A 57671-nucleotide genomic window follows, 5' to 3' on the forward strand; every position below is an offset into this window, starting at 1 on the left:
GCTTCCAGTTCGGCGCGCAGGCGCTGGTGCCGCTGCGCTACACCATCCAGCACCGCCGGCGTGTTGACAATATCCAGCACCCGCTCGGCAACCGCGCAGGCCAGCGGGTTACCGCCGTAGGTGCTGCCATGGGTACCAACGGCAAAATGCTCGGCAATCGCCGTCGTGGTCAGCATCGCCGAAATAGGGAAACCGCCGCCCAGGCTCTTGGCACTGGTCAGAATGTCGGGCACCACACCGCTGTGCATGTAGGCAAACAGCTTGCCAGTACGACCCATGCCGCTTTGTACCTCATCAAACACCAAGAGCGCCTGATGCTTGTCACAGATTGCGCGCACCGCCTGCAGGTAGTCGCTGCTGGCCGGTATAACGCCACCTTCACCCTGCACCGGCTCCAGCACCACCGCACAGGTGGCATCGGACATGGCCGCTTCCAGCGCGGCCAGGTCCTGATAGGGCACATGGCTGATGCCGCCCATGGCAGGGCCGAAGCCTTCGGAGTATTTGGGCTGACCACCGACACTCACGGTAAACAACGAGCGACCGTGGAAGCTGTTGGTGCAGGCGATGATCTGGTGCTTGGCCGCACCGCCGGTGTTATGCCCCCAGCGACGCGCCAGCTTGAAGGCGGCCTCGTTGGCCTCGGCCCCGGAGTTGGCAAAAAACACCCGCTCGGCGAAGGTGGCCTGCACCAGTTTGTCAGCCAGACGCAACGCAGGCTCATTGGTCATGATATTGGAGACGTGCCACAGCTTGCCGGCCTGCTCGGTTAGCGCCTCAACCAGCGCCGGGTGCGCATGGCCCAGCGCGTTCACCGCAATGCCGCCCGCCAGGTCAACGTATTCTCGGCCTTCCTGGTCCCACAGACGCGAGCCCGCGCCGCGAACCGGAACCATATTCACCGGTGCGTAATTGGGAACCATAACCCGATCAAAATCGGACCGACCGACCATTGCTGACACTGTCTTCTCCTTGCTATCAAAGGGCACATCGAAGGGATGTGCAGTCATACCCGCTCGCCCCTGCGAGACGGTTCAATCAGGTACTGCTCTCGGCAGTCTGCTGCGCTCGCCGCTGATTGCGATCCTCGCGCGGCGTCACGCCAAAACAGTTGCGATAGGCACTGGAAAAATGCGGCCCTGAGGAGAACCCGCATGACAGCCCTATCTGAATAATCGACTTACTGGTCTGCAGCAGCATCTGGCGAGCCCGGTTCAGCCGCAGCTCCAGGTAGTACTGCGACGGTACGCTGTTGAGGTACTGCTTGAAAATACGCTCCAGCTGACGCCGCGACACGCAGACATGACGGGCAATTTCATCGGTGGTCAGCGGCTCTTCAATGTTGGATTCCATCAGGATGACCGCCTGGGTCAACTTGGGATGGCTGCTGCCCAACCGGTTGCGCAGCGGCATGCGCTGACGCTCGCTGCCGTCACGGGTACGCTCGATCACCAAATCCTCAGCCACCAGTGCCGCCAGATCCTGGCCCTGCTCTTGCGCCAGCACGCCGAGCAACAGGTCGGTACTGGCCAGCCCGCCACTGCTAGTGGCCAGATTGGCGTCCTGCACGTACAGCTGGGTAACCGCTTCTACCTGCGGAAAACGCTCACGAAACTCGTCCAGCATGCGCCAATGCACTGCGCAGCGAGCACCATCAAGCACACCGCAGGCCGCCAGCACCGCTGCGCCCGCCTCCAGGCCACCAACCAGGACGCCCGCGGCCAGCCATTCGGCAAGCTGCGGCGCCAGCCAGTCCGGCAGCGAGTCCCCTGCGGCAAGGCTTTCCGCTACCAGCCACAACTGAGCAAAACCGGGAGCGCAGCTCTGCAACGGCGCCGGCTGCAGCAACAGGCCATCGGACGCGCGCACTGATTGTTCTTCCAATGTGCAGCATTCGATCTGATAGAGGGGCTCTTCGGCCATGCGGTTGGCCGACAGCAGGACCGACAGCGCCGGCATCAGGCTGCCAGGATGGGCACCGGGCAGCAGCACAAAGACGACTCGCCGCAGCTCAGTCGCCATCTCTGTCCGCCCCGCCATGGTGATTGCCCACGCGCCTGTTCCTGTCCGAGTCAGCAAAAAGCGCATTGTGCCACAAGGCAAACAGCCAAGCACCGGAGAAAAGGTGGCTTGATGCAACAAAAAAGGGCGCCTCCCACCGGGGGAGACGCCCTTCTTGACGCAGCCGCAGATGCGGCCACGCGGATCAGCCGCGGTAGGCTTCGAACAGGCCGGTTGCGCCCATGCCACCGCCAACACACATGGTGACGATGCCATAACGCTTGCCGCGACGCTGCAGCTCACGAACCAGGTGACCCACCTGACGAGAACCGGTCATGCCGAACGGGTGACCGATGGAGATGGAGCCGCCGTTGACGTTGTATTTCTCGTTGTCGATCTTGAGGAAGTCACGAGCGTACAGGCACTGGGAAGCAAAGGCTTCGTTCAGCTCCCACAGGTCGATGTCGTCGACGGTCAGGCCACGGGATTTGAGCAGTTTCGGCACGGAGTAAACCGGACCAATGCCCATTTCGTCAGGCTCGCAACCGGCGACAGTGAAGCCACGGAAGTAAGCCAGCGGCTTCAGACCCAGCTCCAGCGCCTTGTCCAGGCTCATGACCAGGGTCATGGAGGCGCCGTCGGACAGCTGAGAGGCGTTACCGGCAGTCACGGAACCGTCTTCGGCAAACACCGGCTTCAGGCTGTTCAGGCCTTCGATGGTGGTGTCGGGGCGGTTGCAGTCGTCGCCTTCAACAACGCCGTCAACGATGGTGATTTCGCCGGTGGCCTTGTCCTGAACCTGATATTTGACGTTCATCGGCACGATTTCGTCATCGAACAGGCCTTCGGCCTGGGCGCGGGCAGTACGCTGCTGACTCTGCAGTGCGTAGTTGTCCTGCTGCTCACGGGTGACGTTGTAGCGGCGCGCAACGATCTCGGCAGTCTGACCCATCGGGTAGTAGATGCCCGGGAAGTCTTTTTCCAGGATCGGGTTGACGAAGTTGTCGGTGTTGCGGCTCTTGGCCGTCATGGTGATGGACTCGACACCACCGGCAACGATGGCGTCGGAGCAACCGGAAGCAACCTGGTTGGCTGCGATGGCAATCGCCTGCAGACCGGAGGAGCAGTAGCGGTTCAGGGTCATACCGGCAACATCGATACCCATTTTCGACAGCACCGCAACGTTACGACCGATGTTGTGGCCTTGAGCGCCTTCGTTGGAGCCGGCACCGACGATGCAGTCGTCGATCATCTTCGGGTCAATGCCAGTGCGCTCGATCAGCGCGTTGACACAGTGGGCCGCCATGTCATCCGGACGGGTCATATTGAACTTGCCGCGGAAGGACTTGGCCAGACCGGTGCGGACGCTGTCGACGATTACGACTTCACGCATTGCGATAACCTCATTGCTTGCCTAGGGGTTCAGACGGGCAACCCGCCATTCGAAGGGCGCCAAGCATACTGCCCCGAGGCCGCAACAGGAAACACAATAGACACAGCTGATAAAACGCCATAGTCCGTCGACAGACGGCTGCCGACGGACCGGCCTTCAGTTGACGGGCACGCGTTTGGCAGCCAGGCGGAACATTTCGTCGTAGATGACCTGCGGATCGGCGCGTTTTTGCTGCAGTGCCAGACGGCCCCGCTCGTGCGGCAGAATCATAAACTGATCCGCCTCGCTTTCACGGAAAGTGATATCGGCGACATCGGCAGCACTGATCGGCGAGCTTTCCAGCAGCTTGGCCATATCATCACGGGCCTGGGTGTCCGGGCCATGATAGGACGCCAGCAGATTGGTCTGGAAAAACGACGGACAAACCACGTTAACCTTGATGCCCAGAGGGTGCAGCTCAGCCAGCAAACTCTCCGACAGCGCCACCACCCCGGCCTTGGCTACGTTGTAGTTGCTCATACCCGGCGTTTGAATATGGGCAGCCATAGAAGCAATATTGATGATGCGGCCTGCACCCTGACGCATAAACAGCGGCATAAAGGCCTTGCAACCCTTCACCACGCCCATCAGGTTGATGCAAATCTGCGAATCCCAGTCCTCCAGTGAGAGGTCCCAGAACAAGCCGCCGGAGGCAATGCCGGCGTTGTTGATCAACACATCGACGCCGTTCAACCGCTCATCACAACTTTGCGCAAGCGCCGCCAGCTGGCTGAAGTCACGCACATCACACCGCTGGGTAAACGCCCAGCCTCCGGCCGCCGTTGCCAGCCGTCGGGTTTCTTCCAGCCCGTCATCGTTAATATCTGCCAGCGCCAGCCGCGCACCCTCACGCGCATAACGCAGTGCCAGCTCCCGCCCCAGGCCACTGCCTGCGCCTGTAATAACGACCCGCTGTCCTGTTGCTTGCATGCGATCCCCTTAATTGTTCTTGTTGTGCCACAGGCGACGACCTGTTCTGCGCAGTCTAGCGAGACCACGGGCCCGGGCCAGCGCTGACAAGGGATAATAAAAGCCGTGAATGCGCTTCTCTATTCAACAGCCGGGTCGGACGCAGCGCCATAGTTCTGCTGGTAACGCGCCAGCCCCATGGCGCGGATCTGCCCCTCGATCAGCGCCTCGAACGGCGCCAGCAGGGCATGCTTGTCAAAACCGGGATGCAACACAGAGAGCGCCTCGGCGCCCGCTTCGATAGTGGACAGCGCGCCGGCCTGCGGCACCTTGCGCAGGCGATAACGGCTGACCAGCCCGGCGGGCAGGCATACCTGCGCCATCGACTGCAGCACAGGATTGAGATAAACCAGCTTGCGCGCCTTACGCCAGGTGCCATCGAGCAGCACCAGCCGCCTGGGACGCAGGTCGACGGCGGCGGGCAACAGCACTTGCGCCTGCTCGCCAGGAAACAGCAGCTCATTGCGCCATCGGGGGTCCTGCAAACGCCGCATCCAGGCAGGGTGCTCCTGCAGGGATTCGGTTATCAGCAAGTGAGCGTTAACCAACCCCGGCACCAGCAAGCGAGCCGTGTTGAGCGCATGAGAGGCTTCATCGGGGTGCTGGATCACCAGCAACTGGGTTGGCGGCCACAAACGGGGAATCAATGAACACAGACACTGGGCCTGAGGCCGGGCACACACCGGGCAGCGGACGCGGCCGGCCGAAGAACGGACAGACATAACGGATAACCAGACAACGGTGATTACTCATTATGCCCGCTGCAGCAGGCACAGGGCAGAGCAAAAACCTCCCCGGCGCACCGCGCCTGCCTACCAGGGCCGGTTGACGTCTCGCTCGCCCGCCTGCCAGAGGCCCTGCGGGCGGGGCCGCCTGGGTTGCGCCGGTACAGGCAGCAACAGCCGGGTGGACGAAACGTCAACAACCCCAAGTGTTACTTGGACTTCTTCTTGTGCGCGTCGCGCCAGATAAACAGGCCGACCCCACCCAGAAAAGCCACCATCAAACCCACAGTGATCACACCAGCAATGACTGCTTCATCAACATACATAACCCACCTCCTGCGTTGGCAATGACTGCAGGTTATGCCGCACGGGATGTAAGGTTATTGACGCGGGTCAATAAGAGAGGGGCTACTTCTTCTTTTTATTGCGGCGGCCTTTCTTGCCGGCCTTGCCGGAGCCAGGCAACGGCAGTGCGCGAGAAAACGCATCGCGCATGGCCTCCAGGCGGGCATCGTGAATATCGTGAATACGTTGACGACGGGCTTCCCCCAGGTCGATCACGTCACCACTGCGATTGTCGTCGGTCATGGTTCCACTCACCCTATACGGAAGCGCTGCCCACCAGCGCATTCCACTCAGCGCTCAGACTATCAAACTTCGATATCGACAAGCAGCCCCTTGTCCGGCAGCTCCAGTTCATCTGCACTGGCTTGACGCTCTTCCGGCGACTGCTCCTGACGGGTATGCACCCGACGCTTGCGACGCCGGCGTTCCGGCCAGCGTCCGCGGTCGCTCTGACGTCGTTCAACCTGCTGCGCTGCGGCATCGTGCAACGGCTCGCTGGCCGCCGAGGGCTTGACCTCGCGACTGCTCTTGACTGCATCATTCTGCGCACCGGCTGGCGGTAAACCGGGTATCAGCATGCTCTGTTCCCTCGTGATCATCTTCCCTGAAGAACCAACAACTACACTGCTATATCGACCGGAAATCGGTTCCCTTGATCCACGCAACGGTGACCTGGCGCACAAATCGGACAATTTTTAACCAGCTCCAATGTCCCACCACCGTCAGCTAAAGGCAAGCCGCCGGTTCCGGGATGGCGGGTGATCGGGTACGATATGCGCCTTTTTTTCAGCACCATCAGGAGAGTTGCATGACGGCTTTTATCCCGGGACAGCGCTGGGTCAGTGACAGCGAAGCAGAACTGGGGCTCGGCACTGTCCTGTCACAGGATGACCGCGTGGTGATCGTGCTCTACCCGGCCAGCGGCGAAACCCGCCACTACGCCCTGCGCAACGCCCCGCTAACCCGCGTGCGTTTCAGCCCCGGCGATGCCATCAGTCACCATGAAGGCTGGCAGCTGGTGGTCAGCGACGTCAGCGAAGCCAATGGCCTGCTGGTGTATCAAGGCCTGCGCGAAAATGGCGAAAGCGCCAGCTTCCCGGAGACCATGCTGGACAACTTCATCCAGTTCCGCCTGGCCAGTGATCGACTGTTCGCCAGCCAGATTGATCCGTTGCCCTGGTTCAGCCTGCGTTTCGAAAGCCTGCGTCACTATTGCCGTATCCAGCGTTCCCCGCTGCTCGGCCTGGCCGGTGTGCGCACCCAGCCGATAGGTCACCAGTTACACATTGCCCGCGATGTGGCCGACCGCATGGCCCCACGCGTGCTGCTGGCCGACGAAGTCGGCCTGGGCAAGACCATCGAGGCAGGCCTGGTTCTGCATCGTCAACTGCAGACTGGCCGGGTCCGTCGCGTACTGATCGTGGTGCCGGAAAACCTGCAGCATCAGTGGCTGGTGGAAATGCGCCGCCGCTTCAACCTGCAATTCGCCCTGTTCAACGCCGACCGCTGTGACGGCGCCGACAGCAACCCCTTCGAGGAAGAGCAACTGGCCTTGGTGGCGCTGGAGTTCTTGCTGGAGAACACCACCGCCCAGGATCATCTGCTGCAGGCCGATTGGGACCTGCTGGTGGTCGACGAAGCACACCACCTGGTCTGGCATGAAGACAACCCCAGCCCCGAATACGCACTGGTCGACACCCTCGCCAGACAAACTCCAGCGGTCCTGCTGCTGACCGCCACCCCGGAACAGCTCGGTCAGGCCAGCCACTTCGCGCGCCTGCGCCTGCTTGACCCGGATCGCTTTCACAGCCTGGAAGACTTCATCCAGGAAGCGGAGCGCTATCAGCCCGTCGCCGAAGCCGTGCAGCACCTGCTCGAACAGGATCAGCTAAGCGACGAAGACCGCAGCGCCATCGCCGGCTGGCTCGGTGACAGCGCAACCCCACTGTTCGCCGCGCTGGACAGGGGCGGCGATGAAGCGCCTGCCGCGCGTGACAGTCTGGTGCGCCAGCTGCTCGACCGACACGGCACCGGCCGCGTGCTCTACCGCAACACCCGTGCTGCGATTGCCGGCTTCCCCGAGCGCGACCTGCACGCCTACCCCCTGCCCTGCCCTGAGCAATATCAGGACCTTGAAGGTCAGGTGGCGCTCTACCCGGAGCAACCACTGCAGGCCGATTTTGACGGCCAGGAACAGCCCTGGTGGCAGGCCGACCCGCGTGTTGAGTGGCTGATCGATACCCTCAAGCTGCTCAAGCGCAACAAGGTACTGGTGATCTGCGCCCACGCCGAGACTGCGCTCGACCTGGAAGACGCCCTGCGCATCCGCAGCGGCATCCCCGCCACCGTGTTCCACGAGGGCATGAGTATCGTCGAGCGTGACCGCGCCGCGGCCTTCTTCGCCGACGAGGAATTTGGCGCGCAGGTGCTGATCTGCTCGGAAATCGGCAGTGAAGGCCGCAACTTCCAGTTCGCCCATCACCTGGTGATGTTTGACCTGCCGACCCATCCCGACCTGCTTGAGCAGCGCATCGGGCGCTTGGACCGCATTGGTCAGCAGCACCGTATCCAGCTGCACATCCCTTATCTGGAGGGCACTGCGCAGGCTCACCTGTTCCAGTGGTACGATCAGGCGCTGAACGCCTTCCGCGCAACCTGCCCGACCGGCAACGCGCTGCAGCACAGCTACGGCAGCGAACTGCTGCAGCACCTGGATCATCCGGGCACCGATGGCTGGGATGCGCTGATCGAGCGCGCCCGCAACGAACGCCAGGCACTCGAGCAAGAGCTGCACAATGGCCGCGACCGCCTGCTTGAGCTGCACTCACGGGGCCAGGCCGATGCTGACCAGATGATCGACACCATCGCAAGACAGGACAGCGACTTCCAGCTGCCAATCTATATGGAACGCCTGTTTGACGTATTTGGCGTCGACAGCGAAGACCACTCCGACAACGCCCTGATTCTGCGCCCGGGCGAACGCATGCTCGATGCCGGCTTCCCGCTGGGTAACGACGAAGGGGTTACCGTCACCTATGATCGGGATACCGCCCTGTCACGCGAGGACATGCAGTTTCTGACCTGGGAGCACCCGATGCTGCAGGGCGGCATAGATCTGGTGCTGTCCGGCAGCATGGGCAACAGCGCCGTGGGCCTACTGAAGAACAAGGCCCTCAAACCCGGCACCATGCTGCTCGAATGCATTTACGTCTGTGAAGCCGTTGCCCCGCGCGCCCTGCAACTGCAGCGGGTACTGCCGCCCACGCCGATTCGCTGCCTGCTGGACATTAACGGCAACAACCTGGCAGCCAAGGTCAGATTTGACACGCTGGACGGACAGATTGACTCACTGCCACGGCAACTGGCGGTGAAGGTCGCCAAGACCCAGCGCGAGCCGGTAGAAGGCCTGCTGAACAAGGCAGAACAGGCGGCAGACGCTGAGCACCGCAAGCTGGTTGATGACGCTCGCGCTCAGCTGCGCGCCGAGCTGGAAGAAGAAATCGACCGTCTCAAAGCGCTGCAGCAGGTCAACCCGCTGGTACGCGACGATGAGATCAAGGCGCTGCAACTGCGCCTGGCCGACGGCGACCTTGCCTTGGCGCAGGCCAAGCTGCGGCTCGACGCTATCCGTGTATTGGTGGCAGGTTGAGAAAACGCTGCAACTGATCGCGCTTGGCCAGCGCATCACGCCGGCCAAGCGCGATCAGCTCGCGGGTGTAATCAGCCTCAAACAGCAAATAGCTGACCACGCTACCGCCTGATGCCCGGGTCGCCCCGCTACCCCGCAGAAAGGCCCGCAAGCTGCGCGGCAGCAGTTTGCGATGACGGGCAGCGATGATATCCAGCGGCTCGCTGGGCGAGATCACCTCGACTTCCACCTGCCGCAGCCCCTTGCCGTTCATGCGTGAGCCGACCGGCAAGTAGCCAGCCAGCTTGTTCATGCGCTCCAGCAACTCGATATCGGCTTCCAGATTATCGACAAAGGTACTGCTGAGCAGGTGACCTCCGATCTGCGCCAGGGTTGGCGGCAAGGCGACACGCAGACGCGGACCACGACGACCGCCAGCCGGCTGATTGGCCAGGTTGTCGGATACACCGATGACCAGCACCCGATTGGCCCCCAGATGCAGCGCCGGGCTGATCGGCGCCTGCTGACGCACCGCACCATCGCCAAACCATTCACGATTGAGCTGCACCGGCGGAAACACCAGCGGAATGGCCGAGGACGCCATTAGGTGCTCCAGCCCCAGCCGCGTCTGCACTCCCACCCGCCGGTGCCGGGACCAGGGCTGAATGCGGTCGCGCCCCTGATAAAAGCTGACCGACTCGGCCGACTGATAACCAAAGGCGCTGACCGACACCGCCTGCAGCACGCCGGCCTGCAGAGCCTCATCGATCTGCCCGAAATGCAGCGTGCGCTGCAACAGGTTACGCAGCGGCGCATTGTCCAGCATCGCAGTAGGTTGAGAGCTGGGCACACCCAGCAGGTTGGCCCGTATCCAGCGCCAGGCCTGGGCGGTGACGCCGGGCCAGTCGCTGCGATAGACCTGATCACAGGAGAACGCCGACCAGACCTGCTGCAGCCGCGCTACCCCCGCGCCAAAATCCTGGGCATTGGTTGCCAGCGCCAGCGCGTTGATCGCCCCCGCCGAGGTACCACAGATCACCGGAAAAGGGTTACTGGCGCCTGCCGGCAACAACTCCGCCAGCACCGACAGCACGCCAACCTGATAGGCCGCACGGGCACCGCCGCCCGAGAGAATCAGCCCGGTACAGGCGCCGCTTGTCTCACCCAGCATCAGCGACGACGCGCTCTGCGTTTGCGCCGCTGACGCTTGGCGTAGGGGCGCGACTCGCCTTCCGGCCGTGTTTTGAAGCGCCGATGCACCCACATATATTGCTCAGGCTGCTGCGAAATAGCCTGCTCGACCCACTGGTTGATGCGCAGCGCATCAGCGGTCTCGTTCTCGCCCGGAAAGCCTTCCAGCGGCGGATGTACGGTCAGCCGATAGCCGCTGCCATCGGCCAGGCGGGTTTGGGTAAAGGGCACCACCAACGCCTTGCCCAGGCGCGCGAAGGTACTGGTTGCAGTTACCGTCGCGGCCTCCACGCCAAACAACGGCACAAACACACTCGCCTTGCGCCCGTAGTCCTGGTCCGGCGCGTACCAGATCGCCCGGCCGGAGCGCAGCGAGCGCAACATGCTGCGTACGTCCTCGCGCTCTACCGCCTTGGCATCCAGGTTATGACGCTCGCGACCACGGCGCTGAACGAAATCAAAGGCCGCATTGCGATGCTCGCGGTACATGCCGTCGATGGTCACCGCCTGACCCAGCAGCGCCGCGCCTATCTCCAGGGTAGTGAAATGCAGCGACATCAAAACCACGCCCTTGCCCTGGGCCGCCGCGTCGTTCAGATGCTCCAGCCCTTCGATGTGGGCCAGGCGCGCCAGCCGCTGGCGCGGCCACCACCAGGCCATGGCCATCTCGAACAGGGCAATTCCGTTGGAGGCGAAGTTCTCCCGCAGCAGCCGCTCACGGGCCATCTCGGACATCTCGGGAAAACACAGCGCCAGGTTGGTACGCGCCACCTCGCGGCGGTCACTCATCAGCTGAAACATCCCCCAGCCCAGGGCGCGCCCCAACCCCAGCAACCAGCGATAGGGCAACTGCACCACCAGCCACAGCAGCCCCAGTCCCAACCAGAGCAGCCAGTAACGCGGATGCAGCAGCGCAACGGTAAATCCCGGACGATCCATCAGCAGGCCCATTCAGCGAAAACCGACATTCTAACCAAGGCGCACGCGGCTTGCGATCTGTAGGGGCAATCTATATAAGGAAGCGCTGATTCTTTAGGAACGGGATGGACCATGACTGCTGACACTACCCTCGACCTGCTCGACAACGACCCGGTATTCCACCTCAAGGGCGGCATGCTGACGATGACACTGGTCGAGCTCATTCGCCTGGCACCGGAGCAGTTCGCCAGGCAACTGGCCGAGAAGGTAGAACAAGCCCCCAACTTCTTCGTCGACACCCCGGTGGTGATTGCGCTGGACAAGCTGAGCGAGCCGCTGAGCGACATGACCCTGCGCCACCTGCTGAGCATCTGCCGCGATCACGGCCTGCAGCCGGTTGCGCTGCGCGGCGGCGAAGACTTTCGCGCGCTGGCGGGCAATGCCGACATGGTGCTGCTGCCGCCGGGTCGCCAGCGTGAAAAGCCGATTGAAGTTGCCGCCGAACCGGCGCCCAAACCGGCCCCCAAGGCTGAGCCTGCGCCAGCGCCGGCACCAGCAGCGCCCGCTCCGGCCCCGGCTGGCTCAGGCAAGATCATCACCGAGCCGGTGCGCGGCGGCCAGCAGATCTACGCCCGCGGCGGCGATTTGATTGTGCTGGCACCGGTCAGCGCCGGCGCCGAGCTACTGGCTGACGGCCACATCCACGTTTATGGCCCATTGCGCGGCCGTGCGCTGGCCGGCGTTACAGGCGACCGCCAGGCCCGCATCTTCTGTCAGAGCCTGGAGGCCGAGCTGGTCTCCATCGCCGGCCAGTACAAGGTAGCCGAGGATCTGCGCAAACAGCAGTGGAAGGCTCCGGTACAGATCAGTCTGGAGGGTGACAGCTTGAAGATAACCGGGCTTTAACAGATACTGTCCTCCCATTCGGGGCGCCCGATTTCTCTGGTCTGTGACCGAGTTCCGCAGCCTTGCATCCACGCCGGGAACCATCACCGCCCGGCGTAATCCACTATCAGACATTTTTTCGACAGGAAGGTCATTTTGGCAAAGATCATCGTTGTCACATCAGGCAAGGGCGGGGTGGGCAAAACAACCACCAGCGCCGCCATCGGTACCGGGCTGGCCCTGCGCGGTTTCAAAACCGTCATCGTCGACTTTGACGTCGGCCTGCGTAACCTCGACCTGATCATGGGCTGCGAACGCCGCGTGGTTTACGACTTCGTCAACCTGATCAACGGCGATTCCAACATGAATCAGACGCTGATCAAGGACAAGCGCTCGGAGAACCTGTTCATCCTGCCGGCCTCCCAGACCCGCGACAAGGACGCCCTCACCCCCGAAGGTGTCGAACGCGTGCTGGAAGAGTTGAAAGAGAACTTCGACTACATCGTCTGCGACTCCCCGGCCGGCATCGAGAAAGGTGCTCACCTGGCCATGTACTTTGCCGACGAGGCCGTCGTGGTGACCAACCCGGAAGTCTCCTCGGTGCGTGACTCAGACCGCATTCTGGGTCTGCTGTCGAGCAAATCCCGTCGCGCCGAGAACGGCGAAAAAATCAAAGAGCACCTGCTGCTCACCCGTTACAACCCGGAGCGCGTCGAAAATGGCGAAATGCTCTCGGTGGCCGATGTCGAAGACATCCTGTCCATTCCGCTGCTGGGCGTCATCCCGGAGTCGCAGGCCGTTCTCAAGGCCTCCAACCAGGGCGTACCGGTGATCATGGACGACAAGAGCGATGCCGGTCAGGCCTATAGCGATGCCGTCGAACGCCTGCTGGGCAAAGACGTCGCACATCGCTTTCTGGAAGCACAGAAGAAGGGCCTGCTGCAGCGCCTGTTCGGAGGGCGTTAAGTGAGCATTTTCGATTATTTCCGTGACCGCAAGAAATCGACGCCCGCGTCGATTGCCAAGGAACGTCTGCAGATCATCGTCGCCCACCAGCGTGGGCAGCGCACTCAGCCCGACTACCTGCCGCAACTGCAGCAGGAAATCATCGACGTCATCAGCAAGTACGTTTCCATCGACCGTGAACAGGTGCATGTCGCCCTCGATAACCAGGATGATTGCTCGGTTCTCGAACTGAACATCACCCTGCCGGAACGCCCCTGACCAGCTGGCGCCACCCGCCCGGGTGGCGCCCTGCGGAAGCCCCATGCCACTGACCCATATCGGTATCGTGCATCAGGACCCGAGTTTCCTGATCGTCGACAAGCCGACGTTGCTGCTGTCCGTCCCCGGTCGTGCCGAGGATAACAAGGACTGCCTGATTACCCGCCTGCAGGAAAACGGCTACCCCGAAGCGCGCATCGTGCACCGCCTGGACTGGGAAACCTCCGGCCTGCTGGTGATTGCGCGCAACCCGGACGCCCATCGCGAGCTATCACGCCAGTTTCATGACCGCGAGACTGACAAGGCCTATATCGCCCTGTGCTGGGGCCTGCCAACGGGCGACGCAGGACACATCGACCTGCCGCTGCGCTATGATCCCCCCAATAAGCCACGACATATCGTCGATCACGAGCTCGGCAAGCATGCGCAGACCTTCTGGCGCATACTGGAGCGTCATCCGCAGTATTGCCGCGTCGAACTGACGCCGATCACCGGTCGCTCACATCAGCTGCGCGTGCACATGCTCGCCATCGGCCACCCGTTGCTGGGAGACCGGCTTTACGCCGACGGTGACGCTTTGACCGCCTGCCCGCGGCTGGCACTACACGCCGCGCGCCTGGTCATCAGCCACCCGGAGACCGGCGAGCGCATGGCCTTTGAAAGCGCCTGCCCGTTCTGAGCAGGCGCCCGTCACCCCGTTGCAGGAGAGTTCCATGCAGGACCCACAGCTTCAGGATCTGGCCGACTTCATCGCCAGCTCGCCAACGCCCTTCCATGCTACCAACACGCTGCGCAGTCGTTTGCTGGCCGCCGGCTTCGAGGCCCTGGATGAGCGCAGCGACTGGCAGCTCAGTGCCGGCGGGCGCTACCTGGTCACCCGCAATGATTCGTCACTGATCGCCTTCCAGCTGGGCGCCGACGGTGCGCTCGCCAGCCGCGGGCTGCGCCTGATCGGCGCGCATACCGACAGCCCCTGCCTGCGGGTCAAGCCGCAGCCGGAGAAGGACCAGCAGGGGTTGTGGCAACTGGGGGTGGAAATTTATGGCGGCGCGCTACTCGCCCCCTGGTTTGATCGCGATCTGTCACTGGCCGGGCGTCTGACCTTCCGGCGCGCCGATGGCGTACTCGACAGCCGCCTGATCGACTTTCAACGCCCGATTGCAGTAGTCCCCAACCTGGCCATCCATCTCAACCGGGGTGTCAACGACGGCCTGGCCATCAATCCGCAAACCGACATGCCGCCTATCCTTGCCCACAGCCTGGACGGCGGGCGAGATCTGCGTGCACTGCTGGCCAATCAACTGGTGAGCGAGCATCCTGACTGCGAGGGCGCGCAGGTGCTGGATTACGAGCTGAGCTTCTACGACACCCAGCGCCCCGCCCAACTGGGGCTCGATGGCGACTTCTTCAGCGCGGCCCGCCTGGACAATCTGCTGTCGTGTCACGCCGGCCTGAGCGCGCTGCTCGACAGCGATGGCGAACAACCTTGCCTGCTGGTGTGTACCGACCATGAAGAGATTGGCTCCAGCTCCTGCTGTGGCGCCGACGGTCCTTTTCTGGAGGACGTGCTGCGCCGTCTGATCAGCGACGACGCCGAGCGTATCCAGGTGATCCAGCGCTCGCTGCTGGTATCGGCAGACAACGCTCATGCTGTGCATCCGAACTTCGCCATGAAGCACGATGAAAACCACGGCCCGCAACTGAACGCCGGCCCGGTCATCAAGATCAACAACAACCAGCGTTATGCCACCAACAGCGAAACCGCGGCCTTCTTCCGCGACCTGTGCGCGCGTGCCGAGGTGCCGGTGCAGACCTTCGTGGTGCGCAGCGATATGGGCTGCGGCAGCACCATAGGCCCCATCACCGCAAGCCGCCTGGGCGTGCGCACCGTGGATATCGGCGCACCAACCTTCGCCATGCACTCGATCCGCGAGCTGGCCGGCAGTCGTGATCCGGGTTACCTGATCAGCGTGCTGACGGCGTTCTGCAACAGCGCGCAGCTGATATAAGCCCCCTCGCGAACACGCTGCGCTGTAGGACGGACCAAGCGCAGCCTGTCCGCGAAGAGCCCTAAAACAACTGTCGCTCGCAGACTTCCGTGAAGAGCCACAAAAAAGCCCCATGCGTCAGCAACGCATGGGGCTTGATCTGCCGCGATGGGCAAACAATCAGTCTTCGCGCAGCAGAATCACCTTGCCCACCACCTGATCACGCGCCAATTCTTCGAAAGCCGCCTCGGCCTCGGCAAAGCCGAAGGTCTTGGCCACCATCGGCTTGAGTTCGCCGCTGGTAAACAGCGGGATCAGACGCTGCTCCATATCCGCCAGCAAGGTCGCCTTGAAGTCGGCATCGCGGGTACGCAGGGTCGAGCCCAGCAGGCTGATGCGCTTGGCCAGCACCTTGGCCAGATCCAGTGTCGCCTCGCGCCCACCCATCAGACCGATCAGCACCCAGCGCGCATCCAGCGCCAGCAGATCCAGATGATCAGCCGCGTAGGTAGCACCGACCGGGTCGAGCGCCACATTGAAAGGCCCGAAGTCCTTCAGCGCAGCAATGCCGTTCTGCCGCAGCACGCCACCCTCAGCACCCAGCTCCACACAAGCATCGAGCTTGTCCTGGCTGCCAACGCTGACCCAGCAGGGATTGCCCTGGGCCTTGCACAGCTGGATCGCAGCGGTGCCCACGCCACTGGCGCCGGCATGGATCAGTACCTTTTCACCCGGACGCGCGTTGCCCAGCACAAAGATGTTCAACCACGCGGTACTGAATACCTCAGGAATGGCTGCGGCCTCAGCCCAGCTCAAGCTGTCCGGCACGGGCAGCAGGTGACGCTGATCGACCACGACCTCCTCAGCCATGCCGCCGCCGGCCAGCAGCGCGCACACGCGGTCACCCAGCTGCCAGCGCGAACCCTCTGCCACCTCGACTACTTCACCGGCACATTCTAAGCCCAGCACACCGGTCACCCCCGGCGGCGGCGGATACATGCCCGCCTTCTGCAGCAGGTCGGCACGGTTCAGTCCAGCCGCCTGCACACGAATACGCACTTCGCCGGACTTCAGCTCTACAGCACTCTGGGGCTGCCACGTCAGCGCCCCGCCCTCGGCTTGCAATCCTCTCACGCTACCTCCATAGTTCTTATCAATGGTTACCAGCGGGAACTCGCTGTCCCGCGTACACTCCTAAAAGCATACTCTCTCCGGACGCGATACCCCAGATGAAAGGTTTCCCCCTCCTGCGCCGCACCTGCCTGCTCGCTCTGCTGACTGTCAGCAGCAGCGTCCTGGCACTCGAACAGGTCCCTGCACTGGACCTGGACCAACTGCAACCCACTCGCGATCAAGTAGTCGCCAGCCAGAACACCGTCGAGCTGTTGCGCCGTCATCATTACAACCGCACCCGTCTCGATGACGCTCTGTCGGCACAGATGTACGACACCTACCTCAAGCATCTGGACCCGCAGCGCAGCCTGTTTACCCAGCAGGATATCGATGCCTTCTCCGGCAACCGTCTGCGCCTGGACGATCTGCTGCTGCAGGGCGACCTGAGTGTCGGCTTCGCCATGCACAAGCGTCAGCTGCAACGCCTGCAGGACCGCCTGAATTTCAGCATTGATCTGGTGGAGAATCAGCTCGATGGCTTCGACTTCAACACCGACCAGGACATTCTGGTCGACCGCGAAGAGGCGCCCTGGGCGAGCGACGAACAGGCACTGCAACAGCTCTGGCGCGCCCAGATCAAGGATGAGGTCCTGCGCCTGAAGTTGGCCGGCAAGAGCCTGGACGATATTCGCGAGTTGCTCGGCAAGCGCTATCGCGGGCAGCAGATCCGTGTCAACCAGACCCGCTCCGAGGACATTTTCCAGAACTACATCAACGCCCTGGCCCAGGTCTACGATCCGCACACGCAATACCTGTCGCCGGAAAACGCTGAAAACTTCGACATCAACATGAGCCTCTCGCTCGAAGGCATCGGCGCCGTTCTGCAAAGCGACAACGAATACACCAAGATCGTCCGCCTGGTACCCGCCGGCCCGGCCAAACGCAGCCAGCAGCTGGCAACCAGCGACCGTATCATCGCCGTAGGCCAGGGCGAGGAAGAGATGGTCGACGTGGTCGGCTGGCGCCTGGATGAGGTCGTCAAGCTGATTCGCGGCCCCAAGGGCTCGCCAATTCGGCTTGAGGTAATCCCGGCCAGCAACCCGCCGGGCGACCTCACCAGCAAGATCGTCAACCTGACCCGCGAAGCCATCAAGCTCGAAGACCAGGCCGCCAAGTCCTCGGTGATCGAACTGCAGAACAACGGGCACGACTACCGCATCGGCGTCATCGACGTGCCCGGCTTCTATATCGACTTCAAGGCTTACCGCAAGGGTGACCCGGACTACCGCAGCACTACGCGCGACGTCCGCCGCCTGCTCGGCGAGCTGAGCGAGCAAAAGGTCGATGGCGTTGTACTGGACCTGCGCGACAATGGGGGCGGGTCACTGCAGGAAGCAACTGAACTGACCGGCCTGTTCATCGACCGCGGCCCGACCGTACTGGTGCGCGACAGCCAGGGTCAGGTGCAGCAGCTCGACGACCCGGAGGCCGGTATTGCCTACACCGGCCCGATGGCCGTGATGGTCAACCGCCTGTCCGCCTCGGCCTCGGAGATTTTCGCCGGCGCCATGCAGGACTACGGCCGCGCACTGGTGATCGGTGAATCCACCTTCGGCAAAGGTACCGTGCAGTCCATTCAGCCGCTCAATCACGGCGAGCTGAAACTGACCCTGGCCAAGTTCTACCGCGTCTCGGGGCAAAGCACCCAGCACCGCGGCGTGGTGCCGGACATCCGCTATCCGTCGCTGCTCGACAGCGAGGAGATAGGCGAAAGCGCTCTGCCCAACGCCATGCCGTGGGACACCATCCCGCCAGCGCGCTACCAGACCAGCAGCCACCTGCAGCCCTTTATTGCACAGCTGCAGCAGCAGCATGAGGCACGTGCTGCCAAGGATCCGGATTTTATCTACACCCTGGCCCGCATCGGCCTGGACAACCAGATCAAGGCACGCGAGACCATCCCGCTGAATGAAAGTAAACGCAAGCAACAGCAGGAAGACTATGAAAACCGTTTGCTGGAACTGGAGAATCAGCGACTGACTGCGCGTGGCGAAGAACCCCTGACAACCCTTGAGGAAAGCGACCCGCTGCTGGCCGAAGTGCATACCGAGGACGAGGACAGCGACCCCAAGGATGACGCCTTCCTGCTGGAAACCAGCCACATCCTCGTTGACCTGCTGCAACTGGAGCACCAGGTCGCCCGAGCCAACTGACCATCGCGCCCGCCCCCGCGGCGGGCGCTGTCATAACACGGTCACAAAGCACTAGCACACTGCCATGATCAGGACTCATGAAAGCGTGCCCGCCAGTAGCATTCCGGGCGGCCAGGTACGGCCAAACTCACATGCCTGGACTTACTATGACCGTATCCGAACAACGTCAGGCCCTCATCACCATCTTGAATCGGGCCGCCGTCACCACCCTCTTCCAGCCCATTGTCTCCACGCTGGAAGAGCGCATCGTTGGCTTTGAGGCCCTCAGCCGCGGCCCATCCAACAGCCCGCTGCACTCCCCGCTTACCCTGTTTGCCGCCGCCCGCCACCACGGCATTCTGACCGAGCTGGAAATGCTCTGTCGCGAACGTGCGATCAGCCGCTTCCGCAGCCTTGGCTTGCCGGGCAAGCTGTTTCTCAACGTCTCTCCAGAGAGTCTGCTGGAACAACAGCACTATCGCGGGCAAACCCTGGCGCTGCTGGAGGCCAATGGCCTGACAGCGGATCAGATTGTGATCGAGCTGACCGAGCAGGCGCCCATCGAAGACCTCTCACTGCTGCAGTCAGCCCTGCACTACTACCGGGACATGGGCTTTTCCATCGCACTGGACGACCTCGGTGCCGGCTACTCCAGCCTGCGCCTGTGGTCAGAGCTGCAACCCGAGTACGTGAAGATCGACCGGCACTTTATCGACGGCATACACCGCGATCCGGTCAAACGGGAGTTTGTCAGTTCCATTCTGCAGATGGCCAAGGCCTCGCGCGCCCAGGTGATCGCCGAAGGTATCGAGCAGCAGGAAGAACTCGCCGTGCTGTCCGACATCGGTATCGACTGGGTACAGGGCTACCTGCTCGGGCGCCCCGACAGCCACCCCGAGCTGAACGACAGCAAACTGAGTTCCCTGCTGAATCAGCGACAAACCAGCGGCAACGACGACGCACCCATTCATAGCCTGCTGCTGCCGGTCAACGGCGTGCAGGAACACACCAAGGTGCAGGTCGTGCTGGAATGCTTTCAGCAGCAACCCACCCTGAACACCCTGGCTGTCGTCGACGAGCAGCAGCGCCCAATTGGCGCAGTGCAACGGCACGCCCTGAGCCAGACCATGCTCAAGCCCTTCGGCCAGGAGATCTACAGTCGCAAGCCGATCCGCCAACTGATGGACCCGGACTGCCTGATCGTGGATATCCGCCAGAGTCTGCAGCGGGTCAGTCGCCTGCTGACCAGCCGTGCCAGACAGCGACTGGAAGACGACTTCATCATCGTCGACCAGGGCATTTACAAGGGGCTGGGACGTGGCATCGACGTGCTGCGGCAGATCACCGAGCTGAAGCTGCAGCAAGCCCGTCACGCCAACCCTCTGACCCTGCTGCCCGGCAACATCCCGATTCAGCAATGCCTGCAGCGGCTGCTGGAGCGCCAGGTGGACGCACGGCTGTGCTACATCGACCTGGATAACTTCAAACCCTTCAACGACCTCTACGGCTACGGCAAGGGCGACGAGATCCTGTTGGGGCTGGCCCAGCTACTGCGTGAGCTATGCGACCCACGCTGCGATTTCGTCGGCCATATTGGCGGCGACGACTTCATGCTGGTCATGCGCAGCGACGACTGGCATGCACGCCTGCAGCAACTGGATCAGCGCTTCCAGCAACTGTGCCGCACGCTTTACCGCGCCGAGCATATCCAGGCCAACGGATTTACTGCGCCGGACCGGGAAGGTAAATGGCGGCATCACGACCTGCTCAATCTCTCGATTGGCGTCATTTCCCTGCCCGGGCACCAGGCCAGTCTGTACGATGCAGCACGCCTGGCCGAGCTGGCTTCGCGCGCCAAGCACGACGCCAAGAAGCAACGTGGCTTCAGCGTGGTCATGCAGCATCCCGGGCAGCCCCTGCGCGAAGAGGACGCGCCGCTCAACCTCTGCAACTGAATGCCCCCCAATGTTCTATGCTTGAGGGCAGAACCGTGCCTGCGAGGCTGTCGTGAGATTGATGATTCGCTGCCTTATCCCGCTAGTGGGCTGGAGCACCGGCCTGCTGGCCGAACCGCTGGTGTGGGGCTACTCCCCTTCCGATCCGCCTCCCTACGTCAACATGACCGGCGCGGAGCTGGACAATAGCGTCACCCGCGACCTGGGAGAGCTGGTAGCCGCCAGCCTGGACCGCAAGCTGTCCTTCGTTGCCGTGCCCAACAACCGCATCGAGGAAGCGCTCAAAAGCGCTCGCATACACCTGATCTGCAACACCCAACCCCAGTGGCACAGTCAACCGGAGTTGCTGCACTGGTCGGCGGTGCTTTACGAGGATGCCGACGTGCTGGCCACCCCTGCGAACCGAGCGGCGCCACGCAACCTGGCGAACCTGCAGGGTGCGCTGGTTGGCACCACCATCGGCTATCACTACAGCAGCGAGCTGACTCAAGCATTTGAACGCGGCGACCTGGTAAGACGTGATGTTCGCAATATCGAAACGCGCTTGAAGATGCTCGAGCGCGGCCGTCTGGACGCCAGCGTTGATCTGCGCCGCGCCCTCAACTACCAGCTGCAAAGGCATCCGGCTGAGATTCGCGTCAGCGACTGGCCGCTGGAGCACTTTGCGTTGCGCTGCGCCGCTCCCAAGACGACGACGGGCAGCGCCCATCTGATCGAGACCATAGACCAGCTGCTGACTAGCGGCCAGATTCGGCACATCCTCACCCGCTACCAATAACAAAAGGTTACCCACAGGATCTGTGGATAACTCTGTGAAGAAAATCAGGAAAACTGCCTCAAACGCCCGTTTGTATGCGCCTGCAGACAATCCGCGCATATTTTAACCAGCGAAAAATGTGCATGTTTTTCAGTCAGTTACAGCGGAAAGGAGAAATCAGAAAAGCGGGGGAAAGTAAATAGCAGGTGTTACCGAAAAATGTGCATAACAGTAACACCGAAACGCCCGAAGGCCTTGCCTCGGGCGTTTCGACGTGTTACCGGATCACTCTTCGCGCGGCTTGATGGAGACCAGCTCCATATCAAACACCAGAATGGAATTCGGCGGAATCACCGGGCTCGGGCTGCGCGGGCCGTACGCCAGCTCGGCGGGCACAGTGACGGTCCACTTGTCACCGACGTGCATCAGCTGCAGCACTTCTACCCAGCCCGGGATAACGCCGGCAACCGGCAACTCGGCCGGCTCGCCACGCTCAAGCGAGCTATCGAACACGGTGCCATCAACCAGACGGCCTTCGTAGTGCACCACAACAACATCGTCTGCCTGCGGCTGAGCTGCGTCCTCATCACCCGAGGTAACAACTTCGTACTGCAGGCCGGACTCAGTAGTGGTCACGCCGTCTTTGGCGGCATGCTCTTCCAGGTATTGCTTGTTGGCGTCCAGCGCTTCATTGGCCAGCGCCTCGGCGCGCTCCTGAGCGCGCTGCTGCAGCGCATTGAAGGCATTGGTCAGCTCTTCATCACCCACCCGCTGTTCCTGCTTGCCAAGGGCGTCCTGCAGGCCCAGCGCCAGCGCTTGCGGATCAATATCGTCCAGACCGTCCTGCAACAGGCTCTGACCCATGTTAAGGCCGATGCCGTAAGAGGCTTGCTGGATTGGGGTGGTGAGTTCCGGTTGTTTTTCCTTGTCACACCCGGCCAGAACCAGAACACCGACTGCAACGCTGACTGCCAGCAAATTACGCTTCATGCTTACCTCAATAGACAGACCCGACACGGGCGAAAGAGTAAGCAGGCAGCTTAACAGGGCTTGCAGGTGCAGGCTACCGGGACAGCAACGAATGTGATTCTGTACCGAAGGCGGGAAAAAAGGATGAAGCAAGAGTACTGCAGGAGGGGGAAATGGCGCAGCGGACGGGACTCGAACCCGCGACCCCCGGCGTGACAGGCCGGTATTCTAACCAACTGAACTACCGCTGCGCTATTCTTCGAGTGGTGGGTGATGACGGGATCGAACCGCCGACCCTCTGCTTGTAAGGCAGATGCTCTCCCAGCTGAGCTAATCACCCGTTTGCTCTCGAAGTGGTGCGCATTCTAGGGAGCTTTTCCGTATCTGGCAACACCTTTTTCAAAAAAAAATTCAGGTTATTTCAATATCTTATTCCAACCCCCGGAAACACTGGCTGCCAACCGATGGCTGAGGCACTATTGGGCGCTTTCCCCGGGAAGCACAATCGAACCGACCCGCCCAGCGATGGCCGAGGAGGCTCCTTCGTTCGTTGCTTCCCAAGACCTTAGCAACAGAAAGGACAGCACCATGTGGTTTCGTAACCTGCTCATCTATCGCTTCAGCCAACCCGTTCCCTTCAGCGAATCCGAGCTGGTCGACGCGCTCGAACAGAAAGCCGCCCGCCCTTGCGCCAGCCAGGAGACTCATACCCTTGGCTGGACCACCCCCTGGGGCCGTCACTCGGAAAACCGCGTAGAGGTCAGCAACGGCTACTGGCTGATCGCCATGCGCAAGGAAGAGCGCATCCTGCCCGGCAGCGTGGTGAAAGAAGCACTGGCCGAGAAGGTCGAGGAGATCGAAAATCGCGACGCGCGCAAGGTATACAAGAAAGAGCGCGATACGCTAAAGGACGACATCGTCATGTCGTTGCTGCCACGCGCCTTCACTCGCACTCAGACCACCTTTGCCTGCATCTGCCCGGCCGAAGGCTGGATCGCGGTCGACAGCTCCAGCCACAAGCGTGCCGAGGACCTGCTGAGCCTGCTGCGCGAATGCACCGGCTCGCTGCCCGTCCGCCCCTTGAACGTGAAGACCGCGCCGGCTGCCTGCATGACCCAGTGGGTGAAGGAAAACCAGGCACCCGAGCAACTGCAGATCGGCGACGACTGCGAGCTGCGCGACACCAGTGAAGACGGCGGCGTGGTGCGCTGCAAACGTCAGGACCTGGCCAGCGACGAAATCCAGCTGCATCTGAGCGCCGGCAAGCAGGTCAGCCAACTGATGCTGCAATGGCAGGAGAAGCTCAGTTTCAGCCTGGACGACAAGCTGACACTCAAGCGTGTGAAGTTCGAGGATTTATTGCGCGACGAAGCGGAAGAAAATGGCGGCGACGACATGCTGAGCCAGCTGGACGCCAGTTTCACCATCATGGCCAGCACCCTCAGTGAGCTGATCCCCTCGCTCACCAACGCCCTGGGTGGCGAGGACATCCCGCAGGGCATCTGAGCCGCTCCTGGATGCCGCGTGCGTGCCGACTGAAGCAGTCGGCACGCCCTCCTACCGTCGCTCTGGACTGTTCAATTCTCGCCGCCACAAGGCAGCCAGCCCTGACAGAACAAGGGTTACAGAGAGCTATCCACAATATCTGTGGATAACTTTGTGGATAGCCTGATCAAAAGCACCTCAAAGCTATAGAGACTGGGCCACCCTCTCAGAATGGTTAAAATTTAACCTATTTTTTTCCCTTTAAAATCAATTACTTATTTTGCACGCAAGAATATCAATCACTTACAAGCCGACTTGACGAATTCATGACAGCACGCCCCAAGCTTGTGCACAAACCTGGGGACGTCAGCCCTGATCCAGGGCAAGTTTTTCTCAAAACAAGCCATAAAATGCTTGACTCTGAAGGACAAGCTCAGCTCTACAGCCCCTGATAATCCATCAGCCAGGCAATGGCGGCCGCCGCCGCCGGTGTGCGCGGGTAGTTGTCTCGCAGATAGCGCATGCGGCGCTCCGCTCGCGCCTTCTGGCCATGCTCCGCATCCACCAGTGCGAGGTCATACTCGGCCTGAGCCATGCCCTGCAGAATGGCTTCCATACGGGTAGCCAGCTCACTGCGATACTGCGACTGCGGATAGGCACGTACAAAGGCGACCATCTGGCTGTGCGCCAGGCGGCCTTGCTCCAGACGCTGCACACTGTCGCCAGCCGCAAGTTCAAACCGCGCATAGGGAATCAGCGCGGCCAGATAGGCGGCGTAGTCTTGATCGGCTCGCTGGGCAAAGTGGTTCTGATAGTCCACCAGCAGCTGCTCGCTAAGGTCCAGACGGCCATTGGTCAGACATTGATAGGCCGCCTCCAGGTGCAGCGAGGCCTGCTGAGCCGCCACCACCTCATTGCTCAGCTCCGGCGTACACTGCCCCATACTCAGCCGTGCTCTCAGATCGGCCAGCGACGAGTCGCTCGGCTGGCTCACCCGGTTACCGGCGCAGCCGCCCAACACCAGGGCCAATGCCATCACACCGGCAGACCGCAGCACCACTCCCATAGTCCACTCCTTGCTCATTGCAGATTAGCCCGCCAGCGTACCCACCCTTCGGCATCCGCACGCCCCAGCAGGCCGAGCCCTTCGGCCAGCGCGGGCTCTGCCTCCGGGCGAGCCTGCAGCCGGGTATCCAGTTTCAGAGGCGCCGCCGGCTGCCAGCGTGCACTGCCCTGCAAACCCAGCGGACCGCCGTTGTCGGCCAAGGTCATCACCAACCAACCGTTGTCCTGGCTCAGCGTAGCGCCCAGGTCCCCCAGGGCCAGCGGGTTGGGTAAGCCACCACCGGCATTTTGCCAGCCGATGCGTCCAGTAGCCCGTGTTACCTCCCGAAAATCCTGCAATTGCAGCTCACTGATATCCAACAGCCAGTCGCCCTGCAGCACAAAGGGCGCCTTGTTGACCTGCGCCATGCTGGCTGCATCGAGATAGCCATTGACCTGCTGCAGGGTAATGCTGCCAAGGCCGGCGCGGACCAATGCTCGCACCTGGCCCTTGCGCGGCCGCCAGCTGAGGTCCAGCACCACCTCCCCGCGCAGCAGCCCGCCTGGCTGCCAATCCCAGCTGAGACCGCCCTGATCAATACCAGCGACCTGCATGCGCGCCACCTCACCCTGCCACAGGGTGCCGCGCAACCCGGTCAGCTCAACGCGGGTGGGCAGATGCCCTTTTAACGACTGCCAAACCAGGGTGGCCGGAAGATTGGCCAGCAGGGTCGCCAGCAGCACCAGCGTCGCCAGCAACCACAACCTTTTGCCTCGGATCCAGCCACTCATTGGCTACGCTCCACCAAAATGCGAGCGGCGACCTGACCGGGCGCCTCAGCCACGTCAATGGACAACTGGGACACCTGTAAACCCTGCCGCAGTTCCAGGTCGGCCAGCCAGCTCATCAGCGGGTCAAACCCCACCTGGTCAAAGCTCAGCCGCGCACCGTCGCCTTCGGGTTGCACGCGGGTCAGGGCCTGCCGAAGGCCGGCGGCGTTGGCCGACACCTCGATCAGCGTCAGCACCGATCCTTGCGCGGGTACGCCACCGCCGCTCGGTGCCAGACGCGCACGACGGCGAACATCATCGGCTACCTGATCCATCCAGACCGCTTCAGCCGAGAGTCGGGCCACTTCCGCGCGCAAGGCACTGCGTCCCTGAACCAGAGGCTCCCAGACCGCCACCCAGATCACAATCAGCGCCAGCACCACGCCACCGCCCATCAGAATAAACCGCTCTCTGGCGGCCAGCCCCGCCCACCAGGCCTTCATGACTCACTCCTTGCGATACGAATCCGCGCGCTGACGCCGCCATTTTCCGAGTCGGCGCCCTCCAGGTTTTCGGTGATACCTGCGCTTGCCGACAAGGCCGCGCGCAGTTTCTCCAGCTCGGCGAAACTGGCCACCTTCAACTCGACATCCAGCGCATCGACGCTGCCGCGCAACTGACGTATTTCCACACCGGCCTGCCCTTTCACGCTGGCAAAGAATGCATGCAGCAGCATGCCTGCACCGGCCTGAACCTGACCATCGGAGCCTTGTAGCTGCTGCTGAAACTGCACCAGCGGATCCTGCATACGCGCCCCGGGCAGGGCACGGGAAAAGGTGGCATCAATCTGGCTACGCAGGGCGTCGCGCTCGTCAATGAGTGCCGCGCGCTCAGCGCCCAGCCAGCCAACAGCCAACAGCAAAACCACACCGGCAGCAGCCATTACCGGACGCAATTTACGCCAGGGCGGTGCCGCCATACTCACCGCATAGGGGCCGGTCAGCAGGTTGAAGGGTGCCGCCACGCTCAATTGCTGCTGCAGACTCACCGCCGCCTCGGCAGGCGCTACGGCTACTAGTCGGGTGTCCGCAGGCACGCCGGCCTGCAACGCGTTGAGGTCGCTGTCCGGCGCTTCCAGCACCCGCTGCTCGGGTGCCAGCATCTGCAGGCGATTGCCCAGCCAGAACGACAGTAGCGCTTGCTCCAGCAGCACCGGTTCCTCGTCGCTGGCGCAGACCAGCCAGCCTGGTGCCTGCGGCCAATCCAGCGCGATCAGGCGCAGCCCCTCGGCCGGCGCCTGATTGGCGTACAGTGCCGCCAACGGCAACAGCGCCTCAACACGCAGCCCGGCCTGGGCGAAGCGTTCGGTCCAACGGGTCATCACGCTGTGCTCGACAACGGCAGCACTGACGCGGCCATCATCGCGCCTGGGCCCCATGACGATGTGCAGGTCGTCCAGCTCCTGACTCAGGCGTTCTTCCAGCGCGTAGGGCAGCGCCGCACGCAAGGCGGCCGCGCGCTGGCCTGGCAACGTCACCCGATGCAGGCCGACGCCCTCGGGCAACAGCGCGCGCACCCGCTCTCCGGCAAAGCGCTGCCGTAAAGCGTCAAGGCTGTCGCAGCCCTGCTCAAGGGGCTGCCCCTCGCGCCCCAGGCGCCACCAATGCAATGGCTCGTCCTGCTCGGAAGCAGCGGCTACTGCGGACAAAAGCACTATCAACATGCACGCATTCCTGTTGTTGTCACGGCTCGCAGGCCGTCTGTTCGCGCAACACTACCTTGCCATTCGGCGCATCCAGCAGTGTGCACTGATAAAACTGTCGTTCGCCGAAGCTGGCTACCACCTGCAGCCGCATGAACCAGGGCGCGTCGCCACCTACCCCCTGATCGGCAAAAATCTCCTGCATCAACTCGCTGCTGCGCTCCAGATCAATCGGGCTCTGGTCCGACGGATAAGCCGTCACATAAGGCGCCAGCGCCTGCCAGGCTTCGGGCGTCATGCCGCTGACGGCGTTGAGTTCCGAGGCCACCAACATGGTCCGGTTGGCCGACAGGCGCGGCGGCGTGTCCAGTTGATACACGGCGTCATCGGTTTCCGGATCCATCCAGTCACTGACCGCCAGCGCCAGCTGACTGCCTGGTGGCAGACTGACGCCGGCGTCACGTCCGACCCGATCGACCAACTGGGCAAACAGCGCCTGCTGTCGTTCATCGCCGCCCGCCAGCGCATTGAGATTGAAGCGGCAACGCATGTCATCCAGGGTGGCCTGCAGCTGCACTTGATCGACCTCAAAGGGCAATACCGGGGACAGGCAGGTATCCCAGATCAGATCGTCCGGGCCGTCCGCCTGCTCCAGAACCTGCAGCACCATTTTTTCCGCACCCAGGGCAATTTCCCGCGACAGGTCCCGCTCGAATACCGCGCTGCTGCGGCGAATATCGGCCTGCCCGCGCATGGCCATACCCACCGCCGCCGTCACCGCCAACGCGACAATCAGCAGCGCGGTAATCAGGGCCACACCCTGCTGCCGTTGACGCTTCATTGGCCCACCGCGATCAGGCGCCGGATCTGCCCCAGACGCGGCAACTCCAGCACCACTTCAACGGCCAGGGGCAGTTGGCTGGACTGCGGATCCAGGTCGGCCGGCGGCCAGCTGTCGACCCGCTCCAGCCCGCTGGCACCACGCACGATAAAGTGAAAGCTGCTATCCACACCCAGCTGCTCGTCTTCACCCACCAGCTCGGCAAAGGGCTGCATGCGGCGGCTGTCGGCATCAGCGATATCCACACCGGGCCAGAGATCGCGCTCCAGCCCTCGCTCGGTCAGACGCCAGGCGGTGCGCCGCAGACGCTCGGTGCCGCCAGCACCGGCACGTACCAGCTCCAGCAGAGGGTAATCATCCGAGCCCGGCAGCAGTCGCAGTGGCGGCAGGCGATCGCCAAACTCGTCACGCACACGGATATCTACCAGTTGCGACAGGTCACGCTCAAGCACGCTCAGACTGACCTGCAGGTCAGCCAATACCTGGGCGTGCTCACGGCTGACCTCGTTGACCTGCAGCACCGAACGCAGCCCCTGATAAGCGACCACACTCATGATCGCGAACACCGCCATCGCCACCAGCAGCTCCAGCAGGGTAAATCCCCGTTGCCGCGTCATGGCAGGACAAACCCGCTGACCAGCGCCCGCTGTTCAGTCTCGCCGCCGGGCATCAGCCATACCCGAATATCGATACGCTTGACCGCTGGCAGCGGAAACGGCGCCTTGGCCGTGTAATCGCTGATGCTGGCCTGATAACCAAACTGGTACGGCCCCATAGTGGTGTTGCCGCGCAGATCGCCTTCGGCGGCCGGCCGCATGCCGGACTGGTACTCGGCCAGCAGGTTGCTGCCAGCCCAGTGCGCCAGGGTTCTCTCCTGCAGATAGGCACTGTTGCGCGCATGGTCGCTGCCCGCCTTTACCAGCGCAGCCAGTGCCACAGCCAGAATGGTCAGCGCCACCAGCACTTCGAGCAGGGTAAAGCCGGCGTGCTTACGGGCGTTCACTGAGTACCTCGATCTGACCGTTCAGGTCGGTCCTGATATAGCGCTTGAGATTGCCCTTGGTTTCAGTCAGCACAATCAGTCCAGGCGTCATCTCGCCGGTATTGCCCAACCGTATCTGCGGTGTCCAGGCGGTGCTGCCGGACAGCCGACCAGCCTGCTCATCGGCCTCAAAGTCCAGCTCAATCAGTCCCTCTGGCAGCCAGTGCGGGCCAAGCTGCGGGTCCTGCACGGGCTGCCACTCGCGGCTGGCGTCATCCAGCAGCACCAGATCCAGCACGCTGTAACTGCCACGCCGCAACCCCAGCGCCCGCTCGTTGCCCCCACTGATCAGCAGTTCGTCACGCGCCAGGCGCAATACGGCCGCCAGCCGATCGCTCTCCTTGCGCAGCTCCCGCTCGGCACCGTTACCCAGCGACAGGGTCGCCAGGCCCGCAATGACGCCGATCAACACCAGCACCACCAGGACCTCGATCAGGGTAAAGCCGGCAGTGGAGGCAGGCGCCGACCGGCGGGCGGGAGAGGACAACATCAGCGCTCGCTGTTCTGGTTCTGATCCAGGTTCCAGTTGCCGATATCGGCGTTGTTATCCGTGCCGCCGGCACGGCCATCGGCGCCATAGCTGTAGAGGTCAAACAGGCGGCCGTCACGTCCCGGGGTCTGGTACACGTAATCGTTACCCCAAGGGTCCTGCTGCAGGCGATCCAGGTAGCCTCCGTCCCGCCAGTTGCGCGGCGCATCCTGGCCAGTCGGGCGCTGTACCAATGCACGCAGCCCCTGCTCGGTGGTGGGGTAGCCGAAATTGTCGAGGCGATACAGGTTGAGTGCGCTTTCAATCGCGCGGATATCGCTCTGCACCTTGGTGGTACGCGCCTGATCCGGACGATCCATGACTCGGGGCACCACCACGGCGGCCAGAATGCCGAGAATCACCACGACCACCATGACCTCGATCAAAGTAAAACCGCGCTGCGCCGCGCGGCCCAGGGATTGCTTGTGGGACATCATCAGTTCACCAGTTGGTTGAGTTCAAAGATTGGCAGCAGAATGGCCAGCACAATCACCAGCACCACTGCGCCCATGGTCAGAATCAGCAGGGGCTCAAACACCCCCATCACCATCGCGATACGCGCTTCCAGCTCGCGCTCCTGAGTCTCGGCAGCGCGCTCGAGCATACTGTCCAGGGTGCCGCTGCTTTCGCCGCTCTTGATCAGGCTGAGCGTCATCGCCGGAAAATAGCCGCTGCGCTCCAGCGCCAGCCCCACCCCGGCCCCCTCGCGCACGCGCTGGGCAGCAGCGGAGACCGCCTCGCGCATGGGCAGGTTGGAGATCACACTGGCGCTCATGTTCAGCGCATCCAGCAAGGGCACACCGCTACCCGCCAAAATATTCAGGGTACGGGCAAAGCGCGCGGTGTTCAGCCCCCGGGTCAGCCGACCGATCAGCGGCAGGCGCAACAGAAAGTCGTGCCAGCGGCGCTGGTAGGCCGGCTTTTTCAGCAGCGTGCGCGCGCCATAAATCAGCCCCCCCAGCACCAGCAGCATCAGAATGCCCCAATCACGCAGGGTGTCGCTGACGGCAATCAGCGAGCGCGTCAACAGCGGCAGCTCCTGGTTCATACCGTCAAAGACCTTGACCACCTCCGGCACCACATAGGTCAGCAGCGCGACGGTCACCAGCAGCGCCACACAGGTGAGAATCGCCGGATAGAACATCGCCAGCTGAATCTTCTGGCGCATGGCGTTCTGCGCCTCGACGTTATCAGCCAGCCGCTCCAGCACCAGATCCAGGCGACCGGCCTGTTCACCGGCAGCAATGGTGGTGCGGTAGATAACCGGAAAGACCGACGGGAATTCACCGAGCGCGTGGGCCAGCGGCAAGCCTTCCATGACCCGGGTGCGCACCGCGGTCAGCGCCGAGCGTACGCGGGGGGATTCGCTTTGCCGGGCGACCGTGGCCAGCACTTCTTCGATTGGCAGACCGGCCCGCGCCAGGGTGGCCATCTGCCGGGTTGCCAGCGCCAGCTCCAGCGGTTTGATGCGCTGCTGAAAAACCGGCATGCGCAGCAACGCCTGACGCTCGGCAACCTGGCTGACCGACATCGGCGTAAGACCCTGCTCGCGCAGGCGGCTACGCACCTGACGCGGGGAGTCGCCCTCCTCTACCCCTTTGCGGGTGCGGCCGGTGCCGTCCAGTGCGGTGTATTCAAAGGCTGGCATCCTCAGTCCTCCCGCGTCACGCGCAGCACTTCTTCCAGCGTGGTATCACCGGCCAGTACGCGGCGCAGGCCATCCTGACGAATGCCCATCTGCGCCAGCCGGGCGTGGCGCACCATCGCCTGTTCGCTGGCACCATCGTGAATCAGGCCACGCAGGGTGTCGTCAATCTCGACCAGCTCATAGATGCCGGTGCGTCCGCGATAGCCCGTGCCGTTACAGGCACTGCAGCCAGTCGCGCGATACAGCGTTGGCGGCTGCTCCGGCGCAACCCCCATCAGGCGGCATTCACTGGCGCTGGCCTGATGCGGTTCGCGGCAATCCGGGCAGAGCGTACGCACCAGCCGCTGAGCCAGTACACCGTTCAAGGTCGAGGACAGCAGAAAGGGTTCAATGCCCATGTCACGCAGACGGGTAATGGCGCCGACAGCGGTATTGGTGTGCAGGGTGGAGAACACCAGGTGGCCGGTCAGACTGGCCTGAATGGCGATCTGCACGGTATCCACGTCACGGATCTCACCGACCATCACCACATCCGGGTCCTGACGCAGAATCGCGCGCAGGCCGCGGGCAAAGGTCATGTCGACCTTGTTGTTGATCTGCGTCTGGCCGATACCGTCGAGGTAGTACTCGATCGGGTCTTCAACGGTGAGAATGTTGCGGCTGCGGTCATTCAGGCGCATCAAGGCCGAGTACAAGGTGGTGGTCTTGCCCGAGCCGGTAGGGCCGGTAACCAGCACGATCCCGTGTGGCCGGCTGATCACCCGCTCCATGGCGTCATAGTGTTCGGTGCACATGCCTAGCTGGCGCAGTTCCAGACGGCCAGCCTGCTTGTCGAGCAGACGCAGCACCACTCGCTCGCCGTGCCCGGACGGCAAGGTCGACACCCGCACATCGACTGCCCGACCCACCAGACGCAGGCCGATCCGACCGTCCTGCGGCAGGCGCTTTTCGGCGATATCCAGCTTGGCCATGACCTTGATGCGCGAGACGATCACCGGCGCCAGCGCACGCGGCGGCTCCAGTACCTCGCGCAGCACGCCGTCGACCCGCAGGCGAATCGACAGGCGGTTCTCAAAGGGTTCGATATGGATATCGGAGGCGTTTTCCTTGACCGCCTCGGACAACAGCGCATTGATCAGACGAATGATCGGCGCTTCGTCCTGGGATTCCAGCAGGTCTTCGGGCTCGGCCAGTGACTGCGCGACCGAGAGCAGATCAGCGTCATCACTGAGCCCCTCGACAAACTGCATCGCGTCATTGGCCGACCGCTCGTAGCGGTCACGCAGGCGCGCCGCAAAGCTGTCATCGTCCAACACCACCGGCAGCAGCGGGTGCCCCAAACGACGACGCAGTTCCAGCAGGCCCTGCGGGTCGCAATCGGCGCGCACGAAAACTTCCATCTGGCCGTCTTCACGCAGGCTGCCGGCCAATACCCCGACCCGCCGAGCGAAGCGATAACCGGTATCAGTCGGCGCACTGGCAGGGGCGACCTCGGAGAGGATGTCCGACTCGCTCATGGTCAGTCTCCGCTCGCCGCCGGCGGCGCGCTGATAGTCGCCGGTGGCGTACCCTGCATGGCATTCTCAAACGGCGGCGGCAGGGTCAGCAGGTAGTTCCAGTCAGGCAGAATCGGCACGCCATCGCCCACATCCAGACGCCCGCGACGATTCTGCTCGGCCACCTGCTGGTCACGAATATAGCTGTACTTGCTGTGGGTCAGGCTCTGCGCCACCGCCGAGTCTCGTACGATCACCGGCCGCAAGAAGACCATCAGGTTACGTTTTTGCAGCGAGGCCGTGTCATAGCGGAACAAGCGACCCAGGCCCGGTACATCGCCCAGTACCGGCACCTTGTCAGTGGTTTCTACCATCTGATCATCAATTAGGCCGCCCAGCACGATCATCTGGTTGTCATCGACCATGACGTGCGTTGTCAGGCTGCGCTTGTTGGTAATGATGTCCGCCGCGCCGCTGACCCCGGGTGCGATCTGCGACACCTCCTGTGCAATCTCCAGGCGCACGGCGTCGCCCTCGTTGATCTGCGGACGGATCTTCAGCGTGATACCCACGTCTTCACGTTGAATGGTGTCAAATGCCTGGCCGGAATCCTCCACCGAGCGGCCGACAATAAAGGGCACGTTCTGGCCGACGACAATCTCGGCCTCTTCATTGTCCAGGGTCAGCAGGCTGGGCGTGGACAGAATGTTGCTCGCGGTGTCGCCCTGCAGGGCGTTGACCAGCAGGGCAATCTGGGTGCTGCCGATTGAACCTATGCCGCCGAGACTCATACCACTGCCCAGGGACGGCGGCGTGCTGACATCACCGTCCAGAAAGGCATTCACGCCGGCGGCAATGTCAATAATGCCGTTACCGTTGCGGTTGAAATTGATAATACCGACGCCCGAATCCTCGCTGCCGATCCCCCACTGCACGCCCAGCTCCTTGGCGCGGTCATAGGACACCTCGGCAATCACCGCCTCGACCAGCACCTGGGCGCGGCGAATGTCCAGCTGGCGGATGATTGACGACAGCTCGCGCGACAGCTCCGCCGGCCCGTATATCACCACCGAGTTGGTGCTCTCGTGGGCTTCGATACGCACGCGATTCTGCTCGGCCAGGTTAGTACCGGCGCTGCTGGAAGAGCCCATACTGGAATTGCCTACCGAGCCGCTGCTGTTGTTGCGCTCGCGGCCCTCGGCGATACCGCGCAACACCTCGGCAACCTCTTCGGCCTTGGCGTAGCGCAGATAATGCACCTGGGTATTACCTTGGTTACCGGCGACATCAAGCTGACGTACCACGGTGCGCAAGCCTGCGCGCGCCTCGGGGTCGCCGCGCAGAATGACCGAGTTGGTCCGCTCGTCGGCAATCAGTTTCGGGCCGCGGGCAAACTCCTCGGCAGGGGCATTGGAATCCAGCCCCTGCACAATGCGCACGACATCCAGCGCCGAGGCGTGCTGCAGCGGCAGCACTTCAAAGTCTTCCATTGATTCGCGATCGATACGCGAGATCAGCGCCTTGATACGGCGCACGTTGGCCGCCGTATCGGCAATAACCAGCGAGTTGGACTGGGCCGCCGCAGCCAGATGCCCGCCCTTGGGTACCAGCGGACGCAGGATGCGCACCAGCTGGCCGGCATCCATGTTGTTTACCGTCAGCACCTCGGTAATGTATTCATCGCCGGGGGTATCGTCGCCAAGAACCGCCACTTCGTTTTCCTTGGCCTGCACTTCCGGCACGATACGCACCAACCCGTCACTGCCGCGCACGGCGGCAAAGCCCTGGGACTTGAGCACGCTGAGGAAGATGTCGTACAGCTCGTCGCGCCGAATCGGCTGCCCGGAGACCACGTTGACCTCGCCACGCACACGCGGGTCAACAATAAAGTTGATACCGGTTTCCTGGCTGACGATCTCGATCAGGCCATTGATGTCCGCATCACGCAGATTGAGGACCAGATCTTCCCCGTCTGCCGCTGCCCCTGCGGTCTGAGCCGCCAGCGGACCGCTCAGCGCCCCCAAACCCAATGCCAGCGCCAGCGCCAGCCGCTGCTTCCGAAACTGCATCGACATCTGTATCAATCCATCGTAATCGTTATATTCATCGGTTCACCGTCACGTTCCAGCGATAGCGTCACCGAACTCGCGTCGGTCAACTCGCGCAGAATGTCGCGGTAATCCTCGATCTGCGATACCGGCGTGCCATCCACGTCGGTAATCACATCCCCCCCCTTCAGCCCTGCTGCCTCGAACTCGCGCACATTGCGCGACGGCGAGACCTCGAGGCCGTACATCACGCCATCCACCATCACCGGGTTGGCACTGATCACTTCCATAAAGCGTTGCGGATCGTTCAGCCAGGCGTCGCGATCTATCCGTGCCACCCCACCATCCGGCGCCAGCGTCTGCGTGTTGTCTGTAGTGGGCAGGCTGGCCAGCCGCGCGCTGCTGCGCCCGGCACCGGCCGATTGGTTGCGTTTGAGCCGCAAGGTCTCCAGCTGACCGTCACGCATCAGCATGACGCGGTCAGGCAGCACCTGCTCCAGGCGCACCTGGCCCGGCAGGCTGGCACCCACGCGATAGAGTTTTTCCGGTTGGCCCTGGGTAACCAGGATGGCGGCGCTGCGCGCCGGGTCGGGATCGGAGAGCACACCCTTGAGGGTCCAGCTCAACTTGGTGTCAGGGGCGTTGATTTCCAGCGGTTGCTGGTCAGCACGGCCCAGCGGCGACAGCAGGGCCAGCTCGCGAAATCCGGGATAGGTCGGGGTGTTGTTGTCGGCATCGGTTGCCAGGGCAAGGGGGCTGGCAGCAGGCAATACGCTTTGCGGCGCTATCACGGCCCAGACCAGGTGCCCCAGAATCCAGGCGCCCAGCAGAACCAGCAAGGCGGTGACGACAGTGACAGCAGATTCCAGTGAAGGGCGGGCAACCGTGCGCATGCATTCTCCGAGGCAAAGACAACTGGCCACATGGGGTGGCCGGGTCAGCAGATGAAAAGATACTGACCTTTCTTTGCAAAATTATTGTTATAAGCCTGCAACAGGCTGCTCGTCTGCGCTCGATTGTCACGAATTTGCAATCAGGCAGCAACCCCCCTGAACAGGTTATTCCAGAGGCTTCGTCTGATTAGCGCGACGCTATCGGCTATCGCCTTCGCCCCCCATCACCCAAACGGGGGTCACTAGGCTGCAGCCCCGATGCCCCGGGGCACATAACCCGAATGGGTGATAACCAGGTTACAGAGATCACCCACGGTTATACCTGACAATCCAGACCCGACGACCCAGCCCGGATGGCGCCTTTGAGGCTTGCCGGGGGCCGACTTGGCCGCTTTACTGGCAAATGCAAGATCCATCACAAAAACAGCTTGCAACGGAGAACAACAATAATGAATCCGCTCAAAAGACCCTCGCTGCTGGCCATTCTGGTCGGCAGCATCGGCTTGACCGGCTGCCTGGGCAGCAGCAATGACAGCGACGATCCTGATCCACGGCCGCAGCAGGTACGCATCAACCAGGGCTTCTTTACCATCGACGAGTCCGCCCTGCCCTTCGACGCCTTGGCCCCCGTCGCTCCCTACACCACCACCAGCCGCTGGAGCGGTGTCCTGGACGGAGCCGCCTACCGTGTTGAGGTGCCGGAGAACTGGAACGGCTACCTGGTGATGTGGGCGCACGGCTATCGCGGCACCGGCGCGGCGCTGACCGTCGACAACCCGCCGATGCGTCAGTATCTGATCGACAACGGCTATGCCTGGGCAGCATCGAGCTACAGCACCAACTTCTATGATGTGCGCGCCGGCGTGGAGGATACCAACGCCCTGGCACTGGCCTTTACCGACATTGCTGCAGAGAACGGCCGAACGCTGGCTGAACCTACCAAGTACTACATCACCGGCGCGTCCATGGGCGGCCATGTCACCGCCGCGGCGGTGGAGCGCGAGACCCTCGACACCGCCAACAACGTGGTCGAATACTCTGCCGCAGCGCCCTTCTGCGGCGTGGTTGGCGACACCGAGCTGTTCAATTACTTTGGCGGTTACAACCTGTCGCTGTTTGCGCTGGCCGGCGAGCCTGCCGACAGTTTCCCGGTCGCTCCGGCCGATGCCGCCGCCAAGGTAGCCGCTGCCCGCGCAGCACTGTGGGTGGACTATGGCGCCAACCCCAATGCCAACGGGCTGACCGCCGACGGGCTTGGGCTGTACCAGACGCTGAAAAACCTCAGCGGTGGCGAGCGGCCGATTTACCCGCTGTCCTTCGGCGGATTCCAGGATTTGCTGCAGAGTTTTGCCGGCTCGGACGGCACGGTAGATGGCATCTTCCAGGAAAGCGTGATCAACACCGAGGGCCTGACCTACCGCTTCCAGACAGAGCTGGGTCAGCCGCTGACCACCGACGAGATCAACTTCAACGCGGCGATTCTCAAGGCCGATGCGGATGTCGACAGCGTCAACGCGCTGCGTAGCGACGGCTTACGCTGGGTGCCCAAGGTAAACGGCGAGTTTGACGTACCGGTACTGACCGCGCACACCATTGGCGACCTGTTCGTACCGATACTGATGGAGCAGGTATATCGCCAGCGTGCCGAAGATCAAGGCAGTGCAGACAACTTGGTGCAGCGTGCAATGCGTGCCCCCGGCCACTGCGACTTCACCCTGACCGAATGGACGCAAACCCTGGCCGACCTGCTGACCTGGGAGCAAACCGGCGTCAAACCCGGCGGCGATGACTGGCTGACGCCGGCCACCGTAGCCGACCCTGCGTTTGGTTGCACCTATACCAATAACGTGGGCGAGATACCCGGCAACGTCGAGAGGTCCAAGATGCCACCCTGCCCAGCTCCGCTGTAAAATAGCCAAGCAAAGAACAGGGTTGAGGCGCCAACAAGCGCCTCAACCCTGTTTGCGCTCCTCATCAACCGCATCCAAGGCCAGGCGCCGCACAAACTGTTTTACATTGGTTTTGCCACGCAGCTCGCGCACATTGTCGGCCAGTTCCTTGACCTCGTCCTGCGGTAGCGAATCGCTCAGTTCCTTCTGTACGTCACTCCACATGCCGCGCACCTTGCCTGCCACCCGACCAGCGCTACGCACCAGCGTGGGCAGGCGCTCGGGCCCCAGCACCAGCAAGGCAACTACTGCCACCAGCAGCCATTCCGTCATGCCATTGCCGAACATGCTTCACCTCGCCTTCAGGCCTGACGGCTGGTCGATTCTGCGCGTACAGACGTCTGCTCTGCAGCGTCCAGCGCCAGCGCATCGCGGGTCTCTTCGGTGTCACGCACAGCCTTGCGGAAACCGCTGAGCGCTCCACCCAGATCGCTGCCCACATTACGCAGACGCTTGGTGCCAAACAGCAACATGACAATGACCAGCACAATCAACAACGACCCAATGCTAATGCCACCAATACCCATATAAACCTCCAATAAAAAGGCGGGTCAACGCTGCGCACTGACCCGTTTGATAATCAACAAAGACGCTTATCAGCTACCGACAACACCACCGTCGTTCTTCCACACAACCACGGTCGCCGAACGCGGCGGGCGGGTGGACGGGGTGTTATCCGGCCAGGTGCTGGAATAGCTACCGCCAGCAAACTGATCACCAGAGGTACCTTCACCCGGATGCTGGACGTTGATGAACAGGGTCTTCTGGTCCGGCGTCATGGTGATACCGGTGATTTCCTGATCAATCGGGCCAACCAAAAAGCGCTTCAGATCACCTGTGGTCGGGTCCGCTACCAGCATCGCGCAGTTACCGAAGGGATCGTCCCAGCCGCTGTCCATCTGGATCCAGACACGGCTGTCCGGGTCGATCCACAGGCCGTCCGGCGAGCTGAGGATGTTCTCGGCAGTCAGGTCATTGCCGTTCGGATCGGAGCCCTTGTTGTTCTCCACGCCGCTCTCGCCGGCGTCACCAGCAAACAAAAAGATGTCCCAGGTGAAGGTAGTCGCAGCCTGCTCGCCGTCTTCCTTCCAACGAATGATGTGGCCGTGGTTGTTGGCCGCACGCGGGTTGGCTTCGTTCAGGTTGCTGTCGTTGCGACGGGTGTTGTTGGTCAGAGTGAAATAGACATCACCGTTGGCCGGGTCAACTGCGCCCCACTCCGGACGGTCCATCGGCGTAGCGCCCATGAAATCGGCGGCCAGACGGGTGTTGACCAGCACATCAGCCTGGCTGGTGAAGCCGTTGGCTTCGATCAGACCGTTCTCGCCGTAGACCAGCGGCATCCATTCGCCAGTGCCGTCATCGTTGAACTTGGCAACGTACAGAATGCCCTCGTCCAGCATGCTGCCGTTGGCAGTCGCAGCGTTGTAGTTGGCGGCGGTAACAAACTTGTAGATGTACTCAAAGCGCGAATCATCACCGGAGTAGCAGACCACCGGCTTGCCTTCCTCAGCCGGAGCAAACACCACACCTTCGTGGCCAAAGCGGCCCATGGAGGTACGTTTTTTCGGATTGCTGCTCGGGTCGAACGGGTCGATCTCGACCATCCAGCCGAAACAGACCGGCTCGTTGCGGTAGTCACCGGTGGCGTCGGCAGCCTTGATGCTGGCGTCGAAGCGTATGTATTCATCAGCGCCGTTGTCAGCCAACTCCCAAGCCCAACGACCAGTACCGCTCGGCACCCCGTAGCGCGAATGCTCACGCGGGTTATCACCCTTGTTGGTGAAATAGCCAGCCCAGTTTTCCTCGGCGGCCATGTAGGTACCCCAGGGGGTGTAGCCGTTACCGCAGTTGTTCAGCGTACCGCGGGTCATAGTGCCGTTGGGGCTGTACAGGGTCTTGACGAAATCGCTGCCGCGAACCGGGCCGTGGATCTCCATCGGCGTCAGGGCGGTAATACGGCGGTTCATGCTGTCGGGCTGCACACTCCACTGGTTGTTCGCGCCCTTGACAATGCGCACCACGGAAACACCGTGGGCGTTCATTTCCTTGCGCACTTCGTCGGCCGGACGCAGACCGCCAACCAGCGGCGGCGTCGCACCACTGGAGAGCGAAACACCCTGAGCCGAGGCGTGCATCAAACGCGGCTCAACGTACTCGTGGTTGAGTACCAGCAGACCGTCTTCCGAGCTGTCATTGATCGGGTAGAAGTGCATGCCGTCGTGGTGCGAGCCAACTTGTTCGGCCTGGTCATTACCGGTGTTGTTAACCGAGAACGACGGGAAGCTACCCAGAATCGGCGTACCCCAGGGAATGATCACCTGGTAGCTGTAGCCCTCAGGTACTACGATTTCATCGGCGGTGCTGACGGCAACAGCAGAAAAGCCCAACAGGTCAGCAGCCGGAGCGTCACCAGCGTCATCATTGTCAGAGTCGCTGTTGCAGCCGGCCAGCCCCAGACCAAAGAATCCCAGCGCAGCAGCGCCAGCGCTGCCCTTAAGTACCTGGCGACGAGCCAGGCGGGCCTCCAGCACGCTGGAGAACAGCGGGTTCATCTCACGGGTGCTCAATGGCTCATCCCCAGCCCCGTTGTCGACATACACCAGCTGATCACGTTGTTCGATGGACATCGATTCCTTCCTCTCAGGTTTTTTGGTTTGTTTGAAAACCCAAACAGGATGGCGAGCAAAAATGACAAGACGAGCCGAAAGCCATGAAGCTTTTATGTTGGTTGTCAGACCCTAAGGTGACAGCCAGATGACAGACGCAGGAGCCCGCGCCAGAGCAGGTCGTTGAGCCTGCGGGACTTCAGCGACGGGGCGAGAGCAGGGTATCCAGCGAGGCGCGCAGCTTACCCGCCTTGATCGGTTTGTTGAGTACCGCCACGCCCAGCGACCTCGCACCCTGGCGGCAGTCTTCGGTGCGATCGGCGGTGATCATCAGCGCCGGCAGCTCTGCGCCAAACTGCTCACGCAACGCAGCCAAGGCCTCCAGCCCGGTCCGGCCGCCGTCCAGGTGGTAGTCGACCAGCGCCAGATCCGGCGCACGCCCCTGCAGGCAACTGACCGCCTCCTCAAGGTCTGCGGCTGTCAGTACATCGGCGCCCCACTGCTGCAGCAGGCCCTGCATGCTTTGCAGCACCATGTGCTCGTTGTCGATCACCAGCAGGCGGCGCCCCTGCAAAGGCACCGCCAGATGGGCGCCCAGGTTGCTGCGCTGCTGGCTGACCAGCGGCTGCCGGGCCAGCGGCACGCGCACGCTGAACACCGAACCGCGCCCCAAGCGCGAGCGCACCTGCACCTCGACCTTAAGCAGGCGCGCAATGCGCTCGACAATCGCCAGCCCCAACCCCACGCCACGGCGCTGACCGGGCCGACCAAAATCGAGCTGGTTGAACTCCTGAAAAATCTGCCGGAAGTGGGCCCGGTCAATACCGCGCCCGGTATCCCAAACCTCGATCCACAAGTCACTGCCGCGCCGTCGGCACCCCACCAGCACACCGCCGCTTTCGGTGTACCGAATGGCGTTGCTGATAAAGTTGCGCAGGATCCGGCTCAGCAGACGGAAGTCCGTATGCACTGCATGGGCACAGGTGCGACTGCGCAAGCCGACGCCGGCGGCCTCGGCCACACTGCCAAACTCGCAGAGCAGCGGTTGCAGCAGTTCATCCACGCTGCAATCGCTGTACTCTGGCTGCAGGTTCGGCTGATCCAGGCGCGAGATATCCAGCAGGTCACTGAGCATATCTTCCGCACTTTCCAGCGCGGTGTGAGAACGCTCCACCAGCAGCCGGGCACTGGCGGGCAGGTCGACGTCACCCAGGGTAGCCATCAGCAGACGAGCTGCGTTCAGCGGCTGCAGCAGATCGTGACTGGCTGCAGCGAGATAGCGATCCTTGCTGCGATTGGCCTGCTCGGCGGCATCACGTGCCTTGCGCAACTCACCCTGGGTGCGCTCATGCTCAATGATCTCGTAGCGCAGACTCTCGTTCAGTCCCTCCAGCTCATGGGTGCGCTGCTGTACTCGCTGCTCCAGCTCGTCGTTGAGCTGCTGCATGGCCAGCTGCGCCTGCTTGCGCTCGGTGACATCGGCGACGAAAGCCTCAATCACGTGGTCATTGGCATCCGGGCGCAGCAGAATATTCATGCGTACGTCCATCAGCGAGCCATCGGCCCTTGCCAGCCGGGTCTCGTAGCCCGTCAGCTCTCCTTTGCGCAGCAGCTGTTGGCGGATACGCTGAAACTCAGACTCGCCACCAATAAAGAACTGCGCCCCCAAGGAACCACGCGCGGCCACCAGCTCGGCCGCCGACTGGTAGCCCAGCATCCGCGCCAGCGAGCGGTTGGCCATGCGCAGGCCATCGGCCAGACTGGCCTGAAAAATCCCGTGAACCGCATTCTCGAACAGCCACTTGTAGCGGTTACGCTCCGCTTCCAGCTCCTCCAGCCGCGCCAGCAGCTCCGGATAGTAGCTCTTGCGCGATGACTGCGACCCTAACCCGAGCAGCCCGGTGAGCACATCCCGGCGCGGGTCAGAGGGCCTCGGCATAGACGACCTCAACGTCCTTCAGACTGGACTCGCGCGGGTTGGTCAGAATGCAGGGATCATCCATGGCGTGCAGCGACAAGGTGCGCAGATCACTGGTGCTGACCCCGTGCATGCGCAAACTCTGATGAAAGCCCATCGCCTCCTTCAGGTCGATCAGGTGCTGAATCAGGCGCGCGCGCACCTGCGGCGTCGTCAGCCCACGGGTATCAATATCCAGCGCATTGGCAATCACCTTGAAGCGCTCCGGCGCGGCGTCAAAGTTAAAGGCCACCACGTGTTCGACCAGGATGGCGTTGCACAGCCCGTGTGGCAGGTCGAGAAAGCCGCCAAGGCTGTGCGACATGGCGTGCACGGCGCCCAGAATGGCGTTGGAAAAAGCCAGCCCCGCCTGCAGGCTGCCCAGCATGACCTGCTCGCGCACGGCCAGGTCCTGCGGGTCACGCATCATCTTGACCAGGTTGGCATTGAGCAAGCGCATGGCTTCCAGCGCATGAGCATCGGTCATCGGCCCGCTACCAGTCGAGACAAAGGCCTCGATGGCATGCACCATGGCGTCGATGCCGGTGCAGGCCGACAGGAAGGTATCCATGGTGGAGGTGGTTTCCGGGTCGATCAGCGACACATCCGGCACCACCGCCTTGCTGATGATGGAAAACTTCACCTTCTCCTGCTGGTCGGAAATGATCACAAACTGCGAGACATCGGCCGAGGTGCCGGCGGTGGTCGGGATACAGATCAGCGGGGGGATGGGCGCACGGATGGTGTCCACGCCTTCAAAGGTCAGGATGTGCCGGTCATGGGCCACGGCAATACCAATGGCCTTGGCGCAGTCAATCGGACTGCCGCCACCAATCGCCACAATCACGTTGCAGCCGGCGGCCCGATACACCTCGGCGCCGTGCATCACCTCTTCGGTGCGTGGGTTGGCCGATACCTGGGTAAACAGCACGTAGTCGATGCCCTGCTCCTGCAGGCTTTCCTCCACGTCCATCACCCAGCCGGCGGCCTGCACGCCCGGGTCCGACACCAGCAACACCTTGCGGGCGCCAAAAGTGGAGGCGTAATTGGCGACGGTCTTGCGCGATCCGGCGCCAAAAATGATCTCTGGCGTAACGAACTTGCGCAACTGGCTGACATCGTAGGACATGCTTTGGCATCCGCGTTGTTGTTGTAATGCTGAGGGCTCGACCGGGCGTGGCAGAGCCGCACAGGCGGTCCCGGCAGACTACCCCAAAGTCAGGCGCTTTATAAGCCGCCTGGGCGCGAACTAAGACTGAAGTAGCAGCGGCTCAGCCCCTAAGTTGCATGGCTCGCCCACCCGCTGCTCGCCAGCATGGAGACACAACAACAAGGATGATTCGCCATGTCTGTGCGACGCCAATCGGCCCGGCATCTGCTGCTGGCCTGCCTGCTTTGTCTGCTCAGCTCGGCTCTGCGTGCCGAGGGCCAGCATACGACCGACTGGCAGCCGGCGGTACAGCAACTGTTCCCCAGCGCCACCCGCCTGATCGAGAAGCAGGGAACGCCGCCGGTCTATCAAGCCTTTCAGCTCGACCAATTGCTCGGCTACGCCTTCGAATCCACCGACTACTCGGCCCTGCAGGGTTTTGGCGGCAAACCCATCCGCCTGCTGATCGGCCTCACGCCCGAGGGTAAACTGACCGGTGTCACCGTGCTGTCACATCATGAACCGGTGTTTGTGCACGGCATGGGCGAGCAGCCGCTGTTCGACTTTACTGCCCAGTACGCCGGGCGCAACATCGCCACACCTATCGTTGTCGGCAGCCAGCACGGCGGTGCGGCGGACGGTGACAGCGTCAGCTACATCGACGGCGTGGCCAAGGCCACCGTATCGGTCGTGATCCTCAACGAAACCGTGCTGCAGTCAGCCATGACGGTAGCACGCGCCCTGCTCCCCGACTTTATTCAAGGGCCGCAGGCCATCGCTCGCCAGGACGTGTTCACGCCCCTTGACTGGCAACAACTGCGCGAGCAGCAACTGGTGCAACGCTGGCAGCTGGATGCGGCCAGCGTGGAGAACGCGCTGGGCAACAGCCTGGCCTTCTACCCGAGCCTGCCAGGCACGGCGGATCAGCCGTTCAGCGAGCTGTACTTCGCCTACCTGAACACCCCCATGAGCGGACGCAACCTGCTCGGCGACCAGGCCTTTGCTCAGCTGCAGGCCGAACTGCAACCCGGCGAGCATGCCCTGCTGGTGATGTCGCGCGGACGCTACGGCCATGTACCAGACGACTTTATCCCTGCCACTGCCCCCAGTCGCATCACGCTGCTGCAGCATGGCTTGGCGATTGAGCTGCATGACATGAACTTCAACAACGGCAACCTGCTGCCGCTGCTACCCGTGGCGGGCGCTGACTGGCAAGCCCATCTCTTTCGCATCAAAGCCCACGCCGCCTTCAACCCGGTTGACCCGGCAGCCCTGCAGCTGAACGTCACCCTGCGCCGCAACCCGCTTAGCGAACAGTTCGCGCAGTTCGAACAGCCCCTGAACCTGGATCAGGGACTGTTCGAACTCAGCGCCGCGCCAGCCCGTGCTGCGCCGACGCCAATCTGGGTGCAGATGTGGCAGCAGCGCAGTTGGCAGATTGGCACGCTGCTGCTGGCCCTGGCGCTGGTCAGCCTGGTATTTGTGCGCCAGCATCAGATCAGCCGGCACGCGCGCGCTTTCCACGCCCTGCGCGCCGGCTTTCTGCTGTTCACCTTGGTGTTTATCGGCTTTTACGCCCAGGGCCAGCTCTCGGTGGTGAACATCTTTACCCTGCTGCTGGCCATCAAGGACGGCTTTGATATTCGCGTCTTCTTGCTGGATCCGGTGATCTTCATTCTCTGGACCTTCACCTTTGTCAGTCTGTTTCTCTGGGGGCGTGGCCTATTCTGCGGCTGGCTCTGTCCGTTCGGTGCACTACAGGAAATGGTCAGCTGGGTGGCAAAAAAGCTGCGTCTGCGCCAATGGAAGATCAGCGAACGCTGGCACCGCCGCCTGCAGTGGCTCAAGTACGCGATTGTGCTGGTACTGGTCAGCTCTGCCCTCTACTCACTGACGCTGGCCGAGCGACTGGCCGAGGTGGAACCGTTCAAAACCTCGATCACCCTGGGCTTTGTCCGGACCTGGCCGTTCGTGCTGTACGCCCTGCTGCTGCTGGGTGTGGGCCTGTTTGTGCACAAGTTCTATTGCCGCTATGTCTGCCCCCTCGGTGCCGGCCTGGCCATCCTCGGCCGCCTGCGCCTGTTCTCCTGGCTGACGCGCATCAAGGCCTGCGGCAAGCCCTGCCAACACTGCCACAACCAATGCGAGATCGGTGCGATCAAGCGCAGCGGCGCCATCGACTACGACGAATGCATCCAGTGTCTGGAGTGCATCGTGATACTGAATAACGAGGACCAGTGTGTGGACGCCATCCGCGCACGCAAGCAGGCCGCGCGAGCGAAACGCGCCAACAATGTCATCGTCAGCGACTGGGCACCCCAGCGCTAAACCAGCAGCACCACAACAACAAAGGACGTCACCGTGAAAAATCTGGACCTAAGCCACATCCGCTGGAGCCAACTACCCGGCTTCGACAACTTCGACTACTGCGTGCTGAGTGTCGACCGCCCGAACAAGCTGGTCGATGTGCTGTTCCACTTCCATGAGAACGACCCGATCGTGCTGCACCGCCATTGCGCGGTAAACCACACCTTTGTGATCAGTGGCGAGCACCGCCTGTTTCACGCCAACGGTGACCTCAAGGAAGTTCGCCCCACCGGCAGCTACACCATCAGCCAGCCCGACACCACGCCGCACCGCGAATGCGGCGGCGAAGGCGGTACCTTGGTGCTGTTCAGCATTCGCGGTACCGAGGGCGTCATGTACGAGATCCTGGATGATCAGGAGAACCTGATCGCGGTATTTGACATGGATACCTTTGAAGCCCTGCACGCGGCAAACGCGTCATGACAGGTTGACCCCTCGCTGCAGACTAGCCGCTCTGAGTCGCCGCCTGATCAGCAGGGCACAACGCCCTACCTCGCAGCTGCACAGCCAGCCGGTGCAGCGCTACTCCTGCGGCGCCGTTGGATCGAGCAGGTCCGGCTCGGTTCTGGCGCGCTGATCCGCTTCGATCTGCGCGCCAAGATCAGCTGTGGCCCTCGTATCCACCGCTCCTTGCACGGCGCGCGGCGGCGCCTTCACCGGTTGCTGCGGCGCCGGATCGAGCGTGCCCGACTCGATCATCTGCACCCGGTAAATCGGCTCCGGCAAATCCATGCCCGTAGCTTCCAGCACACCCTTGACCTGGCGGATCGCCTCACTTTTCAGCAGACCAAAGTCATGGCTGCGCTGATCCACCCAACCCTGGAAGCGCACCTGCACACTGGAGTCGCCCAGCGCGACGATATAAGCCCGCGGTGGCGGGTCGCTGAGCACACCGTCCAGGCCCCGGATGCAGTCAGCGCCCAGTTGCTGGGCCGCAAGCAAATCCTCGCCCACGCCGATGCCGACATCAAACTGAAAGCGGCGGCTCGGGTTGCGGGTGTAATTGAGTGTCACACTGCGAAACACCAGCGCATTGGGCAGGCGCAAGTGATTGCCGTCCAGCGTCATCAGAATGGTCGCGCGCGAGGTCAACGCCACCACGATGCCCTCGTTGCCGTCAATCACCACATGATCGCGCGGCGCGAAGGGCTGACGCAGGCTCATCAGCAAACCGGCCAGGTAGTTCTCCAGCGTATCCTTGAAGGCAAAGCCCAGCGCCACCCCGAGTACCCCAGCGGTACCCAGCACCGCGCCAACCAGAGCAGTCGCGTTCATGATTTCCAGCGCCACCAGCACAGCCACCAGCGATACGGCCCAGCGCACCGAGGTGCGCGTCAGCTCGCGCATAAAGGGGTTGCGCTGCGCCACGCGCTCCAGCAACGCCCGCCGCGACAGCCAGCCACCCAGCGCCCAGCCTACCCAAATCACCAGCAGCGCCAACAGCAGCATGGGCAGTGCCGCCAGCAGGGAGTAAAGTTCTTCCATCAAGCGCTGGCTGACGGCATCAATATCAAAGCGCAGGGTTTCGGTCAGTTCCATATTGCCTCCGTAATCTCCTCTTTCTTTGTAATGCAGACACCCGAAAAGTGCAGAAACCTTTTGCAGCACCTTGCCACACATCAGGCTGATCCAGGGCGTACAATGGAGGTCCGATTGACTACCTGTGTTGCCTGATGACCCTGCTGATAGCCTTTGCTGTCCTTTCCATCTTTGTCTCTTTTCTCTGCTCCGTTCTGGAAGCTGCCCTGCTGTCGATGACACCCAGTTTCATTGCCCAGCAAAAGGCCGACAAACCCAAGCTCTACGACCGCCTGCGCCACCTGAAAGAAAACGTTGACCAGCCGCTGGCCGCCATTCTGACGCTCAATACCGTGGCCCATACCGTGGGCGCCACCGGCGTTGGTGCGCAGGTCACCCTGGTATTTGGCGACGGCTACCTGGGCATTGCCTCGGCGATCATGACCCTGCTGATTCTGGTGTTGTCAGAAATTCTGCCCAAGACCCTGGGTGCGCGGTACTGGCCAAAACTGGCACCGGCCCTGCCCGCCCTGCTGGGCACCATGATCACCGTGCTCAAGCCATTTATCCTGCTGTCTGATCTGGTCACCCGAGGTCTGGGCGGCAAGGCGCCGGAGCACGACGTACGCGAGGAGATCAAGGCCCTGGCCCTGCTTGGTCGCGAGCTGGACAAGCTGGATGAAGACGAGCAGCGCATGATCAGCAACGTGCTGGAGCTGCACAACATGCGCCTGCGCGACATCATGACCCCGCGCACCGTCTGCGAAAGCCTGGCGCCCGAGCAGAGCATCAGCGACACCCTGTTGCGGGTGCAGGACAGCCAGTTCTCGCGCTATCCGGTGATCAGCGAAGAGGAAGCCCCGCTCGGCGTGGTATTTCGCGTCGACATTCTGGCCGCCAAGGACCAAAGCGCGCCAATCAGCTCGGTGATGAAGCCGGTCAAGGTGGCGCAGGATTCACTCAACGTCGAAACCCTGATGGGCCAGATGCTGACCGAGCAGCAGCACATGTGCCTGGTCTACGACGAGTTCGGCAGTTGGGGTGGTCTGGTGACCATGGAAGATATTCTGGAAACCCTGATCGGCAAACCGATTCTCGACGAAACCGACGACATTCCCAACATGCGCAGACTGGCCCGGCGCCTGTGGGAACATCGCCTGAAAGAAGCCCGCTAACCGGGGCTGGACGGCAAAAGGCCCCGATACCACCGCAGCGGCGGTACCGGGGCCGGTCTCTCAGGACTAAGCGTTAGGGCGCCTCGGCGGTGCCCGTCACCATGCGCGCGGTGCCATCCGTGCCCATTTCCATCAGTGCATCGTTATCCAGCGTATAAGCCGTCCAACTGATGGTGTCCGTACTGGGGTTGCCGGTTTTGGCGAAGTTGGTCCACTGCAGCATGGTTTCTTCAGCCACCGCCATATCCACCGCGCCATAGCGCATTGATGCATAAATATCCGCGCTATCGCCCTGGGTGCCGGTGACCCCGTTGCCGTTCAGGTCCCCAATCGACGGGCGCTGGCCCTGCGGCGTCAAGACCAGACCCAACAGATAGTTCTGCACCATCGCTGCCGGGTAGTTGAACAGATACGGCAGCTCACAGCCATGGCAGCTGGTCAGTCCCAACTCCGTCCAGCCCGGCGGCACCCGGCTGAAACGGTAAATGAACTGCTCAGACTCATAGCGCGCCGAACGTTGCTGCAACCAAATCGGCAGGGCCGCGCGCAGCGTGGTGTAGTCGCCGTTGGTCACACCCGCCATCAGCGGCACGTCGCTGGGCATGCCGTCGACTACGTTCTGATAGTAGGTTTTGGGCTGGTAGTAATAGTCCACGTTGGGCCGGTAGGTCTGGCGCGGGATACTGTTGTCCAGATCGGCCTTGGCAAAGGCAGTCCAGGGCAACGCTCTGGCCTCCTCCAGCGTAGACACCCCGGTGCGCTCAAACAGCGCCTCACCAATGGCTTCGGACTCGGCAAGGGAGTCGCCCGGCTCGCTGGTGGTGTCCAGCGGCGCAAACCCGCTCTGCACGATCGCCTTGTGGAACAGGCCACTGGCCTGCGGCGAATTCATCAGTGAGTAGACCTTACCGCCACCGCCGGACTGCCCGAAGATAGTTACGTTGCCCGGGTCTCCGCCAAAGGCAGCAATGTTGTCCTGCACCCACTGCAACGCCATCACCAGATCCATCTGGCCATAGTTGCCCGACCCGTTGTAGCCGCTTTCGGCGGTCAGCAGCGGGTGGGCGATGTAGCCGAATGGTCCAAGACGATGGTTCACGGTGACCAGCACCACCTCTTTCTCGGTCAGCCCCTGCGGGTTGTTGTACTGGCTGGAGTTGGCCGACAGGATGGCAAAGGAACCACCGTGGAACCACACCATGACCGGCAGATTCTCCGCATCCTTGGGCGTGGTGACATTCAGGTACAGCGAATCCTCACTCATGCCCCCTTCGTTGACGCGCTCCAGCGTGTAGTCCTGGGCTGACTGGTCAGCCCAATCCACCGCGTCGCGCACGCCTTCCCAAGGCTCGGCAGCCTGCGGCGGGCGCCAGCGCAGCTCGCCCAGCGGCGGCTTGGCGTAAGGTACGCCAAGGAACTGCCAGGCATCGGCGCTTGCCTCAAACCCGCGCAGCGTACCGCCGGTGGTTTCAACCTCCACCCGCGGGCCGCTGGAACGAGCAAAGTGCGCCCGGGCATCGGCCGCCTCGACAATGGCACGCGGGCGCGGGTCGGTATCGGAGAACGCCCCGTCCGCTTCCAGATCGTCAATCAGATCAGCAATCGCCGTGCGAAATTCGGTCGCACTCTGATCAAGCTCGATCTGCCCCGCCACTGCGCTCACAGCGCTGCGAATCTGCTCGGTCAGTTGAATGCCGTTATTCAGATCACCGTCGGCGTCCAGCGTCTGCAACAGCACCAGCATATTGGTAACGCGCTGGTCACTGGCGTCCACCGCGCCACTGACAATGTCCAGCGGCGTCAGTGTCGCACCGCCCGGCGCGCTGCCCAGCACCAGATCGCCAATGGCAAACGTCAGGGTCTCGGAGCCGCGATAAACGAACTCGCCGGTCGCACTGGTGGTCGCGGCGGCCGTGCGGGTACCGCTGTAGTTGAGTCCGGCCACCGGGCTGTCGACAAACACGCCACGGGCGCTGTCGTCATCGCTACCGCCGCCACCGCCCAGACAGCCGGCCAAAGGCAGGGCCAGTGCCGCCATAACAGCCAGGCTCAGACGGCTGCGCCGCCCATGGAAAACACGCATTGCATTGTTCATTGCATCACTCCCTGAGTCAGTCTTGCAGCCGTTCGGCCAGATTCGAGCCGATGTCGGCGCCGGTATTGAGTTCAACGTACTGCTGCGTATCAGCCTGATAGGCCGGATACGTCAGCTCATCGACGATGCTCGGGTTGCCGGTTTTGGCGAAGTTGGTCCAGATGGTCATCATCCGGTCGATCACCTCATCATCAGTGGCGTCAAAGCCGGCAGAAGCCAGGATGTCGGCCGGGTCGCCACGCGAGCCGGATACGCCGTTGCCGTTCAGGTCGCCAATCACCAACGGTTGCCCGGTTGCCGGATCCAGCACAAGGCCCAGCAGGACGTGGGTTACAACGCTCTCGGGCATGTTGAACAGGTACGCCAGCTCAGCCGCGTGATAGGCCTGCACCCCGCGTTGGCGCCAGCCCGCGGGCTGATGGCTGAACAACGTGGCGTACACCGGCTGGTCTTTCAGCGGCGCCATCCAGGGAAAGACGTTGATCGCGCTGGCGGTCGGCTCCTCGGTGTCGTAGGTGTTGATGCTGAACATGAAGGGCACATCGTTATCCTGACCGCCCTCGAACAGCGCGCGCTCAGAGATCGGCAGGTAATGGTTGTCGATGTTGGTGTACTCCAGCCCGGTCGCAGCAGCGGCCACCTCATTCCAGGGTGCGGCACGCATCTCGGCCAGCGAATCAACGCCCATGCGTTGCTGCACGCTCAGGCCAACCGCCTCACCGTTAGCCAAGGTGCGGGTATCCGGGCGCAGGGTGCCACTCTGGCTGATCGCCTGGTGGAAGAGCCCGGCCGCCTGGGGTGAGGCCATCAACGACAGCACCTTGCGGCCACCACCGGACTCGCCAAAGATGGTCACGTTATCCGGGTCGCCACCAAAGGCCGCAATATTCTCCTGCACCCACTGCAGCGCCATGATCAGATCCATCTGGCCGTAGTTGCCGGAGCCGTTGTAACCACTCTCCTCGGTCAGTTCCGGGTGCGCCAGGTAACCAAAGGCACCCAGCCGATGATTCACAGACACCTGCACAACCCCCTTGCTGACCACCGCGTCAGGGTTGTTGAACGGCTTGGTATTGCTGGTCAGGGCAGTAAAACCGCCACCGTGAAACCAGACCATGACCGGCAGCTTGTCAGCGCCCTTGGGCGTGGTGACGTTGAGGTACAGCGAGTCCTCGCTCATGCCGCCTTCGCCAAACCGCTCCAGCGCCGGATTCTGCGCAGCCTGATCGCTCCAGGCGACGGCATCACGCACGCCCTCCCAGGGCTCGGCCTGCTGCGGTGCTCGCCAGCGCAGATCGCCCAATGGCGGCTTGGCGTAGGGAATTCCAAGGAACTGCCAGGTGTCGTCCGTCGCGGCAAAGCCACGTAATTCACCTCCGCTCGTGGTGACCAGATGACGTTCGGCAGTGGAGCGTTGGAAATGCTCCAGCGCATCGCTCGCGTCGGTCACGCTGCGGGCGCGCGGATCGGTGTCGGAGAAGGCACCGGCGGCTTCAAGATCGGCTATCAGACCGGCAATCGCCGCACGGAAGTCGGCCGGGCTCTGATCAAAGTCGATAGTGCCCGCCACCAACGACACCTCGTCACGAATCTGCGAGCTGACCTGGATACCGTTGTTGAGGTTGCCATCGGCGTCCAGGCTCTGCAGCAGGATCAACTGGTTAAGCACCCGCTGATCGTCTGCGCCGGCAGCGCCGTCTACCAGATCAAGCGGCGTCAACAGCTGGCCACCCGGTGCACTGCCGAGCACCAGATTGCCAATAGCAAAGGTCAGGATTTCACCGCTGCGATAGCTGAACTCGCCACTGTCGCCGGTTTTCGAGGCAGCAGTCTGGCTGCCATGGTAATCAAGCCCGGCTACCGGACTGTCGACAAAGGTACCGCTCAGCACATCATCGCTACTACCACCGCCACCGCCCAGACAGCCTGCCAGGGGCAAGGCCAGCATGGCCAGTGAGGTACCTAACCAGGCAGGGCGCCGGGCTCGCTTTGCGAGTGTAAAAGTCATACCGCTCTCCGCGTGTTGTTGTTGTACTCGAGACCTGCCGCCGACCGAGGCCAGTGACTGATTCGGCCTGAGCATAGGTAGAGAGAACGGCGGCAACAACCGGGAAAAATGGCTGAGACAGCAGCTCGGAAATGAGCCACAAAGACAAACTGACTTTTTGGTCAAAGCAGAACCAATCAGTCAAAACAGGGCTTAAGAAAAACTCAAAGTCGGTATAAACGTTCATTCCGCCTAGTCTGGCACCGCCGTTTGCCTGATTTACCGACAGCTCAACAGACACGCGACAGAGCCATCATTGACCTGTGACCAGCGCGTCGTCGAGAGACAAAAAGAACAGCGTCTTAGGCCGAAAAACGCCATTATGAACAATCATTCACAAATCGAATTGCACCCGCAGAGCGGCCAAAAACGCCTCGGGCGCCATATGGCGCCCGAGGGTCAGAGGGAGGTGAGGGACAAATCAGGCGAGGTCAAAGCGGTCCGCGTTCATCACCTTGTTCCAGGCACCGATGAAGTCCTTGACGAACTTCTCGCCGGCGTCGTCCTGGGCGTAGGCTTCTGTCAGCGCACGCAGCTGTGAGTTGGCACCGAACACCAGGTCCACGCGGGTTCCGGTCCACTTCAGCTCGCCGCTGCGGCTGTCACGGCCCTCGTACACGTCCGCGTCGTCCGCGGTGGGTTTCCAGACGGTGTCCATATCCACCAGGTTGACGAAGAAGTCGTTGCTCAAGGTGCCCGGCCGCTTGGTAAACACACCGTGCTTGCTGCCGCCGTGGTTGGCCCCCAGCACTCGCAGGCCACCCACCAACACGGTCATCTGCGGCGCGCTCAGACCCAGCAACTGCGCCTTGTCGATCAGCATTTCCTCGTCGGCTACGCTAAAGCGGGTACGGCGATAGTTACGGAAGCCATCGGCTTCAGGCTTCAGCGGCTCGAAGGAGTCCGCATCGGTCTGTTCGTCCGTCGCATCGGTACGGCCCGGCGCAAAGGGCACACTGACACTGTGCCCCGCATCCTGCGCTGCCTTCTCGATGGCCGCAGCACCACCCAGCACGATCAGATCAGCCAGCGAGACCTTCTTGTTGCCGGCCTGCGCCGCGTTAAAGTCGCTCTGGATGCCTTCCAGCACCTTGAGCACCTTGGCCAGCTGTTGCGGATCGTTGGCCTCCCAGTCCTTCTGTGGCGCCAGGCGAATACGCGCACCGTTGGCGCCGCCGCGCTTGTCGGAGTCACGGTAGGTGGAAGCTGAGGCCCAGGCAGTGGACACCAGCTCGGCCACACTGAGCCCGGAAGCCAGCAGCTTGGCCTTGAGCGTGGTGATGTCCTGCGCGTTGATCAGCTCATGGTCCACCGCCGGCACCGGGTCTTGCCAGATCAGATCTTCAGCCGGCACTTCCGGGCCGAGATAACGGACCTTGGGCCCCATGTCACGGTGGGTCAGCTTGAACCAGGCGCGGGCGAAGGCATCAGCGAATTCTTCCGGGTTCTTGTGGAAGTGCTCGGCAATCTTACGGTAGGCCGGATCTTCGCGCATCGCCATGTCGGCGGTCGACATCATGATCGGCACGCGCCGAGTCGCATCTTCGGCATCCGGCGCATGGTCCTTCTCGGCCAGATTCTTCGGCGCCCACTGGTGAGCGCCGGCCGGGCTTTTGGTCAGTTCCCACTCGTAGCCGAACAGCACGTCGAAGTAGCTCATGTCCCACTGGGTCGGCGTCGGCGTCCAGGCGCCTTCAAGGCCGCTGGTGATGGTGTCACGGCCCTTGCCACTACCATGGGTGCTGAGCCAGCCAAAGCCCATGGCTTCCAGCTCACCGCCTTCCGGTTCAACCCCGACCAGTGCCGCATCGCCCGCGCCGTGGGTTTTACCAAAGGTGTGACCACCGGCGGTCAAGGCCACGGTTTCGTAGTCGTTCATCGCCATGCGTTCGAAGGTGTCGCGGATGTCGCGAGCCGATGCCAAGGGGTCAGGCTTGCCATCCGGCCCTTCCGGGTTGACGTAAATCAGGCCCATTTGCACGGCGGCCAGCGGGTGCTCCATCTCGCGGTCACCCGAATACCGACTATGCGGCTTGTCGCTGGTAGCCAGCCACTCGTCTTCGGCCCCCCAGTAGATGTCTTCTTCCGGCGCCCAGATGTCGGCGCGGCCTCCACCGTAGCCAAAGGTCTTGAAACCCATGGACTCCAGCGCCACGTTACCGGCCAGAATGTACAGGTCGGCCCAGGACAGCTTGTTGCCGTACTTTTTCTTGATCGGCCACAGCAGGCGACGGGCCTTGTCCAGGTTGCCGTTGTCGGGCCAGCTGTTGAGCGGAGCAAAACGCTGGTTGCCGGTGGACGCGCCACCGCGGCCATCAGCGGTGCGATAAGTGCCAGCGGAGTGCCAGGCCATACGAATCATCAGCGGACCATAGTGGCCGTAGTCAGCCGGCCACCAGTCCTTGGAATCAGTCATCAGGGCAGTCAGGTCCTGCTTGACGGCAGCCAGGTCCAGCTTCTTGAATTCGGCAGCATAATCAAGCTCGCCGGCCATCGGGTCAGAGGACGGATTGTGCTGATGCAGGATGCTGAGGTTCAGTTGGTTCGGCCACCAATCCTTGTTGGTTTGACCACGGCCGTGCAGCTTGGTGACGGAACCATGCATCACCGGGCAGCCGCCTGTTTTCTTATCGCTCATGTGTCTATCTCCGCGTCAGGTAGGGTGTTACGGGACTACGCAGACCAGCCGAGCTTTCCGCTCGTACTGTCTGTGACCTGCCGTTAAGTTAAGCACGGGATTCGATTAGCACAATTAACTTAAAACAAAGACCCTTATAGAGCATCCCTATAACAAGGAGGCAGGCGTAGCAGCAGCCGGCGCCTGCTACGCCTTGCGCCCTGGCGCTGATCAGGTAGCATCGCCGCCTCAACATTTTGCAGGGAGCACGGAAGGTGATCAGAGCCGCTAGTCAGGACGATACGAAACAGCTTGCCGACATCTGGCTGGCCGCCTCAATCAAGGCGCATGACTTTGTCGAACCGGCCTTCTGGCAGGCACGGCTGGAGGACATGCGCACGCTCTACATTCCTGCCTCGGAGTGTTTTCTGGAGGAGCATCAAGGCCGGGTTAGCGGTTTCTGCTGTCTGGTGGACGACTGTCTGGCAGCGCTGTTTGTCGCACCTGACCGTCAGGGCCAGGGCATCGGTTCTCGACTGCTCGATGAAGCCAAGCGGCGGCGCAAGTCACTGCAGTTGACCGTCTACAAGGCCAATCACGCCAGCGTCGGCTTGTACCAAAAACAGGGTTTCAGGATCACCGCCGAGCAAGTGGACGAGCACACCGGCCATGCCGAGCTGTGCATGCGCTACGACACCCAAGGCGAATAGTTCAGAGCGGAAAGTTGGCGGAAGGACATGGGAGTCGAACCCACCAGACACGCGTTGCGCATCTCACCGGAGTTGAAGTCCGGGCGCCCCACCGGGGACGATGTCCATCCATTGCGGCGCAGGCTCAGCCTGCCACCAGAAAACGTTGCTCACGCACGAAGCGGGTCACGCCAGCGCGATCCAGATACTCCAGCACCTGAATGGTCAGGTTGCGGCCGATGCCCGAGGCATCGCGGTACTCGGCGGCGTTAAAACTGCCGGACGGCGAGTCTGCCACCAACTGCCGTGCGACCGCTACCAAGCCTTCCACCTGTGATGGCAGGTAATAACGGTTGGGTGCTACGGCCACCAGTTCACCCGCTCGCTGCATGCGCTGCAAGAACGCTTTAAGCACATCAAGCTCGATACCCAGCGCGGTGGTCAGCTCGCCGACAATCGGCGGTCGCAGCCCGCCCGGTGCCAGCTCGGCAGCCACCCGCGCCAGCAGCTCGGCATCCCCCGCCTGCAACTGCGGCCTGTGATCTGGCAAATGCAGCGCCCAGGCTGCGCGTTGCAGCCGCCCCTCGGCCTGCCAGCGTTGCAGCAACTGACGCGCCACCGGCAACGGCAGTTGCAGACAACCGACCAGCCCAAGCTGCCCCTCCCCCGGCCCGAGCAATTCGGGATGCTGCTGATGCCAGTCGGCCAGACGCTCGGCCAGCCGCTGCCAGCGTGCTTCGCTGGCCTCGACGGTCAGCGCGACCCGATGACCGGCTGCCGCCAGCACGATCAGGCCCTCAGCCGGCAGCAACTGCTCAAGCTGGTCGGCGGACAGATTCAGTTTCAGCGCCAGTTCGGGCAACGCCACCGCACCCTGTTGCAGCGCTGCGGCCATGACCTCATCTGGCGTGCTGGCGGCCGCCCAGGCTGACAGCCATGTCAGCCGCTGCGGATGACTGCGGCCACGGCGCATACCCTGCGGATCCAGCACCCGGCCGCCACCCAGCGTGGTGTTGGCAGCCGGATCGCGGATGATAAAACGATCTCCCCAGACTGCCGCCACCGGCTGCTCCAGCATCAACTGCGCCAGACCCGCCGTCTCATCCAGCAGCACCACCCGCACCGAATGGATCGCCGTACCCAGATGCAGCTGCAGCACGCCCCGGTGCCAATGGCTGTCCGGCAATTGCGTGAGAGAAACGTCCAGCCGATCACTCAGCGGCAGGACCTGCTCGCTCAGCCAATCGCCACGCTGGGGCTGCTCGGCTGAAACCGTACCGCTCAGGTTCAGCGCGCAGCGCTGCCCGGCGCGCACCTCAGTGACCTCTCGGGACGCCAATTGCAGGCTGCGCACCCGCACCTCCTGCCCATGCAGCCAGAGTGTCTGGCCCACCTGCAGGCGACCACTGACCAGCGTGCCGGTCACCACACAACCCGCCCCGGCAATACTGAAGCGCCGGTCGATCATAAAGCGCGCCGGGCTGTCGCTGGGCCGCGCCTGCCGCCGTTCGGCCCGTGCCAGCAAGGCCTGACGCAAGGCGTCGATACCCTGCCCGCTGGTGCTGGATACCCGCCATACCTCTGCATTGGGCCAGCCCGCCTCGGCGGCCAGCGCCTGCACTTGCTCGACAACACGCTCGCACTGAGCATCATCGACCAGATCACAGCGGCTGATCACCAGCGCCAGCTCGCGTACACCCAGCAGCT

The 57671-nt window shown here is 62.4% G+C and carries 50 protein-coding genes and 3 tRNA genes (2 of these 53 cut by a window edge); 15 read left to right on the forward strand and 38 right to left on the reverse strand.

The window, feature by feature from the left end; genetic code table 11:
• The 8 genes from ASB58_RS10155 to ASB58_RS10185 all read right to left on the reverse strand — a co-directional run.
• A protein-coding gene (locus tag ASB58_RS10155) for an aspartate aminotransferase family protein (protein WP_118130421.1) crosses the window boundary here: on the reverse strand, positions 1-1010 show its 5' portion. The gene continues 247 nt to the left of window position 1, outside the view; only the first 1010 of its 1257 coding nucleotides appear in the window; the start codon lies at positions 1008-1010; its stop codon lies off the left edge, out of view.
• A 28-nt stretch (positions 1011-1038) separates the two neighbouring features.
• A complete protein-coding gene (locus ASB58_RS10160; RefSeq protein ID WP_194294995.1) occupies positions 1039-2022 on the reverse strand; it encodes a GlxA family transcriptional regulator in 984 nt (327 codons plus the stop codon).
• A 184-nt stretch (positions 2023-2206) separates the two neighbouring features.
• Complete coding sequence (locus ASB58_RS10165) at positions 2207-3394, reverse strand: thiolase family protein (RefSeq protein ID WP_096004263.1); 1188 nt, start codon at positions 3392-3394, stop codon at positions 2207-2209.
• Positions 3395-3550: 156 nt separating this feature from the next.
• The gene (locus ASB58_RS10170) at positions 3551-4363 is read right to left on the reverse strand and encodes an SDR family oxidoreductase (protein WP_118130423.1); all 813 of its coding nucleotides are present in this window, start codon (positions 4361-4363) and stop codon (positions 3551-3553) included.
• Positions 4364-4482: 119 nt separating this feature from the next.
• Positions 4483-5124: a tRNA-uridine aminocarboxypropyltransferase gene (locus tag ASB58_RS10175; RefSeq protein WP_118130425.1), complete on the reverse strand. Its 642-nt coding sequence runs from the start codon at positions 5122-5124 to the stop codon at positions 4483-4485.
• A gap of 212 nt (positions 5125-5336) precedes the next feature.
• Positions 5337-5453, reverse strand: coding sequence for a cytochrome c oxidase subunit CcoM (gene ccoM / locus ASB58_RS20365; RefSeq protein ID WP_281254814.1), 117 nt, complete (start codon positions 5451-5453; stop codon positions 5337-5339).
• Positions 5454-5535: 82 nt separating this feature from the next.
• Positions 5536-5715, reverse strand: coding sequence for a hypothetical protein (locus ASB58_RS10180; protein WP_096004266.1), 180 nt, complete (start codon positions 5713-5715; stop codon positions 5536-5538).
• A gap of 62 nt (positions 5716-5777) precedes the next feature.
• Positions 5778-6050 carry a hypothetical protein gene (locus tag ASB58_RS10185; RefSeq protein ID WP_096004267.1) on the reverse strand — a complete coding sequence of 91 codons (273 nt, stop codon included), beginning with the start codon at positions 6048-6050 and terminating at the stop codon, positions 5778-5780.
• Positions 6051-6280: 230 nt separating this feature from the next.
• On the opposite strand from ASB58_RS10185, the gene rapA reads away from it, so the two are divergent.
• Entirely contained in the window at positions 6281-9121 is a 2841-nt protein-coding gene (gene rapA / locus ASB58_RS10190; protein WP_118130427.1) for an RNA polymerase-associated protein RapA, read from the forward strand.
• Here rapA and ASB58_RS10195 read toward each other — a convergent pair.
• Together ASB58_RS10195 and ASB58_RS10200 are read right to left on the reverse strand one after the other, a co-directional pair.
• Positions 9096-10271, reverse strand: a complete 1176-nt coding sequence (locus ASB58_RS10195) for a patatin-like phospholipase family protein (protein WP_118130429.1) — start codon at positions 10269-10271, stop codon at positions 9096-9098. The two genes, rapA and ASB58_RS10195, sit on opposite strands and share 26 nt — an antisense overlap.
• Positions 10271-11230, reverse strand: a complete 960-nt coding sequence (locus ASB58_RS10200) for a lipid A biosynthesis lauroyl acyltransferase (protein WP_118130578.1) — start codon at positions 11228-11230, stop codon at positions 10271-10273. The genes ASB58_RS10195 and ASB58_RS10200 overlap by 1 nt, the downstream gene beginning before the upstream one ends.
• A 111-nt stretch (positions 11231-11341) precedes the next feature.
• On the opposite strand from ASB58_RS10200, the gene minC reads away from it, so the two are divergent.
• The 5 genes from minC to ASB58_RS10225 all read left to right on the forward strand — a co-directional run bounded on the left by minC (position 11342) and on the right by ASB58_RS10225 (position 15327).
• Positions 11342-12115 (forward strand): septum site-determining protein MinC, encoded by a 774-nt coding sequence (minC, locus tag ASB58_RS10205; protein WP_118130431.1) that lies wholly within the window; start codon positions 11342-11344, stop codon positions 12113-12115.
• Positions 12116-12250: 135 nt separating this feature from the next.
• Complete coding sequence (gene minD, locus ASB58_RS10210) at positions 12251-13060, forward strand: septum site-determining protein MinD (protein ID WP_083724773.1); 810 nt, start codon at positions 12251-12253, stop codon at positions 13058-13060.
• Positions 13061-13318 carry a cell division topological specificity factor MinE gene (gene minE, locus ASB58_RS10215; RefSeq protein ID WP_083724771.1) on the forward strand — a complete coding sequence of 86 codons (258 nt, stop codon included), beginning with the start codon at positions 13061-13063 and terminating at the stop codon, positions 13316-13318.
• 43 nt (positions 13319-13361) lie between these two features.
• Positions 13362-13997: an RluA family pseudouridine synthase gene (locus ASB58_RS10220; RefSeq protein ID WP_118130433.1), complete on the forward strand. Its 636-nt coding sequence runs from the start codon at positions 13362-13364 to the stop codon at positions 13995-13997.
• Positions 13998-14031: 34 nt separating this feature from the next.
• Complete coding sequence (locus ASB58_RS10225) at positions 14032-15327, forward strand: M18 family aminopeptidase (protein ID WP_118130435.1); 1296 nt, start codon at positions 14032-14034, stop codon at positions 15325-15327.
• A 159-nt stretch (positions 15328-15486) separates the two neighbouring features.
• Here ASB58_RS10225 and ASB58_RS10230 read toward each other — a convergent pair whose 3' ends face one another.
• Positions 15487-16440, reverse strand: coding sequence for an NAD(P)H-quinone oxidoreductase (locus ASB58_RS10230; protein ID WP_096004273.1), 954 nt, complete (start codon positions 16438-16440; stop codon positions 15487-15489).
• A 95-nt stretch (positions 16441-16535) separates the two neighbouring features.
• On the opposite strand from ASB58_RS10230, the gene ASB58_RS10235 reads away from it, so the two are divergent.
• From ASB58_RS10235 to ASB58_RS10245, 3 genes are all read left to right on the forward strand, one after another.
• On the forward strand, positions 16536-18632 hold the full coding sequence (locus tag ASB58_RS10235) for a carboxy terminal-processing peptidase (protein WP_096004274.1): 2097 nt from the start codon (positions 16536-16538) through the stop codon (positions 18630-18632).
• A 146-nt stretch (positions 18633-18778) separates the two neighbouring features.
• Complete coding sequence (locus ASB58_RS10240) at positions 18779-20566, forward strand: bifunctional diguanylate cyclase/phosphodiesterase (RefSeq protein ID WP_118130437.1); 1788 nt, start codon at positions 18779-18781, stop codon at positions 20564-20566.
• Positions 20567-20627: 61 nt separating this feature from the next.
• The gene (locus tag ASB58_RS10245) at positions 20628-21344 is read left to right on the forward strand and encodes a substrate-binding periplasmic protein (RefSeq protein WP_118130439.1); all 717 of its coding nucleotides are present in this window, start codon (positions 20628-20630) and stop codon (positions 21342-21344) included.
• 264 nt (positions 21345-21608) lie between these two features.
• On the opposite strand, the gene ASB58_RS10250 is transcribed toward ASB58_RS10245, so the two are convergent.
• The 3 genes from ASB58_RS10250 to ASB58_RS10260 form a co-directional block, all read right to left on the reverse strand.
• Positions 21609-22313 carry an FKBP-type peptidyl-prolyl cis-trans isomerase gene (locus ASB58_RS10250; RefSeq protein ID WP_118130441.1) on the reverse strand — a complete coding sequence of 235 codons (705 nt, stop codon included), beginning with the start codon at positions 22311-22313 and terminating at the stop codon, positions 21609-21611.
• Between the two features lie 153 nt (positions 22314-22466).
• Positions 22467-22543: transfer RNA gene (locus tag ASB58_RS10255), tRNA-Asp, on the reverse strand.
• Between the two features lie 13 nt (positions 22544-22556).
• A tRNA-Val gene (locus ASB58_RS10260) sits at positions 22557-22632 on the reverse strand.
• 248 nt (positions 22633-22880) lie between these two features.
• Between ASB58_RS10260 and rdgC the strand changes: the two genes are divergently transcribed.
• The gene (gene rdgC / locus ASB58_RS10265) at positions 22881-23798 is read left to right on the forward strand and encodes a recombination-associated protein RdgC (protein WP_118130443.1); all 918 of its coding nucleotides are present in this window, start codon (positions 22881-22883) and stop codon (positions 23796-23798) included.
• Between the two features lie 418 nt (positions 23799-24216).
• On the opposite strand, the gene bamD is transcribed toward rdgC, so the two are convergent.
• Genes bamD through gspC form a run of 13 tightly spaced genes read right to left on the reverse strand, consistent with a single transcriptional unit; the run spans position 24217 to position 35791 of the window.
• Positions 24217-24843 carry an outer membrane protein assembly factor BamD gene (gene bamD, locus ASB58_RS10270; protein ID WP_181977913.1) on the reverse strand — a complete coding sequence of 209 codons (627 nt, stop codon included), beginning with the start codon at positions 24841-24843 and terminating at the stop codon, positions 24217-24219.
• 14 nt (positions 24844-24857) lie between these two features.
• Positions 24858-25613, reverse strand: coding sequence for a type II secretion system protein N (locus tag ASB58_RS10275; protein WP_096004280.1), 756 nt, complete (start codon positions 25611-25613; stop codon positions 24858-24860).
• Entirely contained in the window at positions 25610-26095 is a 486-nt protein-coding gene (gspM, locus tag ASB58_RS10280) for a type II secretion system protein M (RefSeq protein ID WP_096004281.1), read from the reverse strand. The genes ASB58_RS10275 and gspM overlap by 4 nt, the downstream gene beginning before the upstream one ends.
• Positions 26092-27315 carry a type II secretion system protein GspL gene (gene gspL, locus ASB58_RS10285; RefSeq protein WP_118130447.1) on the reverse strand — a complete coding sequence of 408 codons (1224 nt, stop codon included), beginning with the start codon at positions 27313-27315 and terminating at the stop codon, positions 26092-26094. Before gspL ends, gspM begins: the two co-directional genes overlap by 4 nt.
• Before the next feature lie 19 nt (positions 27316-27334).
• Complete coding sequence (gspK, locus tag ASB58_RS10290; protein ID WP_096004283.1) at positions 27335-28135, reverse strand: type II secretion system minor pseudopilin GspK; 801 nt, start codon at positions 28133-28135, stop codon at positions 27335-27337.
• Positions 28132-28752 carry a type II secretion system minor pseudopilin GspJ gene (gene gspJ / locus ASB58_RS10295; protein ID WP_118130449.1) on the reverse strand — a complete coding sequence of 207 codons (621 nt, stop codon included), beginning with the start codon at positions 28750-28752 and terminating at the stop codon, positions 28132-28134. Before gspJ ends, gspK begins: the two co-directional genes overlap by 4 nt.
• Entirely contained in the window at positions 28749-29138 is a 390-nt protein-coding gene (gspI, locus tag ASB58_RS10300) for a type II secretion system minor pseudopilin GspI (RefSeq protein WP_118130452.1), read from the reverse strand. Before gspI ends, gspJ begins: the two co-directional genes overlap by 4 nt.
• Positions 29125-29667, reverse strand: coding sequence for a GspH/FimT family protein (locus tag ASB58_RS10305; protein WP_118130454.1), 543 nt, complete (start codon positions 29665-29667; stop codon positions 29125-29127). The genes gspI and ASB58_RS10305 overlap by 14 nt, the downstream gene beginning before the upstream one ends.
• Complete coding sequence (gene gspG / locus ASB58_RS10310) at positions 29667-30140, reverse strand: type II secretion system major pseudopilin GspG (protein WP_118130580.1); 474 nt, start codon at positions 30138-30140, stop codon at positions 29667-29669. The genes ASB58_RS10305 and gspG overlap by 1 nt, the downstream gene beginning before the upstream one ends.
• Positions 30141-30142: 2 nt before the next feature.
• The gene (gspF, locus tag ASB58_RS10315; RefSeq protein ID WP_118130456.1) at positions 30143-31354 is read right to left on the reverse strand and encodes a type II secretion system inner membrane protein GspF; all 1212 of its coding nucleotides are present in this window, start codon (positions 31352-31354) and stop codon (positions 30143-30145) included.
• 2 nt (positions 31355-31356) lie between these two features.
• Positions 31357-32871, reverse strand: a complete 1515-nt coding sequence (gene gspE, locus ASB58_RS10320; RefSeq protein ID WP_118130458.1) for a type II secretion system ATPase GspE — start codon at positions 32869-32871, stop codon at positions 31357-31359.
• 2 nt (positions 32872-32873) lie between these two features.
• Positions 32874-34925 carry a type II secretion system secretin GspD gene (gspD, locus tag ASB58_RS10325; protein ID WP_096004289.1) on the reverse strand — a complete coding sequence of 684 codons (2052 nt, stop codon included), beginning with the start codon at positions 34923-34925 and terminating at the stop codon, positions 32874-32876.
• 5 nt (positions 34926-34930) lie between these two features.
• The gene (gene gspC / locus ASB58_RS10330) at positions 34931-35791 is read right to left on the reverse strand and encodes a type II secretion system protein GspC (RefSeq protein WP_096004290.1); all 861 of its coding nucleotides are present in this window, start codon (positions 35789-35791) and stop codon (positions 34931-34933) included.
• Between the two features lie 449 nt (positions 35792-36240).
• Between gspC and ASB58_RS10335 the strand changes: the two genes are divergently transcribed.
• The gene (locus ASB58_RS10335) at positions 36241-37701 is read left to right on the forward strand and encodes an alpha/beta hydrolase (RefSeq protein WP_118130460.1); all 1461 of its coding nucleotides are present in this window, start codon (positions 36241-36243) and stop codon (positions 37699-37701) included.
• Between the two features lie 42 nt (positions 37702-37743).
• Here the strand turns inward: ASB58_RS10335 and tatB are convergent, their stop codons facing one another.
• The 5 genes from tatB to ercA form a co-directional block, all read right to left on the reverse strand.
• On the reverse strand, positions 37744-38028 hold the full coding sequence (gene tatB / locus ASB58_RS10340) for a Sec-independent protein translocase protein TatB (RefSeq protein WP_118130462.1): 285 nt from the start codon (positions 38026-38028) through the stop codon (positions 37744-37746).
• Between the two features lie 14 nt (positions 38029-38042).
• Complete coding sequence (locus tag ASB58_RS10345; protein ID WP_118130464.1) at positions 38043-38267, reverse strand: Sec-independent protein translocase subunit TatA; 225 nt, start codon at positions 38265-38267, stop codon at positions 38043-38045.
• Between the two features lie 69 nt (positions 38268-38336).
• Positions 38337-40370 carry a PhoX family protein gene (locus tag ASB58_RS10350; protein ID WP_118130466.1) on the reverse strand — a complete coding sequence of 678 codons (2034 nt, stop codon included), beginning with the start codon at positions 40368-40370 and terminating at the stop codon, positions 38337-38339.
• A 178-nt stretch (positions 40371-40548) separates the two neighbouring features.
• Positions 40549-42288 (reverse strand): PAS domain-containing hybrid sensor histidine kinase/response regulator, encoded by a 1740-nt coding sequence (locus ASB58_RS10355; RefSeq protein ID WP_118130469.1) that lies wholly within the window; start codon positions 42286-42288, stop codon positions 40549-40551.
• Complete coding sequence (ercA, locus tag ASB58_RS10360) at positions 42272-43435, reverse strand: alcohol dehydrogenase-like regulatory protein ErcA (RefSeq protein WP_096004296.1); 1164 nt, start codon at positions 43433-43435, stop codon at positions 42272-42274. Before ercA ends, ASB58_RS10355 begins: the two co-directional genes overlap by 17 nt.
• A gap of 216 nt (positions 43436-43651) precedes the next feature.
• Between ercA and ASB58_RS10365 the strand changes: the two genes are divergently transcribed.
• Both ASB58_RS10365 and ASB58_RS10370 read left to right on the forward strand, forming a co-directional pair.
• The gene (locus ASB58_RS10365; RefSeq protein WP_118130471.1) at positions 43652-45784 is read left to right on the forward strand and encodes a NosR/NirI family protein; all 2133 of its coding nucleotides are present in this window, start codon (positions 43652-43654) and stop codon (positions 45782-45784) included.
• A 33-nt stretch (positions 45785-45817) separates the two neighbouring features.
• Positions 45818-46246: a regulator gene (locus ASB58_RS10370; protein WP_118130473.1), complete on the forward strand. Its 429-nt coding sequence runs from the start codon at positions 45818-45820 to the stop codon at positions 46244-46246.
• A 99-nt stretch (positions 46247-46345) separates the two neighbouring features.
• Here ASB58_RS10370 and ASB58_RS10375 read toward each other — a convergent pair whose 3' ends face one another.
• Entirely contained in the window at positions 46346-47362 is a 1017-nt protein-coding gene (locus tag ASB58_RS10375) for a mechanosensitive ion channel family protein (protein ID WP_181977914.1), read from the reverse strand.
• A gap of 134 nt (positions 47363-47496) precedes the next feature.
• Here ASB58_RS10375 and ASB58_RS10380 point away from each other — a divergent pair, with 134 nt between their 5' ends.
• Complete coding sequence (locus ASB58_RS10380; RefSeq protein ID WP_096004308.1) at positions 47497-48516, forward strand: CNNM domain-containing protein; 1020 nt, start codon at positions 47497-47499, stop codon at positions 48514-48516.
• A 73-nt stretch (positions 48517-48589) separates the two neighbouring features.
• Here ASB58_RS10380 and ASB58_RS10385 read toward each other — a convergent pair whose 3' ends face one another.
• The 3 genes from ASB58_RS10385 to katG form a co-directional block, all read right to left on the reverse strand.
• Positions 48590-50611, reverse strand: coding sequence for a carboxylesterase/lipase family protein (locus ASB58_RS10385; RefSeq protein ID WP_118130477.1), 2022 nt, complete (start codon positions 50609-50611; stop codon positions 48590-48592).
• 16 nt (positions 50612-50627) lie between these two features.
• The gene (locus tag ASB58_RS10390) at positions 50628-52619 is read right to left on the reverse strand and encodes a carboxylesterase/lipase family protein (protein WP_181977915.1); all 1992 of its coding nucleotides are present in this window, start codon (positions 52617-52619) and stop codon (positions 50628-50630) included.
• A gap of 460 nt (positions 52620-53079) precedes the next feature.
• Positions 53080-55296: a catalase/peroxidase HPI gene (gene katG / locus ASB58_RS10395; RefSeq protein ID WP_181977916.1), complete on the reverse strand. Its 2217-nt coding sequence runs from the start codon at positions 55294-55296 to the stop codon at positions 53080-53082.
• A gap of 254 nt (positions 55297-55550) precedes the next feature.
• On the opposite strand from katG, the gene ASB58_RS10400 reads away from it, so the two are divergent.
• Positions 55551-55985, forward strand: a complete 435-nt coding sequence (locus tag ASB58_RS10400; RefSeq protein ID WP_118130481.1) for a GNAT family N-acetyltransferase — start codon at positions 55551-55553, stop codon at positions 55983-55985.
• A gap of 15 nt (positions 55986-56000) precedes the next feature.
• On the opposite strand, the gene ASB58_RS20045 is transcribed toward ASB58_RS10400, so the two are convergent.
• Positions 56001-56095, reverse strand: a tRNA-Sec gene (locus ASB58_RS20045).
• A gap of 14 nt (positions 56096-56109) precedes the next feature.
• Positions 56110-57671, reverse strand: partial view of a selenocysteine-specific translation elongation factor gene (gene selB, locus ASB58_RS10405; protein ID WP_181977917.1) — the 3' portion only. Its footprint extends 298 nt past the window's final position; only the last 1562 of its 1860 coding nucleotides appear in the window; its start codon lies off the right edge, out of view; the stop codon is at positions 56110-56112.

The sequence above is a fragment of the Pseudomonas abyssi genome (assembly GCF_003444685.1).
Lineage (GTDB): Bacteria > Pseudomonadota > Gammaproteobacteria > Pseudomonadales > Pseudomonadaceae > Halopseudomonas > Halopseudomonas abyssi.

Bases quoted from the DNA above. Each gene is read 5' to 3' on its own strand.
- ASB58_RS10160 (WP_194294995.1), bottom strand. From the start codon at position 2,022: ATGGCGACTGAGCTGCGGCGAGTCGTCTTTGTGCTGCTGCCCGGTGCC.
- ASB58_RS10165 (WP_096004263.1), bottom strand. From the start codon at position 3,394: ATGCGTGAAGTCGTAATCGTCGACAGCGTCCGCACCGGTCTGGCCAAG.
- ASB58_RS10170 (WP_118130423.1), bottom strand. From the start codon at position 4,363: ATGCAAGCAACAGGACAGCGGGTCGTTATTACAGGCGCAGGCAGTGGC.
- ASB58_RS10175 (WP_118130425.1), bottom strand. From the start codon at position 5,124: ATGTCTGTCCGTTCTTCGGCCGGCCGCGTCCGCTGCCCGGTGTGTGCC.
- ccoM (WP_281254814.1), bottom strand. From the start codon at position 5,453: ATGTATGTTGATGAAGCAGTCATTGCTGGTGTGATCACTGTGGGTTTG.
- ASB58_RS10180 (WP_096004266.1), bottom strand. From the start codon at position 5,715: ATGACCGACGACAATCGCAGTGGTGACGTGATCGACCTGGGGGAAGCC.
- ASB58_RS10185 (WP_096004267.1), bottom strand. From the start codon at position 6,050: ATGCTGATACCCGGTTTACCGCCAGCCGGTGCGCAGAATGATGCAGTC.
- rapA (WP_118130427.1), top strand. From the start codon at position 6,281: ATGACGGCTTTTATCCCGGGACAGCGCTGGGTCAGTGACAGCGAAGCA.
- ASB58_RS10195 (WP_118130429.1), bottom strand. From the start codon at position 10,271: ATGCTGGGTGAGACAAGCGGCGCCTGTACCGGGCTGATTCTCTCGGGC.
- ASB58_RS10200 (WP_118130578.1), bottom strand. From the start codon at position 11,230: ATGGATCGTCCGGGATTTACCGTTGCGCTGCTGCATCCGCGTTACTGG.
- minC (WP_118130431.1), top strand. From the start codon at position 11,342: ATGACTGCTGACACTACCCTCGACCTGCTCGACAACGACCCGGTATTC.
- ASB58_RS10220 (WP_118130433.1), top strand. From the start codon at position 13,362: ATGCCACTGACCCATATCGGTATCGTGCATCAGGACCCGAGTTTCCTG.
- ASB58_RS10225 (WP_118130435.1), top strand. From the start codon at position 14,032: ATGCAGGACCCACAGCTTCAGGATCTGGCCGACTTCATCGCCAGCTCG.
- ASB58_RS10235 (WP_096004274.1), top strand. From the start codon at position 16,536: ATGAAAGGTTTCCCCCTCCTGCGCCGCACCTGCCTGCTCGCTCTGCTG.
- ASB58_RS10240 (WP_118130437.1), top strand. From the start codon at position 18,779: ATGACCGTATCCGAACAACGTCAGGCCCTCATCACCATCTTGAATCGG.
- ASB58_RS10245 (WP_118130439.1), top strand. From the start codon at position 20,628: ATGATTCGCTGCCTTATCCCGCTAGTGGGCTGGAGCACCGGCCTGCTG.
- ASB58_RS10250 (WP_118130441.1), bottom strand. From the start codon at position 22,313: ATGAAGCGTAATTTGCTGGCAGTCAGCGTTGCAGTCGGTGTTCTGGTT.
- rdgC (WP_118130443.1), top strand. From the start codon at position 22,881: ATGTGGTTTCGTAACCTGCTCATCTATCGCTTCAGCCAACCCGTTCCC.
- bamD (WP_181977913.1), bottom strand. From the start codon at position 24,843: ATGGGAGTGGTGCTGCGGTCTGCCGGTGTGATGGCATTGGCCCTGGTG.
- ASB58_RS10275 (WP_096004280.1), bottom strand. From the start codon at position 25,613: ATGAGTGGCTGGATCCGAGGCAAAAGGTTGTGGTTGCTGGCGACGCTG.
- gspM (WP_096004281.1), bottom strand. From the start codon at position 26,095: ATGAAGGCCTGGTGGGCGGGGCTGGCCGCCAGAGAGCGGTTTATTCTG.
- gspL (WP_118130447.1), bottom strand. From the start codon at position 27,315: ATGTTGATAGTGCTTTTGTCCGCAGTAGCCGCTGCTTCCGAGCAGGAC.
- gspK (WP_096004283.1), bottom strand. From the start codon at position 28,135: ATGAAGCGTCAACGGCAGCAGGGTGTGGCCCTGATTACCGCGCTGCTG.
- gspJ (WP_118130449.1), bottom strand. From the start codon at position 28,752: ATGACGCGGCAACGGGGATTTACCCTGCTGGAGCTGCTGGTGGCGATG.
- ASB58_RS10305 (WP_118130454.1), bottom strand. From the start codon at position 29,667: ATGTTGTCCTCTCCCGCCCGCCGGTCGGCGCCTGCCTCCACTGCCGGC.
- gspG (WP_118130580.1), bottom strand. From the start codon at position 30,140: ATGTCCCACAAGCAATCCCTGGGCCGCGCGGCGCAGCGCGGTTTTACT.
- gspF (WP_118130456.1), bottom strand. From the start codon at position 31,354: ATGCCAGCCTTTGAATACACCGCACTGGACGGCACCGGCCGCACCCGC.
- gspE (WP_118130458.1), bottom strand. From the start codon at position 32,871: ATGAGCGAGTCGGACATCCTCTCCGAGGTCGCCCCTGCCAGTGCGCCG.
- gspD (WP_096004289.1), bottom strand. From the start codon at position 34,925: ATGTCGATGCAGTTTCGGAAGCAGCGGCTGGCGCTGGCGCTGGCATTG.
- gspC (WP_096004290.1), bottom strand. From the start codon at position 35,791: ATGCGCACGGTTGCCCGCCCTTCACTGGAATCTGCTGTCACTGTCGTC.
- ASB58_RS10335 (WP_118130460.1), top strand. From the start codon at position 36,241: ATGAATCCGCTCAAAAGACCCTCGCTGCTGGCCATTCTGGTCGGCAGC.
- tatB (WP_118130462.1), bottom strand. From the start codon at position 38,028: ATGTTCGGCAATGGCATGACGGAATGGCTGCTGGTGGCAGTAGTTGCC.
- ASB58_RS10345 (WP_118130464.1), bottom strand. From the start codon at position 38,267: ATGGGTATTGGTGGCATTAGCATTGGGTCGTTGTTGATTGTGCTGGTC.
- ASB58_RS10350 (WP_118130466.1), bottom strand. From the start codon at position 40,370: ATGTCCATCGAACAACGTGATCAGCTGGTGTATGTCGACAACGGGGCT.
- ASB58_RS10355 (WP_118130469.1), bottom strand. From the start codon at position 42,288: ATGCCGAGGCCCTCTGACCCGCGCCGGGATGTGCTCACCGGGCTGCTC.
- ercA (WP_096004296.1), bottom strand. From the start codon at position 43,435: ATGTCCTACGATGTCAGCCAGTTGCGCAAGTTCGTTACGCCAGAGATC.
- ASB58_RS10365 (WP_118130471.1), top strand. From the start codon at position 43,652: ATGTCTGTGCGACGCCAATCGGCCCGGCATCTGCTGCTGGCCTGCCTG.
- ASB58_RS10375 (WP_181977914.1), bottom strand. From the start codon at position 47,362: ATGGAACTGACCGAAACCCTGCGCTTTGATATTGATGCCGTCAGCCAG.
- ASB58_RS10380 (WP_096004308.1), top strand. From the start codon at position 47,497: ATGACCCTGCTGATAGCCTTTGCTGTCCTTTCCATCTTTGTCTCTTTT.
- ASB58_RS10385 (WP_118130477.1), bottom strand. From the start codon at position 50,611: ATGAACAATGCAATGCGTGTTTTCCATGGGCGGCGCAGCCGTCTGAGC.
- ASB58_RS10390 (WP_181977915.1), bottom strand. From the start codon at position 52,619: ATGACTTTTACACTCGCAAAGCGAGCCCGGCGCCCTGCCTGGTTAGGT.
- katG (WP_181977916.1), bottom strand. From the start codon at position 55,296: ATGAGCGATAAGAAAACAGGCGGCTGCCCGGTGATGCATGGTTCCGTC.